This window comes from Alicyclobacillus fructus, from assembly GCF_017329605.1.
Lineage (GTDB): Bacteria > Bacillota > Bacilli > Alicyclobacillales > Alicyclobacillaceae > Alicyclobacillus > Alicyclobacillus fructus.
In genome coordinates, this window is record NZ_JAFMTY010000013.1 from 1 (window position 1) to 56,083 (window position 56,083).

General features: G+C 63.4%; 57 protein-coding genes, 9 tRNA genes and 1 other RNA gene. 22 read left to right on the top strand and 45 right to left on the bottom strand.

The features are described 5' to 3' along the window. A partial coding sequence (locus J3481_RS08045) for a hypothetical protein (RefSeq protein WP_206831602.1) occupies window positions 1-262 on the top strand: 262 nt, incomplete at its 5' end. 369 nt (window positions 263-631) lie between these two features. On the opposite strand, the gene J3481_RS08050 is transcribed toward J3481_RS08045, so the two are convergent. Together J3481_RS08050 and adhP are read right to left on the bottom strand one after the other, a co-directional pair. Then, entirely contained in the window at window positions 632-2,128 is a 1,497-nt protein-coding gene (locus tag J3481_RS08050; RefSeq protein WP_206831601.1) for an aldehyde dehydrogenase family protein, read from the bottom strand. A gap of 184 nt (window positions 2,129-2,312) precedes the next feature. Continuing rightward, entirely contained in the window at window positions 2,313-3,323 is a 1,011-nt protein-coding gene (gene adhP, locus J3481_RS08055) for an alcohol dehydrogenase AdhP (protein ID WP_206831600.1), read from the bottom strand. A gap of 606 nt (window positions 3,324-3,929) precedes the next feature. On the opposite strand from adhP, the gene J3481_RS15065 reads away from it, so the two are divergent. Then, window positions 3,930-4,172, top strand: coding sequence for a tyrosine-type recombinase/integrase (locus tag J3481_RS15065; protein ID WP_407929326.1), 243 nt, complete (start codon window positions 3,930-3,932; stop codon window positions 4,170-4,172). Window positions 4,173-4,256: 84 nt separating this feature from the next. Here J3481_RS15065 and J3481_RS08065 read toward each other — a convergent pair. From J3481_RS08065 to J3481_RS08160, 20 genes are all read right to left on the bottom strand, one after another. Then, window positions 4,257-4,330, bottom strand: a tRNA-Ile gene (locus J3481_RS08065). 109 nt (window positions 4,331-4,439) lie between these two features. After that, a complete protein-coding gene (locus J3481_RS08070) occupies window positions 4,440-5,090 on the bottom strand; it encodes a cyclase family protein (protein WP_206831598.1) in 651 nt (216 codons plus the stop codon). Then, window positions 5,091-6,653 (bottom strand): glucose-6-phosphate dehydrogenase, encoded by a 1,563-nt coding sequence (gene zwf, locus J3481_RS08075; RefSeq protein ID WP_206831597.1) that lies wholly within the window; start codon window positions 6,651-6,653, stop codon window positions 5,091-5,093. 117 nt (window positions 6,654-6,770) lie between these two features. Beyond that, a protein-coding gene (gene prfB, locus J3481_RS08080; protein WP_206831596.1) for a peptide chain release factor 2 occupies window positions 6,771-7,923 on the bottom strand; the annotation gives its coding sequence in 2 pieces (ribosomal slippage) (window positions 6,771-7,844 and window positions 7,846-7,923; 1,152 coding nt in all). Between the two features lie 259 nt (window positions 7,924-8,182). Next, window positions 8,183-10,573 carry a preprotein translocase subunit SecA gene (gene secA / locus J3481_RS08085; protein ID WP_206831595.1) on the bottom strand — a complete coding sequence of 797 codons (2,391 nt, stop codon included), beginning with the start codon at window positions 10,571-10,573 and terminating at the stop codon, window positions 8,183-8,185. Between the two features lie 156 nt (window positions 10,574-10,729). Continuing rightward, window positions 10,730-11,269: a ribosome hibernation-promoting factor, HPF/YfiA family gene (gene hpf / locus J3481_RS08090; RefSeq protein WP_206831594.1), complete on the bottom strand. Its 540-nt coding sequence runs from the start codon at window positions 11,267-11,269 to the stop codon at window positions 10,730-10,732. Between the two features lie 83 nt (window positions 11,270-11,352). Beyond that, window positions 11,353-11,688, bottom strand: a complete 336-nt coding sequence (locus J3481_RS08095; protein ID WP_206831593.1) for a flagellar protein FlaG — start codon at window positions 11,686-11,688, stop codon at window positions 11,353-11,355. 53 nt (window positions 11,689-11,741) lie between these two features. Continuing rightward, complete coding sequence (gene fliS / locus J3481_RS08100) at window positions 11,742-12,131, bottom strand: flagellar export chaperone FliS (protein WP_206831592.1); 390 nt, start codon at window positions 12,129-12,131, stop codon at window positions 11,742-11,744. 10 nt (window positions 12,132-12,141) lie between these two features. Next, the gene (locus tag J3481_RS08105; protein ID WP_206831591.1) at window positions 12,142-12,492 is read right to left on the bottom strand and encodes a flagellar protein FliT; all 351 of its coding nucleotides are present in this window, start codon (window positions 12,490-12,492) and stop codon (window positions 12,142-12,144) included. A gap of 16 nt (window positions 12,493-12,508) precedes the next feature. Further along, window positions 12,509-15,292, bottom strand: coding sequence for a flagellar filament capping protein FliD (fliD, locus tag J3481_RS08110; protein ID WP_206831590.1), 2,784 nt, complete (start codon window positions 15,290-15,292; stop codon window positions 12,509-12,511). Window positions 15,293-15,359: 67 nt separating this feature from the next. Continuing rightward, complete coding sequence (locus J3481_RS08115) at window positions 15,360-16,874, bottom strand: flagellin N-terminal helical domain-containing protein (protein ID WP_206831589.1); 1,515 nt, start codon at window positions 16,872-16,874, stop codon at window positions 15,360-15,362. 102 nt (window positions 16,875-16,976) lie between these two features. After that, window positions 16,977-17,915 (bottom strand): flagellar hook-associated protein FlgL, encoded by a 939-nt coding sequence (gene flgL / locus J3481_RS08120; protein ID WP_206831588.1) that lies wholly within the window; start codon window positions 17,913-17,915, stop codon window positions 16,977-16,979. A 14-nt stretch (window positions 17,916-17,929) separates the two neighbouring features. Continuing rightward, entirely contained in the window at window positions 17,930-19,828 is a 1,899-nt protein-coding gene (gene flgK / locus J3481_RS08125; protein ID WP_206831587.1) for a flagellar hook-associated protein FlgK, read from the bottom strand. Window positions 19,829-19,850: 22 nt separating this feature from the next. Then, on the bottom strand, window positions 19,851-20,339 hold the full coding sequence (flgN, locus tag J3481_RS08130) for a flagellar export chaperone FlgN (RefSeq protein WP_206831586.1): 489 nt from the start codon (window positions 20,337-20,339) through the stop codon (window positions 19,851-19,853). Between the two features lie 23 nt (window positions 20,340-20,362). Next, window positions 20,363-20,599 (bottom strand): hypothetical protein, encoded by a 237-nt coding sequence (locus J3481_RS08135; RefSeq protein ID WP_206831585.1) that lies wholly within the window; start codon window positions 20,597-20,599, stop codon window positions 20,363-20,365. A gap of 97 nt (window positions 20,600-20,696) precedes the next feature. Continuing rightward, window positions 20,697-21,437, bottom strand: coding sequence for a sigma-70 family RNA polymerase sigma factor (locus J3481_RS08140; protein WP_206831584.1), 741 nt, complete (start codon window positions 21,435-21,437; stop codon window positions 20,697-20,699). Window positions 21,438-21,490: 53 nt separating this feature from the next. After that, window positions 21,491-21,901 (bottom strand): TIGR03826 family flagellar region protein, encoded by a 411-nt coding sequence (locus J3481_RS08145; RefSeq protein WP_206831583.1) that lies wholly within the window; start codon window positions 21,899-21,901, stop codon window positions 21,491-21,493. Window positions 21,902-22,094: 193 nt separating this feature from the next. Then, the gene (locus J3481_RS08150; RefSeq protein ID WP_206831582.1) at window positions 22,095-22,832 is read right to left on the bottom strand and encodes a ComF family protein; all 738 of its coding nucleotides are present in this window, start codon (window positions 22,830-22,832) and stop codon (window positions 22,095-22,097) included. 23 nt (window positions 22,833-22,855) lie between these two features. Continuing rightward, a complete protein-coding gene (pnpS, locus tag J3481_RS08155) occupies window positions 22,856-24,145 on the bottom strand; it encodes a two-component system histidine kinase PnpS (RefSeq protein WP_206831581.1) in 1,290 nt (429 codons plus the stop codon). Then, window positions 24,142-24,861: a response regulator transcription factor gene (locus J3481_RS08160; protein WP_206831580.1), complete on the bottom strand. Its 720-nt coding sequence runs from the start codon at window positions 24,859-24,861 to the stop codon at window positions 24,142-24,144. Before J3481_RS08160 ends, pnpS begins: the two co-directional genes overlap by 4 nt. A gap of 145 nt (window positions 24,862-25,006) precedes the next feature. Between J3481_RS08160 and J3481_RS08165 the strand changes: the two genes are divergently transcribed. Next, entirely contained in the window at window positions 25,007-26,434 is a 1,428-nt protein-coding gene (locus J3481_RS08165; protein WP_328702077.1) for a helix-turn-helix transcriptional regulator, read from the top strand. A gap of 2 nt (window positions 26,435-26,436) precedes the next feature. Here the strand turns inward: J3481_RS08165 and J3481_RS08170 are convergent, their stop codons facing one another. The 7 genes from J3481_RS08170 to J3481_RS08200 all read right to left on the bottom strand — a co-directional run bounded on the left by J3481_RS08170 (window position 26,437) and on the right by J3481_RS08200 (window position 33,932). After that, window positions 26,437-26,847, bottom strand: a complete 411-nt coding sequence (locus J3481_RS08170; protein ID WP_206831578.1) for a hypothetical protein — start codon at window positions 26,845-26,847, stop codon at window positions 26,437-26,439. Between the two features lie 66 nt (window positions 26,848-26,913). After that, window positions 26,914-27,579, bottom strand: coding sequence for a response regulator (locus J3481_RS08175; protein ID WP_206831577.1), 666 nt, complete (start codon window positions 27,577-27,579; stop codon window positions 26,914-26,916). Between the two features lie 242 nt (window positions 27,580-27,821). After that, the gene (metK, locus tag J3481_RS08180) at window positions 27,822-29,009 is read right to left on the bottom strand and encodes a methionine adenosyltransferase (RefSeq protein ID WP_206831576.1); all 1,188 of its coding nucleotides are present in this window, start codon (window positions 29,007-29,009) and stop codon (window positions 27,822-27,824) included. Between the two features lie 138 nt (window positions 29,010-29,147). After that, entirely contained in the window at window positions 29,148-29,909 is a 762-nt protein-coding gene (locus J3481_RS08185; RefSeq protein ID WP_012811817.1) for a WecB/TagA/CpsF family glycosyltransferase, read from the bottom strand. A gap of 241 nt (window positions 29,910-30,150) precedes the next feature. After that, window positions 30,151-31,338, bottom strand: coding sequence for an MFS transporter (locus J3481_RS08190; RefSeq protein WP_206831575.1), 1,188 nt, complete (start codon window positions 31,336-31,338; stop codon window positions 30,151-30,153). After that, entirely contained in the window at window positions 31,335-33,077 is a 1,743-nt protein-coding gene (locus J3481_RS08195) for a phospho-sugar mutase (RefSeq protein WP_236011415.1), read from the bottom strand. The genes J3481_RS08190 and J3481_RS08195 overlap by 4 nt, the downstream gene beginning before the upstream one ends. A gap of 33 nt (window positions 33,078-33,110) precedes the next feature. Continuing rightward, complete coding sequence (locus tag J3481_RS08200; protein ID WP_206831573.1) at window positions 33,111-33,932, bottom strand: dienelactone hydrolase family protein; 822 nt, start codon at window positions 33,930-33,932, stop codon at window positions 33,111-33,113. Between the two features lie 89 nt (window positions 33,933-34,021). Here J3481_RS08200 and J3481_RS08205 point away from each other — a divergent pair, with 89 nt between their 5' ends. Further along, window positions 34,022-34,519 carry a MogA/MoaB family molybdenum cofactor biosynthesis protein gene (locus J3481_RS08205; RefSeq protein WP_206831572.1) on the top strand — a complete coding sequence of 166 codons (498 nt, stop codon included), beginning with the start codon at window positions 34,022-34,024 and terminating at the stop codon, window positions 34,517-34,519. Window positions 34,520-34,540: 21 nt separating this feature from the next. On the opposite strand, the gene proC is transcribed toward J3481_RS08205, so the two are convergent. Both proC and J3481_RS08215 read right to left on the bottom strand, forming a co-directional pair. Beyond that, entirely contained in the window at window positions 34,541-35,359 is an 819-nt protein-coding gene (proC, locus tag J3481_RS08210) for a pyrroline-5-carboxylate reductase (RefSeq protein WP_206831571.1), read from the bottom strand. Window positions 35,360-35,387: 28 nt separating this feature from the next. Beyond that, window positions 35,388-36,161 (bottom strand): alpha/beta hydrolase family protein, encoded by a 774-nt coding sequence (locus J3481_RS08215; protein WP_206831570.1) that lies wholly within the window; start codon window positions 36,159-36,161, stop codon window positions 35,388-35,390. Window positions 36,162-36,370: 209 nt separating this feature from the next. Between J3481_RS08215 and J3481_RS08220 the strand changes: the two genes are divergently transcribed. From J3481_RS08220 to J3481_RS08255, 8 genes are all read left to right on the top strand, one after another. Next, window positions 36,371-36,455 (top strand) — tRNA-Tyr (locus J3481_RS08220). A gap of 47 nt (window positions 36,456-36,502) precedes the next feature. Beyond that, window positions 36,503-36,578, top strand: a tRNA-His gene (locus tag J3481_RS08225). A 5-nt stretch (window positions 36,579-36,583) separates the two neighbouring features. Continuing rightward, window positions 36,584-36,657 (top strand) — tRNA-Gln (locus J3481_RS08230). A gap of 54 nt (window positions 36,658-36,711) precedes the next feature. Then, window positions 36,712-36,787 (top strand) — tRNA-Ala (locus tag J3481_RS08235). 8 nt (window positions 36,788-36,795) lie between these two features. Beyond that, window positions 36,796-36,870 (top strand) — tRNA-Asn (locus J3481_RS08240). A gap of 4 nt (window positions 36,871-36,874) precedes the next feature. Beyond that, window positions 36,875-36,949 (top strand) — tRNA-Glu (locus tag J3481_RS08245). A gap of 62 nt (window positions 36,950-37,011) precedes the next feature. Beyond that, window positions 37,012-37,087: transfer RNA gene (locus J3481_RS08250), tRNA-Met, on the top strand. Window positions 37,088-37,090: 3 nt separating this feature from the next. Continuing rightward, window positions 37,091-37,166, top strand: a tRNA-Phe gene (locus J3481_RS08255). A gap of 22 nt (window positions 37,167-37,188) precedes the next feature. Here the strand turns inward: J3481_RS08255 and J3481_RS08260 are convergent. Next, on the bottom strand, window positions 37,189-37,386 hold the full coding sequence (locus J3481_RS08260; protein ID WP_206831569.1) for a hypothetical protein: 198 nt from the start codon (window positions 37,384-37,386) through the stop codon (window positions 37,189-37,191). Window positions 37,387-37,462: 76 nt separating this feature from the next. Here J3481_RS08260 and J3481_RS08265 point away from each other — a divergent pair, with 76 nt between their 5' ends. Continuing rightward, window positions 37,463-37,810 carry a hypothetical protein gene (locus tag J3481_RS08265; RefSeq protein WP_206831568.1) on the top strand — a complete coding sequence of 116 codons (348 nt, stop codon included), beginning with the start codon at window positions 37,463-37,465 and terminating at the stop codon, window positions 37,808-37,810. A 34-nt stretch (window positions 37,811-37,844) separates the two neighbouring features. On the opposite strand, the gene J3481_RS08270 is transcribed toward J3481_RS08265, so the two are convergent. The 4 genes from J3481_RS08270 to J3481_RS08285 all read right to left on the bottom strand — a co-directional run bounded on the left by J3481_RS08270 (window position 37,845) and on the right by J3481_RS08285 (window position 41,639). Further along, entirely contained in the window at window positions 37,845-38,720 is an 876-nt protein-coding gene (locus J3481_RS08270) for a PhzF family phenazine biosynthesis protein (RefSeq protein WP_236011417.1), read from the bottom strand. Window positions 38,721-38,730: 10 nt separating this feature from the next. Beyond that, window positions 38,731-40,419, bottom strand: coding sequence for an ABC1 kinase family protein (locus J3481_RS08275; RefSeq protein ID WP_206831566.1), 1,689 nt, complete (start codon window positions 40,417-40,419; stop codon window positions 38,731-38,733). 47 nt (window positions 40,420-40,466) lie between these two features. Continuing rightward, entirely contained in the window at window positions 40,467-40,823 is a 357-nt protein-coding gene (locus tag J3481_RS08280) for a phasin family protein (protein ID WP_236011418.1), read from the bottom strand. An 87-nt stretch (window positions 40,824-40,910) separates the two neighbouring features. Next, window positions 40,911-41,639 carry a pseudouridine synthase gene (locus J3481_RS08285; protein ID WP_206831564.1) on the bottom strand — a complete coding sequence of 243 codons (729 nt, stop codon included), beginning with the start codon at window positions 41,637-41,639 and terminating at the stop codon, window positions 40,911-40,913. 109 nt (window positions 41,640-41,748) lie between these two features. Between J3481_RS08285 and J3481_RS08290 the strand changes: the two genes are divergently transcribed. After that, complete coding sequence (locus J3481_RS08290) at window positions 41,749-41,958, top strand: hypothetical protein (protein WP_206831563.1); 210 nt, start codon at window positions 41,749-41,751, stop codon at window positions 41,956-41,958. A gap of 21 nt (window positions 41,959-41,979) precedes the next feature. Here J3481_RS08290 and J3481_RS08295 read toward each other — a convergent pair whose 3' ends face one another. Further along, a complete protein-coding gene (locus J3481_RS08295) occupies window positions 41,980-42,252 on the bottom strand; it encodes a DUF1450 domain-containing protein (protein WP_206831562.1) in 273 nt (90 codons plus the stop codon). Window positions 42,253-42,418: 166 nt separating this feature from the next. Between J3481_RS08295 and J3481_RS08300 the strand changes: the two genes are divergently transcribed. The 3 genes from J3481_RS08300 to J3481_RS08310 are packed head-to-tail and all read left to right on the top strand — an operon-like array spanning window position 42,419 to window position 44,671. After that, a complete protein-coding gene (locus J3481_RS08300; RefSeq protein ID WP_206831561.1) occupies window positions 42,419-43,093 on the top strand; it encodes a peptidoglycan-binding domain-containing protein in 675 nt (224 codons plus the stop codon). Between the two features lie 10 nt (window positions 43,094-43,103). After that, the gene (locus J3481_RS08305) at window positions 43,104-44,012 is read left to right on the top strand and encodes an FAD:protein FMN transferase (RefSeq protein ID WP_206831560.1); all 909 of its coding nucleotides are present in this window, start codon (window positions 43,104-43,106) and stop codon (window positions 44,010-44,012) included. Continuing rightward, entirely contained in the window at window positions 44,003-44,671 is a 669-nt protein-coding gene (locus J3481_RS08310) for a ferric reductase-like transmembrane domain-containing protein (protein ID WP_206831559.1), read from the top strand. The genes J3481_RS08305 and J3481_RS08310 overlap by 10 nt, the downstream gene beginning before the upstream one ends. A 3-nt stretch (window positions 44,672-44,674) precedes the next feature. On the opposite strand, the gene J3481_RS08315 is transcribed toward J3481_RS08310, so the two are convergent. Beyond that, window positions 44,675-45,694 (bottom strand): LacI family DNA-binding transcriptional regulator, encoded by a 1,020-nt coding sequence (locus J3481_RS08315; protein ID WP_206831558.1) that lies wholly within the window; start codon window positions 45,692-45,694, stop codon window positions 44,675-44,677. Between the two features lie 287 nt (window positions 45,695-45,981). Here J3481_RS08315 and J3481_RS08320 point away from each other — a divergent pair, with 287 nt between their 5' ends. Further along, complete coding sequence (locus tag J3481_RS08320) at window positions 45,982-46,959, top strand: aldo/keto reductase (protein ID WP_206831557.1); 978 nt, start codon at window positions 45,982-45,984, stop codon at window positions 46,957-46,959. A gap of 71 nt (window positions 46,960-47,030) precedes the next feature. Here J3481_RS08320 and J3481_RS08325 read toward each other — a convergent pair whose 3' ends face one another. The 7 genes from J3481_RS08325 to J3481_RS08355 all read right to left on the bottom strand — a co-directional run bounded on the left by J3481_RS08325 (window position 47,031) and on the right by J3481_RS08355 (window position 52,713). Next, the gene (locus tag J3481_RS08325; protein WP_328702076.1) at window positions 47,031-47,672 is read right to left on the bottom strand and encodes an SGNH/GDSL hydrolase family protein; all 642 of its coding nucleotides are present in this window, start codon (window positions 47,670-47,672) and stop codon (window positions 47,031-47,033) included. Between the two features lie 137 nt (window positions 47,673-47,809). Next, a complete protein-coding gene (locus J3481_RS08330) occupies window positions 47,810-48,022 on the bottom strand; it encodes a hypothetical protein (RefSeq protein WP_206831556.1) in 213 nt (70 codons plus the stop codon). Window positions 48,023-48,221: 199 nt separating this feature from the next. Next, entirely contained in the window at window positions 48,222-48,416 is a 195-nt protein-coding gene (locus tag J3481_RS08335; RefSeq protein ID WP_206831555.1) for a hypothetical protein, read from the bottom strand. Between the two features lie 57 nt (window positions 48,417-48,473). Further along, window positions 48,474-49,994 carry an MDR family MFS transporter gene (locus J3481_RS08340; RefSeq protein WP_206831554.1) on the bottom strand — a complete coding sequence of 507 codons (1,521 nt, stop codon included), beginning with the start codon at window positions 49,992-49,994 and terminating at the stop codon, window positions 48,474-48,476. 90 nt (window positions 49,995-50,084) lie between these two features. Then, window positions 50,085-50,936 (bottom strand): pantoate--beta-alanine ligase, encoded by an 852-nt coding sequence (gene panC / locus J3481_RS08345; protein WP_206831609.1) that lies wholly within the window; start codon window positions 50,934-50,936, stop codon window positions 50,085-50,087. A 7-nt stretch (window positions 50,937-50,943) separates the two neighbouring features. Further along, window positions 50,944-51,813, bottom strand: coding sequence for a 3-methyl-2-oxobutanoate hydroxymethyltransferase (panB, locus tag J3481_RS08350; RefSeq protein ID WP_206831553.1), 870 nt, complete (start codon window positions 51,811-51,813; stop codon window positions 50,944-50,946). Next, complete coding sequence (locus J3481_RS08355; protein ID WP_206831552.1) at window positions 51,814-52,713, bottom strand: Rossmann-like and DUF2520 domain-containing protein; 900 nt, start codon at window positions 52,711-52,713, stop codon at window positions 51,814-51,816. It abuts the gene before it with no gap. A gap of 130 nt (window positions 52,714-52,843) precedes the next feature. Here J3481_RS08355 and J3481_RS08360 point away from each other — a divergent pair, with 130 nt between their 5' ends. From J3481_RS08360 to ssrS, 4 genes are all read left to right on the top strand, one after another. Beyond that, window positions 52,844-53,257 (top strand): hypothetical protein, encoded by a 414-nt coding sequence (locus J3481_RS08360; protein ID WP_206831551.1) that lies wholly within the window; start codon window positions 52,844-52,846, stop codon window positions 53,255-53,257. A gap of 14 nt (window positions 53,258-53,271) precedes the next feature. Continuing rightward, complete coding sequence (locus J3481_RS08365) at window positions 53,272-54,495, top strand: MFS transporter (RefSeq protein ID WP_206831550.1); 1,224 nt, start codon at window positions 53,272-53,274, stop codon at window positions 54,493-54,495. A gap of 13 nt (window positions 54,496-54,508) precedes the next feature. Further along, window positions 54,509-55,834, top strand: a complete 1,326-nt coding sequence (locus J3481_RS08370; protein ID WP_206831549.1) for a glycosyltransferase family 39 protein — start codon at window positions 54,509-54,511, stop codon at window positions 55,832-55,834. Between the two features lie 57 nt (window positions 55,835-55,891). Further along, a non-coding RNA gene (ssrS, locus tag J3481_RS08375) (6S RNA) lies at window positions 55,892-56,069 on the top strand. Window positions 56,070-56,083 lie beyond the last annotated feature (14 nt).

A 56,083-nucleotide genomic window follows, 5' to 3' on the forward strand; every position in this document is an offset into this window, starting at 1 on the left:
ATTGCCGAACTCTAGGGTACAGGAAAGCGGTGCCGGGGTGGTCAACTTTTCGGTTGTCAATGTACGCCCACGTGGTCAACTTTTACGTTATCAAACACACCTCCTTGAGATGTGTGATTTTTGTCCAACTCACATTCTACCAAAGAGGGCCCGGATGGCTCTTTATGTTTTCGGTTGGCAGCCCCTTTTTGATGAGAAAATAGAGGCTCTCCAATTTTCATCCGCCTCTTGTGCCCAACCGGGCATGGAGATTTACACATGATATCGGACACAACTGTATTCGTCGCGGGCGAATCTCCTGTGTAGACCTCCATGTCAATTTTGACACCACGGGATCGAGGGTTTTGCAGAATTCAATTTCTAACGTTTAACTGACTATATGTAGCGGGCTCCATGATAATTAGACGCTATATATGGTGCGCAGGCCGCGCGCAGGAGTCATTCTGCAAAACCCTCGCGTAATAAGCACAGACGAAATGCCAGCCTTCTACGTGAACAAAAGAAGATTAAGGTTGCCAGAAGGGGCACTAGTTACTGCCCATGCCGGGCGCACCACAAAAACAGGCATGCGCCTCTCGATGGGGAAGCGCATGCCTGAACGGCATTCGGGTGTGAGGCGATTGGCGTCTTATTACTTGAGGTTGATCCACACGCTCTTGACTTCCGTGTAGTTGTTGAGCGCATACGAGCCCATCTCGCGCCCGATACCCGACTGCTTGTAACCGCCAAACGGCGACGCCGCATCGAACACGTTGTAGCAGTTGACCCAAACCGTCCCCGCTTTGAGCTTGCTCGCGATGTAGTGCGCTGCGCGGACGTTCTCCGTCCACACGCCTGCCGCAAGCCCGTAGTGGGTGTTGTTGGCGCGGGCGACAACTTCGTCGAGATCCTCAAACGGCATGGCTGCGACGACCGGGCCGAAGATCTCCTCTTTTGCGATGGTCATGTCGTCGCGGACGTTGGCAAAGATCGTCGGCTGAACGAAATAGCCGCGCTCCGTCGCTTTGCCGCCGCCGGTGAGGACCTCAGCTCCCTCTTCAATGCCGCTCTCGATGTAGCCCAATACGCGGCGCTCCTGCTCGTCGCTCACGAGCGGGCCCATCTGCGTCTCTTGATCGAGCCCCGGGCCTTGTTTGATGTTTTTCGCGAGGTTGACGAGCTCGGAGACGACGTTGTCGTACGCCTTCTTTTGAATGAAAAGCCGCGAACCCGCGCAGCAGACTTGCCCTTGGTTGAACATGATGCCCATGAGCGCCCCTGGGACGGCCCGGGACAGGTCGGCATCGGGGAGGATGATGTTCGGCGACTTTCCGCCAAGCTCAAGCGTCACGCGCTTCAGCGTCTTCGAGGCGCGCTCCATGATGAGCTTGCCGACTTCCGTCGAGCCCGTGAACGCGATCTTGTCGACGCCGGGGTGATCGACGATCGCCTGTCCAGCCGTCTCGCCAAACCCTGGCACGATGTTCACGACGCCTGGCGGGAACCCAGCCTCTTGGATGAGCTTCGCGAGGTAGAGCGCCGAGAGCGGCGTCTGCTCCGCCGGCTTGAGGACGATCGTGCACCCCATGGCGAGGGCCGCGCCGATCTTCCAGCACGCCATGAGAAGCGGGAAGTTCCACGGAATGATCTGCCCGACGACGCCCACGGGCTCGTGACGCGTGTAGTTGAAATACGGGCCAGCGACCGGGATCGTCTGCCCGACAACTTTGGTCGGCCAACCTGCGTAATAGCGGATGTGCTCGATCGAGAGGGGAAGGTCAGCATAAAGCGACTCGCGAATGGGCTTGCCGTTGTCGAGCGTCTCGAGCTGGGCGAGCTGGAGTTTGTGTTCTTCCATTAGATCAGCCAATTTATAAAGCAGGCGGCTCCGATCCGCGGCGCTCATGCGGGACCAAGGGCCCTCCTCAAACGCGCGCCGCGCCGCTTTGACGGCGAGATCGATGTCGGGGGCGTCTGCTTCGTAGACGGAGACCAGCACTTCTTCGGTCGCGGGGTTGACGGCGTCAAACGTCTTCCCGGATTGGGAGGGGACAAATTCGCCGTTGATAAAGAGCCCTTTGGGGCCACTCTTAAGAAATTCGACGACGTCCGGGTGAAGTGCGCTCGCGTGGACTTCTTGGACCGACACAATCGTCCCTCCTTTTCATTCCGAAAACGACGCATGAATTCGCTTTCACTCTCATCATATACCCGATATCGTACCCCGCTCAAGTCCGAGATCGTGTGTAAAACTCCCCAAGGATTACAGATGGATTCACTTCTAAGGCGGTAGACTCCAAAAACGTGAATTACTTTGGCCAAAGGGGCACTGGTTACACTTCAAACACGATTCGCGCCTTAGCTGCACCAGATTCTACCTCATGGAAGCACTCGTTCACTTCGTCTAAACGACGTCGTTCATAAATAACTTTGGTCAGCCCTGATGCATGGATGTCAAATACCTCTGCAAGATCTAAACGCGTACCTACGATCGAACCCTGAATATGAATAGCGTTAAGAACAGTTTCAAAAATGGGAATCTTGACATAATTGTCCGCCGGAAGAGCGACAAACACGACAGTACCACCAGGACGTAAACAACGGTATGCTTGTTCAAAAGCTTTTGGCGAAACTGCTACACAGATCGCTGCGTCAGCGCCTCCGAGTTTTTTAATTTCCTCCACAGGATCCTGTTTTTTTGCATTGATCGCTATATCAGCCCCGAGTTCTTTTGCTAGATCGAGCTTTTCATCAAGCAAATCAACCGCAATCACAGTTGCCCCGGCGACCTTTGCATACTGTAAGGCCAGGTGCCCCAAGCCTCCGATACCGAATACAACTATTAGAGATGACGGTCTCGCGCCAGACATTTTCACTGCCTTGTACGTGGTTACTCCAGCGCAAGTCAGGGGTGCCGCATCAAAAGGATCCACACCCTTGGGAACGATACCCACATAATCCGCATAAGCTTTAGCATATTCCGCATAAGCTCCGTCGAGAACATATCCAGTTTGTTTCTGGCTTTGACACAATGTTTCCCATCCACTTACACAATAACGACAATGCCCACAGGCATACCCAAGCCATGGAATCGCAACTCGATCACCTTCTTTAACTCGAGTGACCCCCCTTCCAACACTTTCAACAATACCCACACCTTCATGCCCAGGTATAAAAGGAAGTTTTGGCTTTATCGGCCAATCTCCATGAGCAGCGTGGATATCAGTGTGACAAAGGCCAGAAGCTTCAATCTTAACGACGATTTCGCCTTCACCGGGTACAGGCTTAGGAACATCTTCGATTCGCAGGGGTTCTCGAAAACCGTGAACAACAGCAGCTTTCATTCTATCTCATCCTCCTCAAACAACGTCCACAAACCGACCACCAAGCCGTAAGAGGTTGAAAAATTCCATTCATCCTCACCATGGGAGAGATTGTTTTGTCTTCACCAGGGCCTACATCGTCCTTTTCGACACCCCCCTTGACATTTCTCATAGTTCAATAGTAGCGTTGCTACAAGCGCTTTCAATTGTTATTATTTATTTTTCCTTGACACTATATGTCCTTTTTCCTTGACACTATATGTCCTGAGCCTTTTGCAGAATCACAAGTCCTTGTGCGACAAGGGCTTTTTGAACATAGAGGAAGGAGGACTTCACGGCTGCAATGGAGAGACATCGATTTAGACACGGGCCTAATACAACTAGAACGAACTCGCTACAGACCAAAAGGAGGTCAAGATTTTTTGGGTCCGCCAAAGACATTTGGAAGTCGTCGCCGCATTGTTGTCACGCGAGAAGTGGTTGATGAACTCCGGAGATGGAAACAATCGCAGCAAGAAATTGAGCGCGAATCGTGGACTCCTGAATCGTTTGTAGTTCGCCTCCCGAACTCCGCGCCACCGTCACCTGCCTCCTTTAACAACGCGATTCAAATTGCAAGAAAAGAGCTTGGGTTACCACCCGTTTCTTTTTCATGGATTGCGACATACTCATGCGACATGGTTGCTAGAAAGCGGGGTCGATCTCAAGGTTGTGAGCGAACGTTTAGGGCACAGTTCGATTACGGTTACGGCAGACATTTACGCCCATGTGACGGATGCACTACAACGCGAGGCGATTGAAAAACTGCAGCGAATGATGCGTTCGAGACGCGCAAACAACGCTGACTCTGATGATGACGAAGACTTGTAACTTTCTTGTTACCGCCTGTGATCAGGAACCGCCGAAATCCCCCTTCTTGCAAGGGATCTCGGCGGTTCGCAATCACACCATTAATGGGCCCACCAGGGCTCGAACCTGGGACCAACCGGTTATGAGCCGGCCGCTCTGACCGACTGAGCTATGGGCCCTTGCGCGTCTCCTCACAGTATATCACACAGCGACCATGTTGTCACTGCTCGGAGGAGCGCGCCGCAGGCGCCCAAAGCTGCCGCGTCGGTTTCACAGGCCGTCCGCGGATCAGGCGAACGTGAGGGGCCCAGGCTCAAGCCCCTCGAAGAGAATGACCCGCGCGGGCGCGGCGTCAATGCCGGTAAGTTTGAGCGGCAGCGCAATCATGAAATACGCGCCCGGTGGCACATCCTTCAGCCGCAACCCCTCGAGCACCACGATGTCCTTCGACAGAAGGGCCACGTGCGTCGCGTGGTCCGGTTGGGATCGCTCGACGCCAAGGCCGTCCGTTCCCACGCCGCGCACGCCGATCTCGGCGAGGTAGCGGGCGCCGTCTTCCTTCAGGTAAATGAACTCGAAGTTGAACGTCTCCTCGAACGAATTGCGCGTCTTGAAGAGGAGAAACTCGCCCCCCTTCGGCGCGTGCGGCTCGAGGTCGGCCCGCGTAATCCCGTCCTGGACGCCGGTCAGGTCGATCACGCGGCACGGGCCGATGAGCTTGTCCAGTCCGACGGCCTCGATGGTCTTGCCGCCGGGCACCATGTGCAGCTCGGCGTCGATGTGCGTGCCGGTGTGCGCGTCCAAGTGCAACCGGGTCTCGTGCGCAGACCCGGTTTGGAAGTCGGACGTGGTTTCGAAGCTCGGCCGCTTGTCGTCCTTGTTCTTGTACACCTGCATGCCCTCGTGGATCAGCATGCTCACGTCGTACACCTTTGGCATTTACCGCTTCACCTCCACGAGGTGGCCGACGGCCCGCTCCAGATCCTGCATCGGCGACTCGTTCCCGTAGAGCGGCCACCACAGGCCCGGGTTCGGCTGGACGAGATCGTCCGAAGCCTTCGGGCCCCACGTGCCGGCCTTGTACGTGTCAAGTGGCACGCGATCTTCGGCGAACGCGTTGGCAATGGGGTCGACGAACTTCCACGCGAGCGCCACCTCGTCCCAGCGCGTGAAGAAGGTCGAGTCCCCGTGCATCGCGTCGTGCAACAGGCGCTCGTACGCCTCGGGCGACTTGTCGGCCGGCTGGCTGAACTCGAGTGCAACCGGCACCACGACGTTGTCCGTCCCCGGGCGCTTGACGTTGAGCTGCAGGTACATGCCCTCCACGGGGTTGATGCGGATGACGAGCAGGTTTGGGCCCAGCTTCCCGTCCTGGTTGAAGTACAGGTGCTCCGGCATGTTGCGGAACTGGATGACAATCTCGGTCGACTTCTTCGGCATCCGCTTGCCGGTGCGGATGTAGAACGGCACGCCCGCCCAGCGGAAGTTGTCAATAAAGAGCTTCGCCGCGACGAAGGTCTCCGTCTTCGAGTCCGGCGCGACACCCGGCTCCTCGCGATAGCCCGGCACGGGCTTGCCGTCGATCTCGCCCGCCGCGTATTGGCCGCGCACGACGTACTGCCCGACCTCGTCCTCGCGATACGCGCGAAGCGATCGGAGTACCTTCACCTTCTCGTCGCGGATGGCCTCCGTGTGCAGGCGGCTCGGCGGCTCCATGGCGACCATCATGACCATCTGCAGCATGTGGTTCTGCACCATGTCGCGCAGCGCGCCGGCTGTCTCGTAGTACGACGCCCGGTCCTCGACGCCCACCGTCTCGCTCGACGTGATCTGGACGCAGGCGATGGAACGGTTGTCCCAAAGCGGGCCGAACATCGAGTTGGCGAAGCGGATCACCTCGATGTTCTGCACCATCTCCTTGCCGAGGTAGTGATCGATGCGGAAGATCTCGTCTTCCGAAAACGCGGTCGACAGCTCCTGGTTGAGCTCCGCCGCGGACTGGTAGTCGTGGCCAAATGGCTTCTCGATGATGAGCCGACGCCAGCCCTTCGTGTCGGCGAGCCCCGCCTTCTTCAGGTTGAGCGCCGTCTCGCCGAAGAAGCGCGGCGCCATCGAGAGATAGAACAGCCGATTCCCGCCGTGGTCTTTCTCTTTCTCGATCTCGGCCACGAAATCGGCGAGCTTCTTGAAATCGCCCTCGTTGTCGACGTTGCCCGCGATGTAGTGAATGCGCGGCGCGAGGCGCGCCCAGACCTCCTCCTCGACGCCCTCCTTCACGAACGAATCAAGCGCCTTGCGCACCTCGTCGCGGAACGAGTCGTCCGTGTAACTGCGGCGCGCGGTGCCGACGATGCTCATCCCGTCCGGCAACAGCCCCTTCTTCTCGAGCTGATACAGGGCGGGGAACAACTTGCGGTGGGCGAGATCGCCCGTTGCGCCGAACAGCACGAAGACGTGCGGCGGCACCTGCCTGCGGGTGTTGACCTGGCTCTCCACTCCCATAGCACTCCATCTCCTCTTTGTATATCAGTCCGCTTCCATTCTACACAAAGTCGTCACAGACATACAGAGGCCGAGCGGATGCCCACTCGGCCGTAGTCTTCGATCTTTTGTCCGATGTTATGTCGCGTCCCGCACGGCCTCGTTCTCGCGCTGCTGCTCGCGCGCGAGCTGCCAGCGCAGGTACGCGTGAATGAACGGATCGATCTCGCCGTCCATGACCGCCTGCGTGTTCGACGTCTCGTAATTCGTCCGGTGATCCTTCACGAGCGAGTACGGGTGGAACACGTACGAGCGGATCTGGCTGCCCCAGGCGATTTCCTTTTGCTCGCCGCGCAGCTGCGCGAGCTCCTGCTCCCGCTCCTCACGACGCTTGGCCGCGAGGCGCGATTTCAGGATCTCCATCGCGCGGGCGCGGTTCTGGATCTGGGACCGCTCGCTCTGACACGTGACGACAATCCCGGTAGGAATGTGCGTGATTCGCACCGCGGAGTCGGTGGTGTTCACGTGCTGGCCGCCCGCTCCAGTGGACCGGTACGTGTCGATGCGCAACTCCTCCGGCCGGATCTCGATGGAGTCGTCGTCCTCGGCGATCTCGGGGATCACGTCCACCGACGCGAACGACGTGTGCCGCCGCCCCGACGCGTCAAATGGGGAGATGCGGACCAAGCGGTGCACGCCCTTCTCCGCCTTCAAATAGCCGTAGGCGTTGTGACCCTTGACGAGGAGCGTGACGCTCTTGATGCCCGCCTCTTCGCCGGGCAGGTAGTCGAGCACCTCGACCTTGTAGCCGTGATCCTCTGCCCAGCGCGTGTACATGCGAAGGAGCATCGAGGCCCAGTCCTGCGACTCGGTGCCGCCCGCGCCGGGGTGCAGCTCCAGAATGGCGTTGTTCTTGTCGTACTCGCCCGACAGCATGAGCTGCAGCTCGAACTCGTCCATCTCGGACTTCAACTGTTCTGCCAGCCGGTTGGCCTCGGCGAACAGGTCGTGATCGTCCTCCTCCTGCGCGAGCTGCAGCGCCACCTCGGCGTCCTGATGGAGCGACTCGAGCCGCTTCATCGTGTCGACGACCGACTTCACGCCGTTCATCTCCGCGATGATCTTCTGGGCGCGGTCGGGATCGTCCCAGAAGTCGGGCGCGGCCATCAGCGCCTCGAGCGTCGCGATGCGGTGTTCTTTGCCCGCGACGTCAAAGAGACCTCCCGAAGTCCGCCAACCTGGTGGCCATGCTCTTCAATTCCTGGCGAAGCTCGCCGTACGTCTCTGCCATGTGGCTCATCACTCCCTGCGATGTTTCGGTCGTTATTGTATCAAACGGATGGCCGCCGCGTGCGCGATCCGGACGATAGTCACACGGCCTCTGGCCTGCCCCGGCAATGACGCGAAAGGCGAAACGCACGGCTGCACCCTGTTCTGCGCAGGCGCCGCGGATCGCCTCGGACCAGCTGGCCCGCCGGCACCCTCGCGTCAAAGGCGCAGCCGCCGCTTGGCCCTCGCCCGCGGGATGACGCCGTTGGATGGCGCCGCCATCAGCCGCCCTGCACCGGCACGGCGCCGTGCGCCACCGGCTGCTGCGGGACGGCCTGGACGTTCGCCTTGAACACGTACAGGATGACCTCTTCCTCGATGGAATGGATCATCGCTTCGAACATCTCGAAGCCCTCTTTTTGGTAGATGACGAGCGGATCGGCCTGCCCGTACGAGCGCAGGTGCACGCTCTGGCGGAACTGATCCATCGCGTCGATGTGATCCATCCACTTGGAGTCGACCGCGCGCAGCAGCACGAGCCGCTCGAGCTGGTGCATGATCTCGCCGAGCTCCTCGCGGCGCTTATCGTAATTCTGTTTCCCGAGCTCGAGGAGCCGCGCCTTGATCTCGTCCCGATCCAACTTGCGCAGCTCTTCCACCGTCACCTGGCCCGGGTGCAGGAAGTGGTGCTCCGCGTACTGGATGAGCGCCTGCAGGTCCCAGTCCTCCGGCACCTGTTCCTCGGAGCAGTACACCTCGAGCATGTGATCGATCAGATCCTCGAGCATGCCCTCCATGATGCTGCGCAGATCCTCGCGCTCGAGGATCTGGCGGCGCTGGCGGTAGATGACCTCGCGCTGCTTGTTCAGCACGTCGTCGTAGCGGAGCACGTGCTTCCGGAGATCGTAGTTGTTGCCCTCGACCTTCTTCTGCGCCCGCTCGATGGCGTTGGTCAGCATCTTCTGCTCGATGGGCTGATCCTCGTCGAGGCCCAGCCGATCCATGAGCCGCTTGATGTTGTCTGATCCGAACAGACGCAGCAGATCGTCCTCGAGCGAGAGGAAGAACTGGGACGATCCCGGATCCCCTTGGCGCCCCGCGCGACCGCGCAGCTGGTTGTCGATCCGCCGGCTCTCGTGCCGCTCGGTGCCGATGATGTGCAGGCCGCCGAGTTCCGCCACGCCCTCGCCGAGGATGATGTCCGTGCCGCGGCCCGCCATGTTCGTGGCGATGGTCACCATGCCGCGCTGACCGGCGAGCGCCACGATCTCGGCCTCGCGCTCGTGGTGCTTCGCGTTCAACACTTGGTGCGGGATGCCGCGCTCGTGGAGCATGCGCGAGAGAAGCTCCGACTTCTCGATGGACGTGGTGCCGACGAGCACCGGCTGCCCCTTGGCGTGCCGACGCGCCACCTCTTCGACCACCGCGCGGAACTTGGCCCGCTCCGTCTTGTACACGACGTCGTCGAGATCGACGCGGATCATCGGGCGGTTGGTCGGGATGACCACCACGTCCATGCCGTAGATCTCGATGAACTCCTTCTCCTCCGTCTTCGCGGTGCCCGTCATGCCGGCCAGCTTCTCGTACATGCGGAAGTAGTTCTGGAGGGTGATGGTCGCGAGCGTCTTCGACTCGTTCTGGACCTTGACGCCCTCCTTCGCCTCGATGGCTTGATGCAGGCCCTCGCTGTACCGGCGCCCGTGCAGGATGCGGCCCGTGAATTCGTCGACGATGTGCACCTCGTCGCCGATCACGACGTAATCCTTGTCGCGCTTCATGAGGCCGTGCGCCTTCAGCGCCTGCGTGATGTGGTGCATCAAGGTGACGTTTTCGGGATCAAACAAATTGTTCACGCGGAAGAACTGCTCCGCCTTCTTCACGCCCGACTCGGTCAGGTTGGCGGTGCGCATCTTCTCGTCGACCTCGTAGTCTTCGCCCAGCTTCAGGCGGCGCACCAGCATATCCGCGCGAAAATACAAATCGGCCGACTTTTCAGCCGGTCCCGAGATGATGAGCGGCGTCCTCGCCTCGTCGATAAGGATGGAGTCCACCTCGTCCACGATGGCGTAGTGCAGCTTGCGCTGGACCATGTCCTCGAGCGACATCACCATGTTGTCGCGCAGGTAGTCGAAGCCGAACTCGTTGTTGGTTCCATACGTGATGTCCGCGCGGTACGCCTCGCGCTTCTGCGCAGGCGTCATGTCGGGACCGTTGTAGCCGACCGTGAGGCCCAGGAACCGATGCACCTTGCCCGTGTAATCGGCGTCGCGCTTCGCCAGGTAGTCGTTCACCGTGACGACGTGCACGCCTTCGCCCGTGAGCGCGTTCAGATACGCGGGCAGCGTCGCGACGAGCGTCTTGCCTTCGCCCGTCTTCATCTCGGCCACGCGGCCCTCGTGCAGAACAATGCCGCCCATGAGCTGCACGTCGAAGTGGCGCTGGCCGAGCACGCGCTTCGCGGCCTCGCGCACGACGGCAAACGCTTCAAACAGCAGATTGTCCAACTTTTCGCCGTTCGCGAGCCGCTCGCGGAACTTCGCCGTCATCGAGCGCAGCTCGTCGTCCGACATCTTTTCAAATTCAGGCTCTAGCGCATTGATCCGATCCACCATGCGGCGCAATCGGGCAATTTCGCGTTCGTTCGAGTTAAACACTTTTGCAAGGAGTCCCACCGATCGGTTGCCCCCCTATGAGCGATGAACTTCTAAAGCATGATTGTACCTCACTGGGGAAGCCGGAACAACAGCGGATTGGAAAGTGGAGGAGGGGATTTCAGGGAGAGGGGCGCTTGTCGCAAGCGCCCCGTGGCGAATCGTTCAGCGTTGCGATCAGAGTTGCGGTTCGATCAACCCATAGTCGCCGCTCCTGCGGCGGTAGACGACATTCACCTCTTCTGTTTCCGCATTCATGAAGACAAAAAAGTCGTGCCCGAGCAGCTCCATCTGAAGGACGGCTTCTTCCACGTCCATTGGCTTGATGGGGAACCGCTTGACGCGCACGACCCTGATGTCTTCGTCCACATCCGCCGCTTCGCGTTCGGCCGCTTTCACCTGAGGCCGCATGCCGCGGGCGCGGAACCTGCGATTCAGTTTTTCTTTATACCGATGAATTTGTTCTTCCAGCTTATCTGTGGCAAGGTCGATGGATGCGTACATGTCCGGCGATTTTTCTTCCGCCCGGAAGATGACTCCGTTCACGAACACGGTCATTTCCACACGGTGGTCCAAGCCCTCGACAGCCATCGTCACGTAGATTTGCTTGTCCGCCTCGCGGTCGAAGTAGCGTGTGAGACGCGCGATCTTCTTGTCCACGTAATCCTGCAGTGCGGCTGTGACGGCGATGTTGTCGCCATGAACCTGTGCCTTCATCGACAACCCCTCCTTCGTGGGTGCATCCATTATAACGCGATCGCCACGAAAGAGAGTTGAAATTCTGTGGCATTTGTGGATGTTCAGGCGCGGAAGTTGGTGAGCCCCCCGGAGATGCGGGGCTGCATCTGCGCCTCACGCAACGCCTCGGGCGGGATCTTCATGATGACCTGCCCGGTCGCCTGATCCACGATATTGATCCAGATTTGGTTGGCCGGTTCGTCATGCGCAATCTGCACGTTCCAGTTGTCGTGAAACGTCGTTGAATAGGAGCCTGCACCTTCATGGTCTGAACGGAGCCAAGCGGCAGAAGCCTGTTCCGACCCTGCGGCAGCACGCGTGCTTGCGTCTACACTCACGGACAACTCCGCGGATGTCCGCGACGTCGCCTGAACCCCTGCGATCCCGACAACCTCCAACCTCGTCCCCTCCCGCATCTGTGTCGAACACGCCCGCGAAGCGGAGCTCGGGTTCATGAAGTGGGGGATGTCGACTCAAGCTGCTGTAATGCCTGTTCCCAAGCGTCCCGCAGGCCCTTGACCATGGGATACTGAGCGTCAATGGGTTCGACCGATTTGTTGACGTTGGCCTCAATCAACTGGCGCAAGAAGTATTGGTAGAGGCTCCTTAAATTATGCGAGATTTCGTACTGCATGTCCAGGGTGTCGTGTAACACCTGAACGATGTTCTGGGCCTTCATCAACTGGCGGTGAGCCAACTCGTGATGGCCCTCCTCGATGGCCTTGCGGGCAATTTGCAGCGCAGAAAGCCATCCGTCGTACAACAGCACGACCAGTTTCTCACGCCTGGTTTGAACGGCTGTCTCTTTGTACATGGAGGCCGCTCGCTGATACGATTGCATGAAAATCCCCCTACCCCTGTAGATCGATGTGCCTCGACACGCCCCGAAGCACGCGGGCCGATCGAAGCAGAGACCGGGTCGCCCGGATCCGCTCGACGCGGTGCCGGACCTGCTCACGCCGGCGAGACAACAGTTGCGCGATCTCGTCATTTTGCCGGAGGATGTCGCGCAACAGAGGTTGAATCGTTTCGCCGTCCGTCGCATCGCCCTCCATGGACGTCCACGCGGCGAACAGCGCGTGGCGCTCAGCCAAGAGCGCGCGCACCCGTTCAGACGCCCACGCGTCGTCAGCGACTCGTGCCGCTTCAATCACTTGTGCACCGACTTCGTACATGCGCGTCAAGCACCGGTTCGCGTCCATACGCTACATCTTCCCATCATCCGCTGGAACTCGAGCTGCCAAGCATCGAGCTGATGTACGCCGATTGCGTGTTGATAGCGGCGATCTGCGATTCCATGCTCGCAAACTCCTGCTCATACCGCTGCTGAAGTTGCTGGAGCTGCTGATCCATCGCGAGCGCCTGGCGATCCATCGTCACGACCTGTTGTGCCAAGAAGCCCGTGTTGTATGCATCTTGACTGAACAGGGTCAACAGATCCGCGGTCGGATCGATCAGCGTGTAGGCCAACAGGTTCGACGTGTTGGAAGTCGACGAACCGCTCGAGTTGGTGCTGGTCGTGGCCGATGTCGGATCGTACGTATCTCCGGTTCCAGCCTGCTGCCGAATCATCAACACGGCGTTCGTCACAACCGTGTAAAGTTGTTTCGCGATCCCTTGCGTGGAATTGACGGCGGACGAACTCGATGAACTCCCTGTGGTTGACCCGCTTCCCGTGAACAGATTCATCACGGCCTGCGGATTCGCCTCGACCGCTGCCTCGAGTTGAGCCGTATTGATTTGCAAGAGCCCGTAGGTGTTCCAGCCCGTCGTGGTCACGCCCGGCGCGGTCGCACCACTACTGACGCCGGTCAGCGGATCGATGGGCGTGATACCGATGGAGGCAAGCGAATTGATGTCCGTCTGCACGCCGTTGATACTGGCCGTACCCTGCGACGGCAGGACTGTCGAGATGACGTTCTTCAGATTGTTCATCACCGATCCGAGCAGCGGATCGTTCTCAAGCATGCCGGCCTGGGCCTTCTGCATCCACTCCGTGACCTGATCCGACGTCATCTGCTGCGCCTGGGCCGCGGTCAGGGGAAGATAGTCATAGTTCCGAACGGTGTTGTACTGGATCTGCATGTATTGCAGCGTCTCATTGTACTGCTGCACAAAATTCGTGATGGCCTGCACAATCGCGTTGACGTTGGTCGATACCGTCACGTTGACGGGGGTCGACGTCACACCGTTCAGCGAAAAGGTGGTGTTGTTGAACGTCACCTGGTTCGACTGACTCGACGACGCATACCCATTGATGGTGTAGTACGCATTCTGGGCGAGCTGGAGGCCTGCGGCTTGTGCACTGCTCGCGTATGAGCTCGGCACACCCAGCACCGTCGCTTGGTCCTGATAGTTGGTTGGATCCGTGACGCTGATCCCAGAGTAGAGCGTGATGTCGCTGGCATTCGTCACACCCGTGCCCGTGATGGGCGCACTGGCGTATACGTAATCGACGTTGAGCGACGTGGCGCCGTTCGACTTGGCGGTGACGGTGAGCTGATTGCCACTCGCGGTGCCCGTCGCCCCCTTTAAGGCGCTCGCCACCGCAGAGGCGATGCTTGACGTCGTCTTTCCGTGAACATCAATGGCGGTGATGTTGGAACCCGTTGGCGCCTGGCCTTTCGAGCTGTCGTAGAACTCGATCTCCTGACCCGCGACGTAGAGTATATCGCCCGCACTCGGCACGCTGTTAAAGGTCATGGTATCTGTGGTGGGCGTCGATGCGGTGCCGAGCGTTTCTTGGCCGACCACAACGCCACCGTTTGCAGGTTGGTACGAGGTCGTGAAATTCCCTGCGCTTCCGGTCGTATTGGCATTGAGGATGACCTGCGTGCCGTTCGGAGCCACGGTGGCCGTCAGGATAGACGACAACGACGAATTGCTGTTCACGGCGTTTGCGATAGCCGACGCGATCGCGGCCGGCGTATTCGCCGTACTCAGATCGATCCCGAGGCCGCTCGCAGGGGCGCTTTGTCCCTGCGCACTGTTATAAAACGTGATGGGCGTCCCCGCGATGGTGAGCACGTCGCCGGCACTCGGCATCTGGGACACGTTGAGCGTCTGGCTTGCCGTCTGCGCGCCGGACAGCGTCAGCGTGGAACCGTTGTACGTCGCCGTCACGCCCGTCTTCGCCGATTGCGCCGTGATCTGCGCGGCGACGGTCTGCAGCGATTCACCGGATGCAAACGAGAACGTCACGCCATTGATGTTGACGATGCCACCCGCGATCCCGCCCGCCGGAGACAGGGTGGGATTCAGCGTCATGGGCCCGACGGCCTGCAGACCGAACAGTTTCGAGAAGATCCCGTTTGCGTCGTTCGAAACCTCGATCAGCGCGCCGCTCCCTGTGGACGTGGTCTGCAGCACGACGCGGCCCGTGTTTGAATCGTAGAATCCCGATACGCCCGCCGCTATGTTGGCGGAGATTTTTTGAAGGATTGAGTTGATGGTGTCCGTCGCCGGGTTGACCGTGAAGGTCTGGCCGTTCAGTGTGAAGGTCAGCGGCGCGGTGCTCGACGATGAAAGCCCCAGCGGGTTCGGCGAAAGCTGATTGATGGGCGTGTTCGCGTAGTTCGGATCCGTGGACAGCGTCGACGCCGAGGCCAGCGTGGCACCCGACGCAAGCTGTTGCACCGTGACGCTGTACGAACCGTTGGGCGACAGCGTGTTGGACGATGCCGAAACGAGTGAGCTGTTGGACGAGTTCGTCGTGTTTTGGAGAAAGGTGGATTGCAGTTGTAACGACGACAAATTGCTCTGCAAGTCCGCCAGCGTGTTGTTCACGCGCTGATAACTCTCTTGCTTCCACAGAGTAATTTGCCGTTGTTGCAAAAGCTGAATGAGCGGTTCATACGCCATCTGCATGTAGCCTTGGACAATGGCGTCCGTGTTGATGCCCGATGCCAAGCCCGAGATCCCCGTTCCCGGCGTGAAGCTGATGGAATTGCTCGAGCTGGACGAGCCGGATGAACCGCCCATCAACGAACCGACGTATGTCATCTCATCGCCACCTTTCTCCTTGACGGGCGGGGATGAAGTGCCGCTTCACCCCCGCCAAGACATTGAATCAGCCCAGGAGTTTGAGCACAAGCTGCGGCTGCTGGTTGGCCTGCGCCAGCATGGCCACCGCCGCCTGCTGCAACACGCTGTTCTGCGTGAACTGCGCCATTTCCGAAGCCATGTCGGCATCGGTAATGCCGGACTCGGCTGAGGTGAGGTTTTGGGCAGACGTGTCGAGGTTGCTAATGGTCGACTGTAGGCGATTCTGGACAGCGCCGAGGTTGGCCTGCCAGGTCGTCACCGTCTGGATGGCATTATCGATGGTCTGAATCGCCTTGTCTGCATTGGAAACCGAGGTAATATCGAGAGCTGCCTCATCTGGATTTCCAGATGTCCCGTTATTGACATCGTTCGTCCCACCATACGCAGCGCCGGTGGCAGCATCTTTAGAATTGGCAACTCCCGTAATCCCAAGCGCGGCAGCGCTCATGTTGGCAATCGTAACATCAATAACCTGCCCTGTATTGGGACCAATTTGAAGCGAAATCGACGGAGCCGGGCTTACCGCGAATGTAATGGTGTCACTCGAAGAGGTTCCCCAACTGTAGGAGCCTGGGTTGAACAGAACGCCATTCCCACTTCCATCCTCGAGCACGACAGCTCCACCATTCGAGCTAATCGCTACGGCCGTTCCCGGGTTAGAGGTTGTTGCTCCGCTGCCGTCCGATAGGGTGGCAAAGTCACCCTGAGCATTTATGGCTGAATTATAGGTGAAGGTGTCGCCCTTCTGCGGTGGGTTTGAGCTTGACCAACTAACGCTAAACGTAAGACCGTCGAACGTCGCTGTGTACGTGTTGCCGCTCGGGGTGCCGCTCAAGGCACTCCAGTTGTTACCCCCGTCTGTACTAACGTTCCAGTTTGTTCCGTCGTAGTAGAACTGCAAGTCTCCAGCTGCGATATTCGAAGTCCCTGAGTACGTCCCGCTCAATGTGACAGTCTCTGATCCGTTACCATTCAATGGCGTTGAGCTTATGGATGTAGCCGTTTGGTGATTCACAGTGACTGTATAAGTGCCAGCCGCCAATCCAAACACACCTGACACCGAGGCATTCTGCAACACCTTGCCTTGGGAAGTGACACTCGCCGTCAGGCTTGAGCTCCCATCCAGCAGATTCTGGGTGTTGTACTGCGTGGTCGCCGCAATATTGTTGATCTGATCCGCCAACTGATTGAACTCAGCCTGCAGATCCTGGCGATCCGACTGCGTGGTCGTGCTGTTGGACGCCTCGACGGCCAGCTGGCGCATCGTCTGAAGAATGCTCAGCGTCTGGTTCAGAGCACCCGAAGCGGTTTGAATCATCGAGATGCCGTCCTGCGCGTTCTGGGACGCCTGATTCAGGCCCTTGATCTGCGCCTCCATCTTTTGCGAGATGGCATAGCCGGAGGCGTCATCGGCCGCGCTGTTGATCCGCTTGCCCGTCGACAACTGTTGCAGCGCATTGTTCAGGGCGTTGGAGTTGGAATTGAGAGCCGACAAGGCGCTCATGGCACCGAGGTTGTGCCCAATGATGAGTCCCGACATGGATCCCTCACCCTTCAAGTTTGGATTCGCCCGTGCCCCTGCACGGCGCGTTCACCTTTTACATCGGAAGGTTCGAGAAAATCTTGCATGCGCGCGGCGTTATCATGTGCCTGGCCTCAAAAAGTTGACCAGCGACATGGGCAGCGCCTGAGCGCCCACTTCCAAACTCGCCTGCTCCACGGCCGAGATGGAGTTGAGGTTCGTCAACACCTGCGCCATGTCGGCGTCGTCCACGTTGGACAGCTGTTGTGTTACGCTGCTCGAGAGGTCCGTCATGCGCGTCTGCATCATCTCGGCGCGGTTGATGAGCGCCCCCACATTCGCTTGCACCGTGTTCATGTTGTCGATCACGCTGTCCAGGTTATTCAGAAGGTTGTCCACCTGTGCATGATCCCCGCTGTTCAAAGCATTGTACAGTTGGGACAGAACGGAGAACGCGTTATTCGCCGCTCCCTGGCTGCCGAAAAACTGGTTTCCACTCACAGTGATAGGGAGGGTCACGCCGTTCCCCAGATCCATGTACACCTGGCCGGCGTTCGTCACACTCTGCGCCGGATCGAGGCTCCCGCTGACCTTGTCGGGCGTCAGGTTGGCTGCCTGTGCAGGGTACGGTGCCGACGCCGTGTTCGCGCCGTTGAAGATATACTGGCCGTTGTACTGCGAGTTCCCGATGGTCACCAACTGGTCGTACAGTTGCCCCACTTCGGAAGCCAGCGCCTGCATATCGCTCGCGGTCTCCGTCGAGTTGGCGCCTTCCACGGCGAGATCGCGCGCACGGCTCATCACATTTTGGGCCTCGTTCATGACGCTGCTTACGAAATTGAGCTGGGACTGGGCCGTCGTCGCGTTTTGTTGATACTCCTGATCGAACGCAAGCTCGAGATTGTCCGTCATGACGTTCTGAACGCCAATCGGATCGTCCGCAGGCTGGTTGATTCGTTTGCCCGTGGAGGCCTCGGTCTCGAGCCGGCTCAACTGCTGAAGATTATTCTCAATGTCGTAGAGAACCTGATTGCTAAGCATGCCCTGCGTGATACGCATGACGTCACCTTCCGTCAGACGTTCTGCATCAGTTGCGTCAGCATGGCGTTGATGGCCGAGATGATCTCCGCCGACGCGTTGTATGCCTGCTGATAGCTGATGAGATTGGTCATTTCCTCGTCCATCGAGACCCCGGACACGCTCTGCTGCTGATTCGAAATTTGCTGCAACAAGCTGGTCTGGACATTGACGGTGTTGCTCGCCTGCTGGCTCTGTAATCCCAACTGACCAACGACAGCCGTCAAGTAGCTGCTGAGCGATCCCGTCAGGGTCTCTGACCCCGTTGCGCTCGACCCCGAGGACGGATTCGGAAACTGCATCTGCTGATTGGCCATATTACCAATCAGCGTCGCGAGCGTGCCATCACCCGAAACGGCCACGGTATTGCCCGAACTGTCGGTCTGGGAGGTCGTTCCCGCCGCGAGATCGGACGGCTGGATGGCGACCGTTATGTTGGCGGCCGTGATGGGCTGCCCGCCGGCGGTTGCGGAGGACGTGAACAGAGGTTTTCCTTGGCCGTTCTCCGAATAACCCAGCGTCAGCAATTGATTGAGCCCGACGTTCTGCAGAACGGTTCCCGCGGGGAGCGAAACGGGCGAATTCACGTAATCCGAGAAAGTCGTCGGCTCTCCGCCCGGGACCTGAATTGTCATATTGCCGAAATTGGAAAGCGTAGCGCTCGACACAGTCAATGGACCAAGCAACGTCACCGTCATGCCGCCGAGGGACGTCGCAATTTTGGTTCCTGCCGGAATGGTGTAGGATCCGTTTGTCTCAACCAATCCTTCATTTGTGATGAAGTCCTGAAGCGATAACGGCTTCGTTCCGCCGCTTGGCGTGAACTCCATCTTGTTGTATGGCGGGCTGTTGACCAGCGAGGCCGGGATGGTCCAGCCGGACGTGAGCACCGTGGTGCCTGGCCCCGCGAGGCTCTGCGCGAACACGTCGAGATCGCTCTGATACGTCTGGACGTCCGCGATGGAATCCTGATAACCCTGGATCTGCCCGCCCTGTCCCGCCAGCACGGAGTCCGAACTTGAGGCGGAATCTGACGTGATGGGTACGATGCTCACGTCACCGGTGTCGCTCGCGATCACGAGATGATGCACGAGGTTCGCGGGCGGATCGCCGTTGGAGAAGTCGGTTTTCATGCCGTCGATCATCGTGACCGGCCCTGCGGAACCGGTCAGCGTGAGCGAGAATTGATCGTACGAGACACCACCTTGGGTGACGGTCTGGATCTGCGTCTGAAAGCTTGTGTACTGCGACAGCTGATTCAACAACGCGTCACGCTGGTCCAGAAGGCTGTTTGGCTGTTCGCCCAGTTGCTGCATCTTCGCGATTTCATTGCTCACCGACGCGATTTGGTCTAAAAGACTGTTGACCTGATTCACAGCGGAAGCCAGGGAGGATTGCAGATTCGACCGAAGCTGGTTCAACTGATTCGCCGTCTGGTTCATCACCTGCGTGAGGGTCTGCGCGGCGTCAATGACCGACGTGCGGGCGCTGAGATCGGACGGATTGCTTCCGAGCGTGTCCCACGCCTGATAAAACTGCGTCAACGCGTTTGAAATCCCGGTGGAGGAGGGTTCGTCCAGGATACCCGACACCTCGTTCAACGTGCTCTGCACCACATTCGCTTGATTGAGCACCGCATTTTGCACGCGGTACTGATTGCTCAAGAAATCGCTCTGAATCCGCTGGATCTGCGTCACCTGCGCGCCCTGTCCCAGCGCTGAAAGGTTGCCCCCCAAGTATTGCGGGATGGAGGGCATCTCCGAGATATCCACCACCTCGCGGGCATATCCGGGTGTGTCGGCGTTGTCGACATTGTGCGAGACGGTCGCCACGCCGGCCTGGGACACCTCAAGTCCGCGAAGCGCTGTCTGCAGGCCCAAAAACGTGCTCGGCACAAAGTGTCACCCCAATCCCAGTTCAACTTCTCACATCGATGAACCGTCCGCCGGACATGGCCGCCAAAGTGTACGGCCCAGTTCGAACGGTGCCCACGAGGGCCCGGAGGACGCAATCGGAGTACGCCTTGGCTTGCGCGGCAAGCGTCCCGATTTCATCTCGGAGACGCGCGACCTCGCGCAAGGTATTCATCAAGTCTTCGCCGACCTGGGCCAATGCATCTCGATCTCGGCCAAACCTCCGATCCGCGACGAGATCGCCCAAACGGACCTCCCCCGCCTCGATCCCCCGTTCAGCACAAAAGCGCGCCGCCCAATCCTGACGCCGCGCTTCGGCCTGAAGAATGGCATGGCACAATTGCCGGATGTGTTCCACACGCTGACTTGCAGAAGGAGCCCGCCCTTCGATGAGCGCTTTGCGCTGCTCCTGCAACTCTGCCACGAGCTGGCGCTCGAGTTGCAGCAACTCCTGCAAAAGGCCGAGCAACTCCTCCGATGTCTGCGCAGGCATCTCGCTCACCCTCGCACCGCCCTTCAAGCCTGAACGTCGATCACGCGCCCCTTGCGCAGCATCGCGTCCGCGAGCTGGTTCAGGTTCACCGGCGCCCCCGACTGCATCTGTGCCTTCAGCTCGTCGAGCCGCGAGCGTCCGGCGCCAGAGACCTCGCTCCCTTCCTGTGTCTGCGACTTCTCATGCGGCCCGTTCGCCGCGCGCGTGTAGGATGCGTATGCCGAAGGCCCGAGGCCAGAAATTCGATCCGGTCCCCCCATGGGCTTCACCGCCTCATTTCACCGCGTTTCACATAACCTCGTTATATACATCGGAAATCGGCGCCCGCTTCTTGCACGCCGCACACGATTTCTTTCCTCAGCCTGAGCGCTCGCCGTCCTCCAGAATGGCGCGCAGCCTCGCGAGCGCCTGTTTATGAATGCGGGACGCCTGCGACTCGCTGATATCCAGCACGTAGCCGATCTCCTTAAACGTCAACTCTTCCTGATAATACAGATAGAGCAACTGTTGCTCTCGCTGCGACAACTGGCTCAGCGCCTCGACCAAGCGGCTCTTTTCTTCTTGCGCGAGGAAGTGGAGTTCAGGTTGTCCCAGGCCCTCATCCGCCGGTTCCGGCCATTCACCTCGTTCCGCGAGCTCGTCCAGCGACGCCGGTTCCCGGATGCCTGTCTCCACGTACCATTCCGAAAGTTTGGACACGTCCACATTCATCTCCTGCGCCAATTCCGCCAGGGTCGGCTCGCGCATCAGACGCTGGGCCAGGCGCTCTTCGGCCCGCCTGATTTCCCGGTACTTATCGCGCACAGCGCGCGATTCATTGCGACACTTGGCGATCTCGTCGAGCATCGCGCCGCGCACGAACCACTTGGCATACGAGCCAAAAGTCGAACTCCGCGTCTCATCGAACGAAGCGGCTGCGCGATACAGCGCCAAGACGCCTGTTTGCGTCAGATCCGCCAGTTCCAAACCGACCGCCCGCGCCTGTTGGACCAACTGTTGTGCACAGCGATAGACGAGCGGCAAATGCTGCTCCACGCGTTCCTGCTCCCGTTGGCGACTCCACGCCTCATACGCTTCATAGGTCCGATTCAATGCCATCCACCCTCGCCCACAGGAACCAGGTGTTCATCGATGTCCACGGTGAAGCACCGCTATGACGGACGAAAGCCATCCGACCGACTGTAAAACCCGCCCTGTCGCTCCGCAGATGTCTTGCGATGCCCTTCCCGCGCGCGCTCCAACTCCTCCGCCATCTCCTTCGCGCAGTTCGTGCAAAGCCTGCCCGCCTGCGTCGGCGTGCCGCAGCGCTCGCAGGGGTACACCATGTTCGGGTTGTTCCGCAACACAAGCCGCCCGTCCCGAATGAACTCGACAATTTCCTCGTAGGTCACGTCGGTTCCGTTGGCAACCTCGTAGATGTTCGCCAGCGGATGCTGGCGCAGGTAGGCGCGAATCGTCGCGAGTTTGTCGTCCTCATCCTTGACACAGTCGGGGCAGATGTCGCGCCCGACGCGGTTGAACAATCGACCGCAGCGGCGGCAGTTGGCGATGGCCACGCTCATCCCTCCACCGACATGATTCGCGCTCCGCCGACAAATTCCTGCCACGCGCCTGCCGAAACGACGGCCGGTGCGCCATCGCCGCGCCATGGTCGGGATTCCCGGTCGCCCCGCAGCCGCCGCCCACGCCATCCCCGCTCCCGGTCCGCACCTCTGCCTTGCCACGCACAGAGCCCCTGCCGCCTGCCCCCGCCCGTCACTCCACCCGCGCGATCACGGCCGCATCCACCGCGCCCGCACCGGCCTCGTACAGCGCGGCCGCGCATGTCGCGAGGGTGGCTCCCGTCGTCATCACGTCGTCCACGAGCAGCACGCGGCGGCCGCGCACCGCGTCGGGGCGGATGGAGACAAATTGCCCCGCAAGCTCGCTCAGCCGGCGATCCCGGTCCTTCGCCGTCTGCGACCGGGTGTGGCCGGACGTGCCGAGGCGGGCAAGCCCGAGCGCACAGGGCAGCCCCTCCGCCGTTGCAAAGGCGCGGGCGACGAGCAGGACGTGATCGTACCCGCGCATGCGGAGCCTGTCCGGGGCCGTGGGCACCGGCACCACGATATCGGCCTGCAAGCGCGCCGGACGAGTGGCACAAAGGGCGGACACGAAAAACGGGGCGATCTCGACGACGCCGTCGTATTTGAACGCGCGGATGAGGGTGCGCACGAAGTGGTCGTAGACGAGGGCGCTCGCGACCCGGATTCGCCGCTTTCCGGCGCGAAGCGTCGTCAGCTGCGCCCGCACGGGCACGAGCGCGAGATTCTGCTGGCAGAAAGCGCATAGCCGCTGCATCGCGCCCCGCTCGCCGGCCCGCTTTTGCGCCATGTGCGGCGGGATGGGCCGGCTGCAGACGGCACAGGGCTCGTCGTTCGAGGGGAAGATCCAGTTGAGGGCCTGCTGCCACAGGCGATGAGCGAGAAAGGACGTGGTATACGCGCGCGCCATAGCTCCCAACCCTTCCCGGGCGATCACGGCCGGGCGTCGAGCCTGGAGAGCGTGAACCAGAAGTCGCTGCCCTTGCCCTCCTCGCTCTCGACGCCGACCTCGCCGCCAAGCGACGTGACGATGTGCTTCACGATGGCGAGCCCAAGGCCCGTGCCGCCCGAGGCGCGGCTGCGGTCCTTGTGCACGCGGTAGAACCGCTCAAACACGCGCGGCAGCGACTCCTTGGGAATGCCGATGCCGTTGTCCTTCACGTGCACCTTGACGCGATCGACCAACACGTCCCACGAGACGGAGATGCGGCTCTTCGGCGGCGAGTAGTGGATGGCGTTGGTCAGGAGGTTCAGAAACACCTGCAGCAGGAGATCCGGCTCGGCCCAGACGTGCAGGCGCTGCGGGCGCGGCAATTCGATGGCAATTTCCTTTTCGTCCGCGACTGGGCGGACGCGATCGACGGCGCGGACGAGGACCTCGTACAGATCCACGGCGACCGGATCCACGTGGCTGTCGCTCGCCTCGAGCTTCGAGAGCTCGAGCAAATCGGACACCAGATTGCCCATGCGAAGCGACTCCTCGTAGATGGTGCGCAAGAACTTCTGGCGCGCCTCCTCGTCCACATCGCCGTCGAGCAGCGTCTCAGCGAAGCCGCGAATCGCGGCGATGGGCGTCTTTAGCTCGTGCGAGACGTTGGCGACGAAGTCGCTGCGCATGCGCTCGAGGCGGCGCCACTCGGACACGTCGTTCACCAGCATGAGCACGTCGTGCCGGCCGTCGGCCTTGTTGCGCATGCGCGGCGCGGCGGAGATGGGCACGAGGCGCACGGCGACGGTGACCCCCTCGCGGATCTGGAACTCGCCGGACCAGGGGGTGCCGAAGAGCAGGGCGTGATCAATGGCCGAGCCGAGCTGGTAGTTGCGAAAGACGGTCCAGTGATCTCGGTCCTTCCACTGCTCCACCGGCCGGCGGAACAGCCGCTCGGCGGCGTGGTTGACCATCTGCACCTGGCCGTCGCTCCTGAGGTAGATGACGCCGGTGGTCATGTTCTGCAGGATGTGCCGGAGAATGTCTCGCTCCTGCGACAGATCCGCCAGCGTCTCCTGGATGCGCTCGGCCATGCGGTTGAAGTGGCGAAAGATGGCGATCTCGGCGGGGCGGCTCCGGTACTCGTACATGCGCACGTCGTAGCGGCCCTGGACGATGGCGTCCATGGCGTCGAGCAGGTATCGCCTGAGGCTGCGAAACCAGCTCATCTGCCACACCGCGAACAGCGCGCCGATGGCGAGCCCGACGCCGAGCCCGATGGCAAACGGGATCATGACCCGGACGTGCCTTCCGTGAACTTGTATCCGATGCCCCGCACCGTGCGAATGTACTTGGGATTCTTGGAATCATCCTCGATCTTTTCGCGAAGATGCGAGACATGGACGTCGACGATGCGCGTGTCCGTGGCGGCGCTGTATCCCCAGACGCGGTCCAGAAGCTGATCTCTCGACAGCACGTGCTCGGGATTCTCCATGAAGTATTGCAGGAGTTCGAATTCCTTGGGCGTGAACTCCACGAGTTGGCCGCGCACGCGGACCTCGTGGCGCGCCACGTCCATCACGATGTTGCCCGCGCGCAGCACCTTCCCGCTCGATGTGGGCTGGGCATCCTCCTCGCGGCTCTCGGTGCGGCGCAGCACCGCCCTGGCGCGCGCGACGAGCTCCCGCGGGCTGAACGGCTTGGTGACGTAGTCGTCCGCGCCAAGCTCGAGGCCAAGCACGAGATCTACCTCCTCATCCCGCGCCGTCAGGAGGATGATGGGGATCTTGACGCCCTCCTGGCGGAGGCGCCGGCACACCTCGAGCCCGTCCATCCCGGGAAGCATCAGGTCGAGCACGACGAGATCATACTTCGACGCGCTCTGCTTCAGCTTCTCGTACGCGACGCGGCCGTCGTCTACCGTCTCCACGTCGAATCCCGAACGACTGAAGTTGTATTCCACCAACGTGCGAATGGACGCCTCGTCGTCCACCACCAACACGGTAGGCACACGTTTTCCCTCCGCTCACTGGTACTGGCCTTATTGTAGCAAGAAGCGACAGACCTCGGCCACGATCAGGATGGAGAATTCCTTTGAATCTTGTCAAATCCATGCCAATATGTGAAACTTAATTCGGAAGCTAGAGGAAGTGGGTGTGGACGTGTCGATAGGAGAAACCATCCGAACCCTCCGCACAGCGCGCGGACTGAGCCAGGCCGAACTGGCGGATGATCTCGCCAGCCCGGACCTGTTGGACGAAATTGAATCGGGCAGGGCCCTTGCGCCGTACCCGCTCCTCATCCGAGTGGCGGATCGCCTCGGCGAACCCATCGACCGATTGCTGGCCGACGTCGATCCGCACGCCCTGCTCCAGGCGGCCATCCGCGTCGCCCAGTACGACGTGGCCGCCGGACACCCTCATCGCGCACGCGACATCCTCACGCACCTGCCGGAGGCGTCGTTTCACACGCGCAGCCTGAGCGAGTACCGGCTCACGCTCGCGCGCGCCCTGCGAGGCCTCGGCGAAGAGGAAGAGGCGGTGGCGCTGCTCATCCCGCTCGCGGAGGCGGCGCAAAGCGCGGACGACGCCCGCCTCGCGTTCTACGCATTGCGGGAGCTCGGCTTTGCGGAGTGCGATCGCGGCAACGTCCCCGGCGCCGTGCGCCTGTGGAAGGACGCCCTCGCGCGCGTCGACGCCCTCGCGGCCACGCACGCCATTCCGTCGCACGAGCTCCACGCGCTCGCCCTGGAGCTGTACCTCCACCTCGACGATCTCGACCCGCACGCCGAGGGTTTCGACGTCCCGTGGCGGCGCACGAGCTTCGATCCGCAGCCGCGCCTGCGGGCCGAATTCGCACCGGCGGACGCCGCTCTGCCGGTGTCCAAGCCCCCCGCGGCGCCTAAGGATCGGCCGTACCTCGCCGCGGCCGAGCGGATGGCCGCCTCCGCGCCGGCGCTTTTCGTCGTGGCCGAGGAACTCATCGCGGACGCGCTTCGCCACCTCGCCGTCGATCCGGCGCAGGCGAAGGCGCTCGCGGAGCAGGCGTCGACTCTGCTGTTTGTGGGGCGGCTCGCCGAGATCGAAGCGTCGCTCCGCGTGCGCCTGCTCGGGGCGGCCCCCGGCGCGGCCAGCTTGTCCACCCGGCTAGAGCGCGCGTACCTCATGACCGCCGTCTCGCCCGGGCGCGATCTCGCCGCGTTCGCCGACGAGATCGCGCGGCAGTTGGACGAGGGCGAGATCGACCGCGCGGCGACGTTGCTCGAGAGCGCGCAAGCCATCGCGGCGGAACTGCCGGACCTCGAGGATCTCACCGCGAAGCGGGCGCGGCTCAAGCTCAAACTCCTCGACATGGAGGCCGCCTACGCCAAGCGGCCGCGCGAGCGCGCGGCGCTGCGCAAGCGGCTCATCGCCTACGAGCAGTCGTTCCCCGAGTGGGCCGATGCAACCCTCCACCGCCGAGCCTGCCAGCTCCTCATTCGCTGGCTCGCGGAGGCGCGCGACTTCGAAAACGCGCTCCGGTACGTGCAGAAGCTCGACGCGTTGAACCGCGAGCCTCGCCCGCCGGTGCCATTCGTGTTCTGACCTCAAAGCGCGGCGCTGGCGCGGACGACGCCGCCGACCACGTGGATCACGCGGACGCGCACGTCCGGCGCGGAACCCAGGCGGATGGCGGCCACCTCTCGATCCGCCTCCGCCCGGTTCGCCACCGGGATATACGCCACCTCACAGGCCATCTTCGGCGCCAAGCGCTCGACGATGGCCCGCGCCTCGTCCGCAGGCGCCACGTCGATCACGACCACGCGCGCGACGGGCGACCTCCACCGCCCGCACGCCTTCCGCAACACGCCCTCCACGGCGCCGCCGCAGCCCTCGGCCACCAGGACGAGCCACTCGCCCCCCTGCGACCGAGTCGTCGCCCCGCCCGCAAATCGACCCGCCACGGCGCACGCCAGATACACGGCCACCGCCACGGCAAACGCCGTCGCCATCCACATGCGGGCTCACCCCCTTGCCCCAGCGTATGCGCCGGAGCGAGAAGGGACCCTTGCGGCCGTCAGCTTTCAGAGGCGATCCGGCAAAATCCACCGCTCCCTGTACGCGTGCAGCACCGCCTGGCTCCTGTCGGACACGTTCAGCTTCGCCAGAATGTGCGACACGTGGTTTTTCGCCGTCTTCAGCGTGATGTGGAGCGACTCGGCGATTTGCTCGTTCGACTTGCCGGCGGCCATCTGGCACAGCACGTCGAACTCGCGCGCAGTCAAAAGATCCTTCCAGCCGTCGCTCGGCTTCGCGTACCGCTCGATCTCGCCGAGCACCGCGCGCATCACCTGTGGGTGCACCATGGCGCGGCCCTCGTGCGCCTCGCGGATGGCCCGCAGCAGGTCCTCCATCGGCGCGTCCTTGACGATGTAGCCGCTCACGCCCGCCCGAACCGCCTCGAGCACCACCGGCGACTGCTCGTGCATGGTCAACACCACGATTTTCGGCCGCCACGAGAGGAGCGGCGCGGCCTTCAGTACGCAGAGGCCATCGACCTCGGGCATCGTGATGTCAAGCAGCAGCACATCCGGGCGCACTTGCTCGACGTCGCGCAACACCTCGTGGCCGTTCGCCCACACGGCCACGACCTCGATATCCGGCTCATACGCCAACAGGTCCGCCAAGGTCAGGCGGTATTCCGCATTGTCGTCCGCAATCGCGACGCGAATGGGCAGCTCGTTGGTCATTCCATCCCCCTTGTTCAAAGCAACCCCGAATGTCCAATCTCTTCTTGCACTTGATGATACCAGATTCACGCCCATGCGCGCGCGACGGCAAAAAAATGCCCTCCGGCAGGGCGCCGGAAGGCACACATCATGGGGTGTAAGGGTGATGTCACATACATTCGATGCCAAAAGCGGTGTTTGTGAGGGTCCGCTGGCGCCGCGACAAACTTTTGTCAGCGCCGGCGACGCGCTCGGCTCGCCGCTCAGCTCAGCGCGAGGCGGCGGATGTCATCGACCTTGTCCGTCCGTTCCCACGGGAGATCGATGTCCGTGCGGCCGAAGTGGCCGTACGCCGCCGTCTGGCGGTAGATGGGGCGGCGCAGGTCGAGATCGCGAATAATGGCCGCCGGGCGAAGGTCGAACACCTCGCGGACGATCTCGACGATCTTCTCGTCGCTGACCTGCCCTGTTCCGTACGTGTCCACCGAGATGGACACCGGCCGCGCCACGCCGATGGCGTACGCGAGCTGGATCTCGCACTTCCTGGCGAGCCCGGCCGCGACGATGTTCTTGGCGACGTAACGAGCCGCATATGCGGCGCTCCGGTCAACCTTCGTCGGATCCTTGCCCGAGAAGGCGCCGCCGCCGTGGCGCGCGTACCCGCCGTACGTGTCGACGATGATCTTCCGGCCCGTGAGCCCGGCGTCCCCCTGCGGCCCGCCAATCACAAACCGGCCCGTCGGGTTGATGAGGTACTTCGTGTTCTCATCCAGCCACTCCGGCGGGACAATCGGGCGGATGACGCGCTCGATCATGTCGCGCTCCACGGTCTGAAGCGTCGTCTGCTCGTCGTGCTGCGTGGAGATGACAATCGTGTCCACCCGCACAGGCCGGTCGCCCTCGTACTCGATGGTCACCTGCGTCTTGCCGTCAGGACGCAGGTAGGTGAGCTCGCCGCTCTTGCGCACTTCCGCGAGGCGGCGCGCCAGCCGATGCGCGAGCGAGATGGGCAGCGGCATGAGCTCGGGCGTCTCATCGCACGCGAAGCCGAACATGAGCCCCTGATCCCCCGCGCCGATCTCGTCGATCTGCGCGTCCGTCATGTGCCGAACCTCGAGGGCGCGATCCACGCCTTGGGCGATGTCGGGCGACTGCTCGTCGATGGACGTGATGACGGCGCACGTCTCGGCGTCGAACCCGAACTTCGCGCGGGTGTAGCCAATCTCCGAGATGGTCCGGCGCACCACCTTTGGGATGTCCACGTAGCAGTTCGTCGTGATCTCGCCGATGACGAGCACGAGTCCCGTCGTCACCGACGTCTCGCACGCGACGCGCGCGAGCGGATCATATGTCAAAATCTCGTCCAACACTGCGTCGGAGATCTGATCGCAAATCTTGTCCGGGTGGCCTTCCGTCACGGATTCCGAGGTAAACAGGCGTCGCTGTGCCAATCTGGAGCCTCCTTTGGCGCGCAGAGGATTTGGCAAGCCAGGGGATCCCGCTTGTCCATCGCAAAACAAACCTTATCGTAGTCGATGGCCTCTGGGCAGTCAAGGATTTTTCCTTGACAATGTTGAGGAAGGCTGCGATCACGGCGCCTCGCGCTTGGCGGGCGATGAGATGACCTTCAAGGCGAACCTCGGCAGCGCGAGCTGCCGGCGAAACCGCTTGGGCTCCGTGATGAGCCTATACAGCCACTCCAGATTCATGCGCCGAAACGCCTCCGGGGCCCGGCGCACGGTGCCGCCCCACACGTCGATGGAGCCGCCCACGCCCATCCCCACGAGCGGCGGCAGCTTGCCCATCACGTCTCGCAGGAACAGTTCCTGGCGCGGTTGCCCCATGCCCACGAGCAAAAGGTGCGGGCGAAACGCTCGGATCTCTTCGAGAATCCGCCCGAGATCCGGATGCTGAAAATACCCGTGATGCCCTGCAAACGCGTGCGCGGGGTACTGGGCCCGGAGTTGCTCAAGGCACGCGGCGAGCGACGCCTCGGTGGCCCCGAGCAGGTAAACCCTGAGCGGCTGATTGCGCCGCATGGCCTCCGACAACACCTGAGGCACGAGTTCCACGCCCGTCACGCGCTCGGGCACGGGGCGCCCCTGCCTGCGAGCCGCCCAGACGACGCCGATGCCGTCGGCGGTGACGAGATCGGCCGAATTGACGAGGCGAAGAAGCGCCTCCTGGCGCTGGCATTGCATGACAAATTCCGGCCCCGCCGTCACCACCAGGTGATGGCCGCCGTCCGCCGTCCAGAAGAGGATCTTCTCCACCGCTTCCGCCATCGTCACGCGGTGGAATCTGACGCCGAGCACGTCCACGACGTCCTTGGCAAATCCCTGCACAGCCACTGGCCTATGCCCCCATCGTTCGTTGAGGTGTTCCGCACCTGTCGTGCCTCGCCCTCGCCCCGCTCACGACGCGAGGCGGCGGACCGCCAACTCGAGCGCGATGGCCGCCAGACTGATGACGGTGCACGCCAACATGACGCTCGCGACGACGAGGTGAATCACGCGCACAAACCGCGGTTTCAACGTCCCGCCCCCCTGACCGGATCCAGATGGCCACCATCATGGCCACATTCGGGCGAGCCTAAACCTCCTCGGCGTCGTGGCGCACGAGCCGACGCTGATTGATCCTGATGACGGCCGCGTTCAGCAACAGAAGCGCCATCGTCACGTAAAACACGGAGCGGATGCCGTACATCGCGGCGACCTGCCCGCCGATAAGCGGCCCGACCAAGTTGCCGAAAAAGGTCGCGCTCGAATTCAGGCCGTACGCCGTCGCCTGCTTGTCTTCGGGGGCCAGTTTGCGCACGAGCGCTTGCAGCGACGGCAGCATGCCGCCCACGAACAGCCCCAGAAGGAACCGGCCGAGGAGAAGCAGCCACAAGGCGTGCGCAAGCGCCTGTGGCACAAACGCGCAGGCGGCGCCGAGGAGCGCGAGCAGGAGCACCCGCTGCTGTCCGACGCGATCGCCCACCCGGCCCAAGGTCGGCGTGCCGATGAGGTTGGCGATCCCGCTCGTGGCCACCACAAGCCCCGCGGCAAGGGTGAGGTGCGCGCCCTGATAGATGCTGCGGGTGAAGATGGTCACGATGGGCTCGATGCTCATCATGGCGAGCTGCGTCATGAAGGAGCCCAGAAACACGGGCCAAAGGCCCGCAAGGCTGCGCCAGGATCCGCGCGACTTCGCCCGCGCGCGCCGTGCTCCCTTGGGCTCGTGCACGAACAGGAGTACGATGACGCTCGCCAGAACGAGCATCGCGCCCGTGAAGAAGAAGCAGCCGCGAAAGCCCAGCCACTCGGCCAACAGTCCCCCGACGAGCGGACCGATGAGCGATCCGGCGATGTTTCCGGTCTGGAGGGTGCCGAGCGCCCGGCCCGCGTTCTCCGCGGGCGTCACCGAGGCTTGAAGCGAGATGGCCATCGCGATGAACCCGGAAAACACGCCGTTGATGAGCCGGAGGACCAGGAGTTGCCACGGGGCTCCGACGAGCCCCATGAGCGCCGTCATCACGCCCATGCCGAAGCCCGCGCGCAACAGCATGGGCTTGCGCCCATATCTGTCCGCGAGCGAGCCCCAAATGGGCTGAAACATGAACGAAGTCACGAACTGCGCGGAAAACACCCAGCTCGCCCAGTGATCGATGCTCCGCTCCGTGTGCAGCCCGAGTTCAGCCAGGTAGAGCGGAATGAACGGGATGATCTGGCTCATGCCCATGGCGGCGCAGAAGTTCGCACACCACAGGATGACGAGCGTCCTCCGCCACGCCGTCATTCCATGCGCGCCCTCGCCGTGAGCGCCTCGGCCAGCTTGTCCAGGAGCTCGTCCCGCTCCGCTTCGCTCTTCCCCCGCACGCCGAAGTACATCTTCATCTTCGGCTCCGTGCCGGATGGGCGAATGGCCGCCCAATGGCCGCCCTCAAAGATAAATTTCTGCACGTCGGAGACCGGCAGCGTCAAGGATTCCACCCGATCCGTCCCCGGGAATCGGCGCTCGCGCGCCAGATAATCCTCCACAGCCACGAGCTTGAGCCCCGGCACCTCGAGCGGGCGATGCCGCAGATCCTGAAGCGCCCGCTTCATGCGATCCACGCCGTCGTGGCCCTCGAGTTCGACGTTGACGAGTTTGTCTCCATACCAGCCGTACTGCTCGTACAGGGAGCGAAGTACATCCGTGAGCGTCCGGCCGTGCGCCAGGTGCCACGCCGCCATCTCGGCGATGACGAGCGCCCCCTGGACGCCGTCCTTGTCGCGAACGATGGGCGACACCAGATAGCCATAGCTCTCCTCGTAGCCAGCGAGCAGGCGGTAGGTCCCGTCCGCCTCATGGCGCGTGACGCGATCCCCGATGTACTTGAAGCCCGTCAAGGTCTCCTCGACGTGCACGCCGTAGGACTCGGCGATGTGCTTCCCCATGTCAGACGTGACGATGGTCTTGAACACGATGGGCGGCAGGTCGAATCCGCCCGTCTCGCGGTGCCGCTCGCAGAGGTAGTGGACGATGAGCGCCCCGACCTGATTCCCCGACAGAAGCTGCATGCGCCCGGATGCGTCGCGGACGGCGATCCCGACGCGATCGCAATCGGGGTCGTTGCCCATGACGAGGTGCGCCCCGACCTCCTCCGCGAGCTTCACGCCGAGCGACAGCGCCTCCTGCTCCTCGGGGTTCGGACTCTTCACGGTCGAGAAGTCGCCGTCCGGCTCGACCTGCTCCGCCACGAGATGGACGCGGGTGTAACCGGCCGCGCGGAGCGCCTCGCGCACGGGAATGTTCCCGGTGCCATGAAGCGGCGTGTACACGATGGAGAGGCGGGATCGCTCCTCGCCGAGGCGCGGATCCCGGACCTCGCGCACGACCGTCTCCACGTACTTGGCGCGAAGCGACGCCGGAATGGAGACCAATAGCCCCCTCGACTCCGCCTCTTCGCGCGTGAGGTGCGGAATGGCGAACACGTCCTGGAACGTCTCCATGCGCGCTTTGATGTCGCGAGCGTCGTCCTCCAGGATCTGGCCGCCGTGCTCGTTATACACCTTGTAGCCGTTGTACTTGGGCGGGTTGTGGCTCGCGGTGATCATGACGCCGGCCGCGCACCCGAGATCCCGCACCGCGAACGACAGCTCGGGCGTCGGGCAGACCACTGGGGACAGATACGCCTTGATGCCAAACGCCGCGAGCGTCAGCGCAACGGTCTCCGCGAACACCGGCGAGTTGTGCCGCACGTCGTAGCCGATGGCCACGCCACGCCTTCCCGCTTCCTCGCCAAAGCGCTCCTTCAGGTGAAGCGCCAGACCCGCGGTGGCGCGCCGCACCGTATAAACGTTCATCCGATTCAGCCCCGCGCCCATGATGCCGCGCAGACCGCCGGTGCCAAAGTCGAGATCCGCCCCGAAGCGATCCTCGATTTCCGCGTCGTTTCCGCGAATGCGCTCGAGTTCCGCGCGCAGATGTTCAGGCAGATGAGGTTGTTGCAACCACGTTTCGTACGCCTGCAGCGCCTTGCTCACCGTTTGCATCCCTCCCAAAAGCCGCGCCTGTGCGCGGCGAATTCATACGCCTCCCGTCACCTGGTTGAAGAACGTCAGAACTTCCGCGAAGGCCGATCGCGCCGCCCGGGGATGATACGACGCGCGCGTGTCGTTGAAGAACGCGTGGTGCGCGCCCTCGTACACGCGGTACTGGAAGTCCTTCCCGGCCTTCTTCATTTCTTCGGCAAACGCCGGAACCGCGTCCGTGATGCGCGGATCGAGCGACGCGTAGAAACCGCGCACCGGGCACTGAATGGCCGGAATGCAGTCTGCGCTCGGCGCCTGGCCGTAAAAAATGACCGCCCCCGCGAGCTTGGGATCAAGCGTCGCCAGCCGAGCGGACAAGCCGCCGCCCATGCAGAACCCCACGGAGACGACCGGCTGGCCCTTCGTCATGGGATACGTGTCCCGCAAAAAGCTCGCCGCGGCCAGCAGGTGCTGGTTGTACGCGTCGAGGTTCAGGCCGCCGAACAACTGCCCAAAGGTGTGGCGCACCGTCGTCCGCTCCGGCTCGGGCAGCGTCTCCAGGGCGCGATCGCGCTCCGCCGCGTCGTGCCACGCCTGAGGCGGCACCGAGTCGAGAAACCGCTTCACCGCCTCGATGGCTTCCGGTTCGAGCCCGGGCCTGCGATTCCCGCCCTCCGCGTACAGGTCCGGCGCGAGCGCCACGTAGCCGGCGCGAGCGAACCGCTCCGCGACGTCCTGGATGTGATCGTCGACGCCCCAGATCTCCTGCAGCACGATGACCGCCGGTTGCCCGTCCGACAGCCGGTCGTGGTGGGCCAAGTAACCCAAGTACTCGCCGTTTTCGCCATATCGAACCCATTCCGTATGCAGCGCCACGTTTGCCACCTCCACGGTTATTGTGTCACAGTGAGAAGAGAGGCTCAACATGGAAGCAAATGGATAACCCCACCCAGAGGAGGTACAACATGGATTCGACCGTGCGCACAGCCGCCGTGGTCACCGTCAGCGACTCGGCCAGCCGAGGAGAACGCGTGGACGAAAGCGGGCCCCTGCTCGCGGCGCTTCTGCGCGACGCCGGCTTTGAGGTGCGACATGCCATCGTCGTTCCGGACGATCGCGCCCGCATCGCGACGCGCCTCCGCGCGCTGGCGCTGGAGGGCCTGCACCTCGTCGCCACCACCGGCGGGACGGGGCTCGGCCCGCGCGACGTCACGCCGGAGGCCACGCGGGACGTCATTGAGCGGGAAATCCCGGGCATCGGCGAGGCGATGCGCGCCTCGGCGTGGCCCGCGAAGCCGCAGGCGATGCTTTCGCGCCAGACGGCTGGCATCCGCGGGCAGACGCTGATCGTGAACTTCCCGGGCAGCCCGCGGGCCGTCGAGGAAGGCTTCCGGGTCATCGCCCCCATCCTTCCCCACGCGCTCGATCTCGTCGCCGGGCGGACAGAGCATCGGCCCGGGTGACGGCGCCGGATGGAGGGCGCCTCACGCCTCGCGCGTGTACTCGCGCCCCATTTCCTCCGCCCTGACGGCCGCCCGCTGCACCGCCTCGATGATGGCGTCGTACACGCCGCGGGATTTCATCACCTCGACGCCCGCGTGCGTGGTGCCGTTGGGCGAGGTGACGCGGCGGCGCAGCTCGCTCGGGCTCAGGTTCCACTCGCGCAGGACGTGCGCCGTACCAATCACGGTCTGGACCAGGAGCTTGCGCGCCAACTCCGGCTCGAAGCCGAGATCGACGGCGGCCTGCTCCATGGCCTCGAGGAGGTAACTGATGAACCCCGGCCCGCTGCCCGAAAACGCGGTGGCCGCGTCCATGAGCCCCTCCTCGATTTCGACCACCTGCCCGAGGCCCGCAAGCATCTCAATGACGCGGTCCAGCTTGTCCCTTGGCACGGTCGGCGGCGCCGACAGCGCGATGGCGCCCTGCATCACCGCCACAGGGACGTTCGGCATGGTGCGGATGATGTACGGATGCCCGCCCGTGGCGCGGCGAATGGCGTCGATGGGAATCCCCGCGGCGAACGACAGGATCACCTGGTTCGACAGATGAGGCCGCAGTTGCCTCAGCGCCTCCATCATGTCGTACGGCTTCACCGCGAGAATCACAAGATCGCTGTCCGCCGCGCGCGCCACCGACTCGGCGGGCGTGATGCCATACCATTCACGCAATTCCATCAATCGCTCGTGGCGCGATCGATTGCATACGAAGATGTCCCGCGGGTCGATCACGCCCTCTTCCACGATACCTTTGATAAACGACTCGGCCATCGATCCGGCGCCGAGGATGAACAGCCGCTTCACCCCTCCACCTCCTGTGAACGCATCGCGATCACGCCCGATCCACGTCGGTCAGGAACCGCACGGTCTCCCGAATGACCTCCGCCTCCCAGTGGCGGTTGTTGAACGTGTGATCCGCTTCTTCGATGAGATGCAGCCGCGCGCGCTCGCCGTACACCTCGTTCTGATACTTCAGAGAAACCTCGTACGGAACCGCCTCGTCCTCCATACCGTGAATGATGAGCACCTTGCCGCGGAATGGCTTCGCCCGTTCAAACGCGTCGATCTGCTTCAGATCTTCGTACAGCTTGCGGCCGACAAGGTTCCCGCCGAGATCGACGACATCGGCGTCAGCCGCCGCCCCGAGCGCTTCGGCCTGCTTCTCGGCGATCTCGGCCATATTGCCGGCAGGCGCGAGCAGCACCAGGCGGTCCACCTTCTCCGGCTCGTCGCCCGCCACAATCGACGCGACGTAGCCGCCCATGCTCAGGCCGACGAGGCTCACGCGCGAGGAGTCGATGCGCGGATCTCGCCTGACCCAATCGAGAATCGCCTTGGCGTCCCGGATCTCGGACGAGGCGGTCATCTCATGGAACTCGCCGTCCGAGTCGCCGCTTCCGGCGAAGTCGAATCGAAACGCCGCCACCCCCTCGGCCTCGAGGGCCCGGCTCAACTTCACAAACAGCTGATGCGGCTCGATGTGGGTTCCGGTGAACCCGTGAAACAGGATGGCGGCAGGCACCGGATCTTTCGCCGCCTCGTCCGGCACGTGTTCCATGCCGCGCAGGATGAGACCCTCCACCTCGAGCTCGACGGCCTTCTGCATCCCAACACGCTCCCTTTGATGAATCGCCATCGATTTCCCCGAATGGGATCGTTTCCACTCCCCCATGTTACCACGAAAGCGCGCCTCGGCGCTGGCGGCGAAGGGGACAAAAAATGTCGCGATAAGACTTGACTTCCCTCGCGGGACCATGGTAATGTACTCAGTGCGCGCGGCGCGATCGAGTTCCGATTCGCGGCGGCGCAGGTCGCGGAGGGGTACCAAAGTGGCCAAATGGGGCGGACTGTAAATCCGTTGCGTAATGCTTCGCAGGTTCGAATCCTGCCCCCTCCACCAGCCCAACGCTTTCGCGTTGGGGTTTGCTTTACGTACGTTTGCGTGTGGTGAGTGTGGCGAAGGGGTTAACGCACCGGATTGTGGTTCCGGCATGCATGGGTTCGAATCCCATCACTCACCCCAAATGCTGGGGAATAGCCAAGTGGTAAGGCAGCGGTTTTTGGTACCGCGATCGAAGGTTCGAATCCTTCTTCCCCAGCCAAGCACGGCGCAACGAGGACGCGCCCTTCGGCGCAGCCGGGGGCGCGTCCTTTGTGGGGGTATAGCTCAGTTGGGAGAGCACCTGCCTTGCAAGCAGGGGGGCGTCGGTTCGAATCCGGCTACCTCCACCACCCACCGTTCCTCGATAGCTCAGCGGTAGAGCATCCGGCTGTTAACCGGAGGGTCGCAGGTTCGAATCCTGCTCGGGGAGCCAACCTGGCCCCATGGTCAAGTGGTTAAGACACCACCCTTTCACGGTGGTAACGGGGGTTCGAATCCCCCTGGGGTCACCAGAGAGCGCCCAGGCGAAAGCGAAGCCTGGGCGTCCGTTTCTGAAACGCGCAATGCGCTTCGGCGCGGGGTGGAGCAGTTGGCAGCTCGTCGGGCTCATAACCCGAAGGTCGCAGGTTCGAGTCCTGCCCCCGCAACCACGTGGCTCGGTAGCTCAGTCGGTAGAGCAGAGGACTGAAAATCCTCGTGTCGGCGGTTCGATTCCGTCCCGAGCCACCAACCTTCTTGACAGTCCTCACCTTCACCTTCGCCTCACGAGGTTGTACGCCACCGGCCCTGCAGGCGTCTGCACCACGTCGAAAGCGACGTGATCGCCCGGGCGGACGGCGCCCGCCCCTGGACCGTCGGAAAGGTCGAACGGCAGGTCGAATCCGCCTCGCACGCGCAGGATCCCGCTCTTCCCACTCGGATGAACCCAGCGAATGACGCCCTTCTGCACGATGTCACCACCTCTTTGCGCGACTCGGATACAATATTCCCGTTCCATCACGCCTCATGTGGAAGGAGGCGAAGCGATGAGCGAAACGAAGGAACCCGCGAACGGCTTCGAGCGTTGTCTCGCCGCGGTGCGCGAAGCGGCCGACATCGCGTCGACGTTCGACGGGCGCATGACCTACGAGCCCGTGACAGGCGGAGTCAAGCTCACCTTCTCCCACCCTGGACGGCCCAGCCGAACGGCTTCCGTCGCCGTGGACGGGAGCGAAGCGCACGTCCGCATCACCCTGCGGCACATGGACGCAGGCGAACCCGATGAGGCGCTCGTCTACGAGGGCCCGGCAAAGCCTGCGCCCGCGATGAACGCGGCGATGCAGGCCATCGCGCGCTGGTACCGCGACGAGATCAACCGCCTCGCCTCGCGCTGATCGCGACTGAAAGAAGATGGCGTCTGCGGGGGCCTCATTTCGCGATGCGCATCTCTCCGCGCAGCATGGTCACCGCATGGCCGCCGACCCAGGCGCGCATCGGAGGACCGGCTTCGACGCGCGCCAGGATCCGCCCGGGCCGCCCCAGGTTGGCGCCTTGCTCAAACGCCATCTCGCCCGCCGGGGCGACGGCGCGATCGACCAGGAGGCACGCCAACGCGCCCGCAGCCGTGCCGGTGTGCGGATCTTCCGCGACGCCGACCGCGGGCGCGAAGTCGCGCGCCACGGCGAGCGCCGTTCGATCCTCCGGATCAAGCGCATACACGTGCACGCAGATGGCGCCAAGCCGCCGCGACACGTCCCGCAGGCGCGGCAGATCCGGCACCAACTCGAACAGGCGAGTGCGGGAGACCACCGGAAGCATCACCTGCCATATGCCGGTGGACGCCAGCGCGAACGGCAGTTCACCGGGGATGTCGTCCTCGCGAAGCCCGAGCGCCTCGCGCAAGGCCGCGCGGGCATCATCGGGGACCTCGCGGAACTTCGGCTCCGCCTGGCGCATCCAAACGGGCCCCTCCTCCTCGATGCGCATGGGCAAAAGCCCAGCCCGCGTCTCCGCCACGATGTCGCCGACAATGTCCTGCCGCTCGCGCAAAAGATGCAGCGCGGCGATGGTCGCGTGCCCGCAGAGGTCCACCTCCGCCTCCGGCGTGTGGTACTGGAACCGGAACCGATCCCGCTCGTACTGCACCACAAACGCCGTCTCCGAGCAGTTCATCTCGCGCGCGACGCGCTGCCGCAGATCGCGCGGCAAGTCTCCCCCGTCGATCACGACACCCGCCGGATTGCCCGAAAATGGCTCTTCGGTGAACGCATCCACCTGAAACACTTCGATCTCTCGCACGACCATCGCCCCTCGGTCACTTGTTTGAACGCCAGATCGAAAGGATCAGCAGAAAGAGCAGAAACAAGCCGACCGCCACGCCGACCTCGGTGGTGGGAAACGACCAAAGGCCCGCCGGGGATTTCTTCAGCACCGTGGCGATGAGCAGGCCCGTCATGAAGATGCTGAAGGCGAGCAGCGTGATGCTGAACGAAAGCCGATTCCCAATCCGAACCAACTGCCGGGTGAGCGCGTCCAATTCAGCCATTTCGAGCTCGATGCGAATTTTCCCTTGTCGCCAGTGGCGAAGAATGTCGATCACGTGGCGCGGCACGTCGCTCAGGAACTCCAGCCCTTCGACGGCGCCGCGGGCGAGGTACGAGGCGAACTGACGAGGTCGCGCCCGCTCCTTGAGCAGGGCCCGTCCGAACGGCTCGGCGATGTGAAGGATGCGAAACGACGGATCCAGCCCCTCCACGACGCCCTCGACCGTCACCAGGGTTTTGCCCACCAGGGCGAGATCGGACGGAATGCGAACGCGATGGCGATAGGCGACGGCAAACAGTTCGCTCACCGCCTCGCCGAGGCTGATCTGCGTCAGCGGAAGCTCGTAATACTTTTCGCGCAGGTGATCCACGTCGCGGTACAGCCGATGTTCGTCGATGTCGGGCGGAACGACGCCCATGCGGTTCAGGACGCGGAGGATGGCCCGCGTGTCCCGGCGCATCAGCGCGATGACGAGCGCGGCCAGGTGTTGCTTCATGTCGGCCGACAGCCTGCCCACCATGCCGAAATCCATGAACAGGATGCTGTGATCCGGCAGGACCGCGAGGTTGCCCGGGTGGGGATCTGCGTGGAACACCCCGTGCACGAGCATCTGGGTGAGCACGGCGTGCGTCACGCGGCGGGCGATCTCGTCCGTGCGGTATCCTTCGGCGAGGAGCTCGTCCCGGTTCTGCAACTTGATGCCCCGCACGTACTCCATCGTGAGCACGCGCGGGGTCGTGTACTCCCAGTAAATCTCCGGGATGCGGACGCCGGGATCGCCTTCGTGGACGCGCCGCAGCCGATCCGCGTTGTGCGCCTCCACGGTGTAGTTCAGCTCGTTCAAGAGCGTGTGGCGAAATTCCTCCACCACGCCCGTCAGCTCGTAGTACGCCGCCCATTCGAAGTGGCGCTCGGCCAGCCGGGCGAGGTCCATCAGAATGTCGAGATCGACCTCGATCTTCCGCCGGATGTCCGGGCGCTGGACCTTGACGGCCACCTCGTCTCCATTCTGGAGTTCCGCGCGATGCACCTGGCCGATGGACGCCGAGCCGACGGGCTCCTCGTCGAACGCCCTGAAAATCTCGTAAAGCGGCTGGCCAAGCTCATCTTCGACGATCTTCTTCACTTCAGAAAACGCCACGGGAGGCACGTCGTCCTGGAGCTTGGCGAGTTGCTCGATGAGCTCGGGCGGAAACACGTCCGCCCGCAGGCTCGCGATTTGACCGAGCTTGACAAAGGTGGGGCCCAGTTTTTCGAGCACCACCCGAACCCGCTCGTACGTCGACATCGACTCGCGATCTTCGCGTCCCGACAACAGCCTGCGAGGAAGCGAGAGCAAATCCAGGAGCCCTATTTCATCGATGAACCAGCCGAAGCCGTTCGCGACCAGGATTTGCGCGATGTCCTTGTACCGGGACAGATGGCGCACCCGTCTGCCGAGCATGTGTCCTCCGACCATGGTTTACTCCTTTGCGGCAAAAAGCGACGTTGCGCCGACCCTCGCGTTCACGCCTGGGCTTCGCCGGAGCCGCCGAGCTTGGACTCGAGTTCCGCCACGCGAGCATCCAGGCGCTCGATCATCGCGCGAAGCTGGCGGATTTCCGCGCGCAACGTCTCCTGATCCTCCCGAATGCCGAGCCGCGTCAGCGCGCGCTGAACATTCTCCTGGATGGAGCTCTGGAACTCCGCGCGCTCCTTCTCCCCGCGCTCGACCAACTCTTGAACGAATTCCTTCGTCTGCTGAGGCGTCATGCGCTTCTCCTCGGCCCACTGCCTGGCGGCCTCGGCGAGCTTCTCACTGCTGTAGGTGATGAGTCCAATCCCCAAGTCCACCATTCTGCGCAACTGATCTTCCATGTCCATCTTCTGCACCTCCACAGACATGCTTTTCCTCACCAGGGTTTCTCTTAAGTGTACCACGCGCGCCTGACGTTCGCTTCGAAAATCTGCCTATCTTCCGTCATACGTCCGCAGCGCCTCGATCTCGCCTTCGGTCAGCCGCCTGTATTCACCGGGCTTCAAGGACGGATCGAGCGAAAGCGGCCCCATGCTGATGCGCTTCAGGAACGTCACCCGCTTGCCGAGCGCGGCGAACATGCGCTTCACCTGGTGATACTTGCCTTCGTACACCTGGATGATGGCCTCCGACTCGGCGCCGGATCGCAACACCTCGAGTTCCGCGGGCATCGCCTTGTAGCCGTCGTCCAGCACCACGCCTGCGGCCAGGGCGCGCACATCGTCCTCTCCCAGCGCGCCGCGCACGCGGACGAGATACCGCTTCGGCACGTGCCGCCGCGGCGCGAGGAGGCGATGGGCCAACGGGCCGTCGTTGGTGAGGAGCAACAGACCCTCGGCGTCCTTGTCGAGGCGCCCCACGGGAAACACGTCGCGCCAGATGTCGTCGGGGTCCAACAGCTCGATCACGACCGGATCGCGCGGGTCGTCCGTGCTGGACACGTAGCCGGGCGGCTTGTACATCATGAAATAGACGAGCGGCTCGTACGGCACCGGCTCACCGTCCACCTCGAGCACGTCCGCGGCCGGATCGGCGTGTTTCGCGGCGTCTTTCACGGTTTCGCCGTTCAAGCGCACGCGGCCCGCGCGGCACAGCTTCTTCGCTTCGCTGCGCGTACCGTACCCCGCGGTGGTCAGCCATTTGTCCACTCGAATCGTTGCCACAGGTCTGCCTCCATCTCTCGCGCCTGCGTGTGGGTTGAGTCCTGCGCCCGGCGCGGTACAATAGGGATAGCTCGTTCGCTTTGCGCGAACGGAAAGCGAGGTGTTGGCCATGCACGTGGCGACCATCCTTCTCATCGTGCTGTTGGCCGTCGTGGCTGTGCTGCTCGGCGTGATCGCGTTTGTCGCGCTCACGATTTGGTGGACGTTCAAGCCCATCCTCGACGCGCTCGGCAAAATTGCACTCGCGCTCGATCTCGGCCGTTTCCTGTACCGCCGCAAGCGCAGGCAGGTCTACCGCGGTTCTTGGCATCACGAATAACCGATGAACGCCCGGCGCGCCTCACGGCGCGCTTTTTTCATCCTCGCCCGAGGTCAGCCACCTGAGAACAGCCCGCGCCTCCTCCTCCACTTTTTGCACGCACCGCGCCGGATCCGAATCGTGCACGAGCTTGCCGTTCACATACGCGAAGGCGCGCACCTGGCAGAGGCCGCAGGTGTTCGTGCAGTCCGTCTCCAACACCGTGGTCCCCGGAACGCGCCGCTCAATCTCGTCAAGCCGCGCTCCCGCAATTCGGTTATTCGCGCACACCTCAATGACCACGAGCCCCTCCACGGCGGTCCCTCCCGAAATCAGCAACCCTCAATCATTGTACAACCTCGCCGCCCGCCGCGCGCACGCCACGCGCCTCCCGCATCGCCCCGCGCACGCCACTCCAATGAAAATTCAAGGTCGCCATGGAATACTGCGGAGCAAGATGAGATTCGCAGGAGGAGAGATCATGTCGCCAGACGACAAGAAGCTTGCCAGGCTCGCGCGAGAGCGAAAGATGAGCCGATGGCTCACGACGTTGTCCTGGTCCGTGCCCGCGCTCTCGTTCGGAGGCATGTTCACCATATGGCACGCCGTCGCGAAGAGTCCCTCGTACTCCACGGCCACCAGCCAGCCGAGCCATGCGGTGACCCATACCAGTGCGACCCACTCGTCGTCCGCCACCGGCCATACGACTGTCCGGACGACGGCGGTCACGGATCCCGTTGTGCTCCAACAGGGCGATCAGGGCAACAAGGTGGTAGCTCTCCAACAGGCGCTCTCAGCCCTTGGCTTTTTCAACGACGCCGTCACAGGCACCTACGGCCCGATCACGGCCGCGGCGGTTGAGGCTTTTCAGGACGCGGAAGGACTCACGCCCACAGGCATCGTGGACGAGCGCACCCTCGAGGCCCTGCAACACGCCGTGAAGGCGCACGCGACGACCGCGCTCACCAGCGGCGGTTCGTCATCCGGCGGTTCGTCATCCGGCGGTTCGTCATCCGGCGGTTCGTCATCCGGCGGTTCGTCATCCGGCGGTTCGTCATCCGGCGGTTCGTCATCCAGCGGTTCGTCATCCAGCGGTTCGTCATCCGGGGGCAGCGCCATGCCGAGCTTTCCGGGGCCCGTGACCTCCGCATCTTGAGGTGAATGCCATGCAATCCACCGCGTTTCACGCCATGGGCACCGACGTCGAGCTGTTCGTCAGACACTGGCTCACGGCCCCCGAGCTGTCGAACCTCGCGTGCCGGCTGGAGGCCGCAATCCGCCGCTACGAGCGCATCTTTTCCCGATTTGATCCGGAAAGCGAGCTGTCTCGCCTGAATCAGCAGGCGGGATCGTGGTTCATGGTCTGTCCCGAGCTCGACGAGGTGCTGAAACTCGCGGCGCATTGGTTCGAACAGACACGGGGCTATTTTGACCCGTTCGTCGGCGAGGACATGCGCCGGATCGGCTACGGCCTAAGCTTTGAGCGGCTCAGCGTCACCGTCGAGCCCATCCTCGCGTCCACGCGCGTCCCGCCCGTGGCGCCGCCCATCGAGTTTCGCGCCGGTCCGGCCGTCCGGCTTCTCCCTGGCTACGAGGTCGATCTCGGCGGGATCGCAAAGGGGTGGATTGTGGCGCGGTGCGCAGAGCAGCTTTGCGCCGACGGACTTCGGGGTTTCGCCGTCTCGGCGGGCGGAGACGTCCAGGTCGTGAGCGAGGGCGAACCGTGGCCCGTCCGGGTGGCGAATCCGTTCGGCGAAGCGGAACCCATTGGCACCTTCATGGTCCAACGCGGCGGCGTCGCAACGAGCGGAACGTACAAGCGCCGTTGGCGACTGCCGTCCGGGCGCGTGATGCACCACCTGATCGACCCGTTCACCGGGTTGCCCGCCGAAACCGACGCGGTCTCCGTGTCCGTCGCGGCGGACGATCTCGCCACGGCCGAAGTCCTGGCCAAGGTGGCCCTGTTGCTCGGAGCGCACCAGGGCATGCGCTATCTCGCCTCCGCGCGGGATGAAGGCCTTTGCCATTCGTTTCTCATCGCGACCACGAAAGGAGACGTGATCTCATGCAGCTGATGGCCCGGCCGCAGCGTTGGCCGTTCTTGTACACGTGGATCGTGATCCTCGGGATTGTCTTCGCGTCCTATGCGCTCACGGCCCTGACGAATCCGGCGCCCGCGAGCGCCAATCGGGTTCACTGGTACATGGCGCGATCGGCCGGGATGACGGCGTACCTTCTGCTCGCGCTCACGGCATTCCTCGGGGTGACCACGGCGAGCGGCGCGTGGGACAAGCTGAAGCTGAGAAAGCTGGTCACGCAACTGCACCAGTTTTCCGCCCTGCTCGTGCTGCCGTTTGTGTTCTTTCACCTGTGGGGCCTGTATGAAGACAGGACCGTTCCCTTTTCGATCCCGGCGCTTCTGATTCCGTTTGCGGACAGGTACCGGCCGGCCGCCGTCGCGCTCGGCATCCTCAGCCTGTACACGTGGGTGTTGCTCGTCGTCACGTCCTACTTCCGCGAGCGCTTCAACGCGACGGCGTGGCGCCGGATCCACATGCTCGCGTTCCCGATGTTCGCCGCGGTGACCCTGCACGGCCTGCTCGCAGGCACCGACAGCCACACCGCCTGGGCGAAGCTCGTCTACGCCGTCCCGAGCGCCGTGATTTTCGCTGCATCCGTCACGCGCTGGAGAAAGGCGCGATCGAAAACGGCGCGGCGGCCGTCGGCGGCATGAACTTCATCCGCCGATGCGGGCCACGCTGTCCCGGCTGACCAGTTCGACCGGAATGGTGATGACGCGAGGAGGCCGGTTGGGGTTGTGCATGAGGTCGAGCAGTTCGCGCGCCGCCTCCTCGCCCATGGCGCGCGTGTTCTGCCGGATGGTCGTCAATGCGGGCGTCACCAGCCGGGCGATGGCGATATCGTCGAAACCGACGAGCGAGATGTCACGCCCCGGCTCCAGGCCCCGTTGGCGCAGCGCCTTCATGGCGCCGATGGCCATCATGTCCGATGCGAAAAACACCGCGGTCGGCCACTCGCTCGCCTCGAGAATCCGGTGCATCGCCTCCTCGCCCGACTCCTCCAGGAAGTCTCCTTCCGCGACCCATTCGCTGCGGAACGTGAGCCCAAGCTCCTGCATCGCCATGTGATAGCCGAGCGCGCGGTCCTGGCCAGGCTTGGTTCCGAACCGATCGCCGACAAACCCGATCTTCGTGTGCCCCATCGCGGCGAGGTGCTGAACCGCCAGTTTGGCCCCGCCGACGTTGTCGGACGCCAGCCAGCTCGCGCGCGGACCGAACAGGTCGAGATCGACCGACACGATGGGAATGCGGCTGCGGACGAGCGATGGAAGGCCAGGCGACGTGCGCGGAATCCCCAGCAGAAACAGTCCGTCCACGCCGCGGTGGCGGGCCCGAGCCTCGAAGCCCTGCGGCGCGTTGGGAGGCGTGGTGCGCGAAAAGAAGAGCAGATCGTAGCCGCTTTCGCCGACGACGTCCTGAAAACCGGCGACGACGTCGTGCAGGAATGGGTGACGGAATCCCATGCGGGCATCGTCCTGAAAAAACACCCCGATGGACATCGAGCGGCGCGTGACGAGCCCGCGGGCCGCCGCATTCGGCTGGTATCCCAGCTCGCGCGTGATGCGCTGCACCTTCTCGCGCGTCTTCTGACTCACGTCGGGATAGCCGTTCAACACCTTGGACACCGTCGTGGCCGATACGCCCGCTCGGCGCGCAATATCGTAGATGGTGGTCATGGCCAACACCTGAATTCCGCGGCCATGGGCCGCAAAGATAGTCAGATTTCGCAGGACGAAAACGCTTTCGAGGCAAGGCCTGAGAGGCTTGGCCTGCGCAATCCTTCGTTCTACTGGCCTCATTGTAAGCGGAACGCCGGTTCGGCCGCAAGGTGGAGGAGTCCGCTCGAACGTCAGGAAGGCCGCGTTTCGGCGCGAAAGCGCAAATGTCGAAACGATTTGAAAGCGATACCGCAAAGTGATATGAATCATAGCGTGAGGACATCCGCAAAGGAGTGTGGTCTCAAGTGCAGTACACGACGCTCGGCCGATCCGGCCTCAAGGTCAGCAGGCTCTGTCTGGGAACCATGAACTTCGGCCCTGAGACGGAGGAAAAGGAAGCCTTCCGGATCATGGACGCCGCGCTCGACGCCGGCATCAATTTCTTTGACACGGCCAACGTGTACGGTGGACCTGGTCACCGGGGCTGGACCGAGGAGATCATCGGCCGCTGGTTCGCGCAGGGCGGCGGGCGCCGTGAGCGCGTGGTGCTGGCGACCAAGGTGTACAATCCGATGGAAGACCCGCTCGACGGCCCCAACGACGGCCGCGGCCTGTCCGCGTACAAGATCCGCCGCCACCTCGAGGGATCGCTCAGGCGCCTCCAGACGGACCACATCGAGCTGTACCAGATGCACCACGTGGATCTCTCGGTGTCTTGGGACGAGCTCTGGGAGGCCTTTGAAGTCGCTCGCTACCAGGGGAAAATCGACTACGTGGGGGCATCCAACTTCGCGGGATGGCATCTCGCGGTGGCGCAGGCGGCGGCCAAGGCGCGCAACTTCTTTGGCCTTGTTTCCGAGCAGCACAAGTACCACCTGCTCTGCCGCGAACCGGAGCTCGAGGTGTTGCCCTGCGCACAGGCCCACGGCATCGGTGTCATTCCGTGGAGCCCGCTCGCCGGCGGCCTTCTCGGGCGGAACGCGCTCACGGGATCTGGACAGCGCACGGCGCGCGCCAAGGAAGAGATCGAGCGGCTTCGGCCGAAGCTCGAAGCGTTCAAGAAGCTGTGCGACGAGATCGGCGAGCCCCAGGACGTGGTGGCGCTCGCATGGCTCTTGCACAATCCGGCCGTCACGGCGCCCATCATCGGCCCGCGCACGCTCGATCAGCTTGAGGCCAACCTGCGCGCGCTCGAAGTGAAGCTCGACGACGAAGCGCTGAAGCGCCTGGACGAGATCTTCCCGGGCCCCGGAGGTCCGGCGCCAGAGGCGTATGCGTGGTGAGATGCCGGGGCAAGGGCGGCACAGGTCGCCCTTGCCTCTTCTGTTCGCGCCCAGGCGCGATGGACGCCCCGCTACAGCGCGCCGACGGCGGCGAGAAACGCTCGCGCGATGACGAGATGGCCGTTCAAATAGGGATGGACGCGATCGGGCGCCAAAACCCACGTGTTGACGTGCGCGAGCAACCGGTCGAACTCCGCCTGAACGTCCACAAACGGCACCTGCTCGCTCGCCGCCACGCCGCGCATGACCTCGATGTACGCGTCCACCATCCTGCGCATTGGGTCATCGCGATTCGGCTCGAGGTAAAACGGGCTCAGCAGAAACATGCCTCGCACGCGTGGTTTGGTCGTCGTGACGAGATGGCGCAACGTATCCCGATATCGGTCGATCCCGACATGGCGCTCAGGGACGAGCGGCATGTCAAACTGCCGCCAGACGTCGTTGACGCCGATCATGAGGCTCACGTAGTCCGGCTGAAGGCCCATCACCTCGTCCTCCCAGCGCCGAGCCACGTCGACCACGGTGTTCCCGCTCGTTCCCACGTTGACCACGCGGATGCGCCACTCCGGGTGAAGCGCTTGCAAATGCGCGTCCACGAGGGCGACGTAGCCGTTGCCAAGTCCCCCTCTCGGCGCCTCTCCCACCGGCTGCGCCCTGCCGCAGTCGGTGATGGAATCTCCCACCATCACAAGCTTGGCTCCTGGTTCGATCACGGCGGCCTCTCCTCCCTCCGCGCCGATTGTAACACAGCCCGGCGCAAGCGATCGGCCGCCACGATACGCGAGTCGCCACCTCCACGGCTCATGCAGAACGGAGCCAGCCCGGGCTGGCTCCAACGTTCATCCTCTGTTCACTCGTCGGCGCCTGCGCTCAGCGCGTAGCCCAGCACCAGGTACGTTCGCCCATCCACCGCGGACACCTCCTGATACCCGTGCGTCAGGAGCGTGTACACGGCGTTGCGGGCGAGATCGCCCCGATGGACATCCGGCGCACCCGCGCTCTTCACCACATGCACCACGCGGTTGGTGCGCTTGTCGATGGTGAGAACCACGACGTTCTCCATGCCTCTCACCTCGCTTTCCGAGAGCGGTGTGTCCGCGCGGACATCGTATCGTGTGCAATTTGTCGCTCGCGCGCCATGGACAAAGGTCGCGCAGGCACAAAAAAGGGCCCCGGCCGCGAAAACTGATTCGCGCCGGAGCCCTCGAAGGCTCACGAAGAAGGGCCGATGCGCGTGGTCGCGATCGGCCCTCTTCAGCGATTCACTCGATCTCATCCGGGACGATGGTCGCTCGCAAATCCCGCAGGTGGCCATCCGGCGTGTACAGGATGGCATCGGCCGTTCCGGCCTGGTATGCGTCCCGCACCTGCGCTTTCGTGAGGCTGAGTCCGTCGCTCGCTTCCTCGAGCCACGGGGCCTCGCTTTCTAGCGCGCGTCGTTCATGGCGCTCTGCCATCCGCCATCCCCCCGTCCATCGAACGTGATCGCCACGTGTAGTGTGCCTCGATTGGCATCAGGCATGCGCGCGATTCGCCTGAACCTTCGCCTGCTGCTCCATGAGCTTGGCGTGCGGAGGCAAGAACCAGGCGATCACGACGATGGCAAGGCTCACGCAGAACATGGCGAGGAAGATCTCGTGCAGCGTGTGCGCGAGCATGCCGTCCACGAATCGCTTCACCGCGGCCGGGATGCCGGCCGCCTGTCCTCCGCCGGACAGGTTGTTGAGGATCTGCGTGAGATCGCCGCGATTCACGCCCGCCGGCGCGTTCGTGCGCACGTAGCTCGCCGTGATGCTGTTGAACAGGCTGCCGAACACTGTCACGCCAATGGTCTGCCCGAGCGCTCGCGCGAACTGGTTCGATCCCGTCGCGGCGCCGCGCATCTGCCAGCTCACCACGGACTGAATCATGACCGTGGTGGGCGTGTTCAGGTATCCCATGCCGAGTCCCATGACGATCATGACGCCGACAAAGAACCAGTACGGCGTGCCGAGCTTGATGGCAAGGAGCCACGCGGCAGCCACAGCCACAAGCAGGGTCCCGATGACCGTGGTCCGCTTGGCGCCGATGCGGTACATGTATCGCCCGGACAGGGTGGACGCGAGCGGCCACGCGAGCGACATGGGCATGAGCGTGAGGCCCGAGTTCGTCGCGCTGTGGCCGAGGATGGTCTGGATCCACATGGGCAGGTACACGTTACCGCCGATGAGCACGAACGCGGCCAAAAACGCGAGCACGTCCGAGACGGCGATCACGGGATTTGACAGCAACTTGAGCGGCAGCATGGGCTCGGCGACCTTGGCCTCGATCCACACGAACGCTGCGAGGAAGACGGCGCTCGCGGCAAACAGCCCGAGGATGACCGCGCTCGTCCACGCGTACTTGCTGCCGCCGTTCAGGAGCGCGTAGAGCAGCGAGGACACGCCGACGGTGAAGACCAAAGCGCCCCACACGTCCACGCGGTGCTGGCGGCGCTCAAACCGCTCGTGCAGGAAGAGAAGCACGAGGACGAGCGAGAGGGCGCCGACGGGCACGTTGATGTAGAAGATCCAGCGCCAGCTGACGTGATCGACGAAAAGGCCACCCACCAAGGGGCCGAGAAGTCCCGCGACGCCCCAGACGGAGCTGAACAAGCCCTGCATGCGGGCGCGCTCCTCGCCCTGAAAGATGTCGCCGATGATGGTGAACGTCACGGGCATGACCGCGCCGGCCCCGAGCCCCTGAAAGGCCCGGAACCAGACGAGCTCCGCCATGTTCTGCGACAGGCCGGACAGCGCGGATCCGACGACGAACAGCACGACGCCGATGCAGAAGATGGTCTTGCGGCCGAAGAGATCGGCCAGTTTGCCGTAGATGGGCGTCGTCACGCACGTGGTCAGCGTGTAGATGGCGAAGACCCAACTGTATAAGTTCAAACCGTGCAACTGGCGGACGATGTGCGGCATCGCCGTGCTCACGACGGTGACGTCGATGGCGACCAAAAACACCGCGAGCATCATCGCCAGAGAAACCATGCGCCTGTTGGTATGATGCATCTCACGCCCTCCCCCAAATCGATCAAAGACGCCGCCCATTGTAGTCGAAGAGGATCCGCCGGACAAGGGAGGACAAGGCGCGCGGAAGAACTACGGATCCACGCGAAACTGGAAGTTGTCGATGAGCCGCGCCTTGCCGAAGTACGCGGCGACGGCGAGCATGATGTCGCCCTCGATGCGCTCGATGGGCTCGAGATCCGGCATAGAGACGAGATCGGCGTAGTCGAGCCGGGCGACGGGATCCGCCTCAATCCGCTCGCGCATGCCCTGGCGAATGATGTCCGCGCGCCGCTCGCCAGCGAGAATGGCGTCCTTCGCCCAGCTCAACGTGCGGTAGAGCACGACGGCGTGTTCTCGCTCCTCGGGCGTCAGGTACACGTTTCGAGAGCTCTTGGCGAGGCCGTCCGGCTCGCGCACCGTCGGCACGCCGACGATGCGGACGGGGAAGTTGAGATCTGCGACCATGCGCTGAATGATGGCGAGTTGCTGCCCATCCTTCTGTCCGAAGCAGGCGACGTCGGGCTGCACGATGTGAAACAGCTTCGAGACGACCGTGGCCACGCCCGTGAAATGGCCCGGGCGAGATCGACCGCACAGGCGATCCGACAGCGCGGGGAGGGAAACCTCGGTGCGAATGGGCTGCGGATACATCTCCTCCACGCTCGGCGCAAAGACCGCGTCCGCCAAGCCCTGTCGCCGGAGCAGGCCGAGATCGCGGTCGAGATCGCGCGGATAACTGGAAAAGTCTTCGCGAGGACCAAACTGGAGCGGGTTCACGAAGATGCTGACGACGACGAAGTCCGCTTCCTGTTTGGCACGCTCCACGAGCGCGAGATGGCCCTCGTGCAGATAACCCATGGTGGGGACGAGCGCCACCGCCTGACCCTCCCGGCGCGCCTCTCGGACCAACTGACGCACCTCGGCGATGGTGCGCACGAGCATGGGACGCTCAGTCACGCGCGCCACCTCCGTGCCGCGCGATCATGGACTGAAACAGGCGCAACTCGGCGTCCTGGAGATGAACGGTCTGCTCCTCGCCGGGGAAACGGCCCTGCGCGACCTCTTCCATGTACTGACGCGCGGCCTCGCGGATGACGGACGCGAGATCCGCGTAGCGCTTGTTGTGTTTCGGGATGTAGCCCGACGTGTAGCCGATGAAATCGTGAAAGACGAGGACCTGGCCATCGCAGTGCGGGCCAGCGCCGATGCCGATGGTGGGAACGGAGAGCCGGCGCGTGATCTCGGCCGCCACCTCGGCGGGCACCGCCTCGAGCACGATGCTGAAGGCGCCGGCTTCCTCGAGCGCCAGGGCGTCTTCCATCATCTCGAGGGCGCGATCGGCCGTCTTGCCCTGGACCGTGAAACCGCCGAACGCGTGCACGGACTGGGGCGTCAGGCCGATGTGGCCCATGACGGGGATGCCAGCGTCGACGAGGCGGCGGACCGTCTTGGCCACCTCGCGTCCGCCTTCGAGCTTCACGCCGTGGACGCCGCCTTCCTGCATCAGGCGGCCGGCGGATCGCAAGGCCTCCTCGGGAGACACCTGGTACGTGAGGAACGGCAGATCGGCGACGACCATGGCGCCGTCCGCGCCGCGGGAGACCAGGCTCGCGTGATAGACCATGTGATCGAGCGTCACGGGCACCGTGGTCGGCTGGCCCTGAACCACCATGCCCAGCGAATCGCCCACCAAGAGCACGTGAACCCCCGCCTCGGACAACAGTTTCGCCGTCGGATAGTCGTACGCCGTCAGCATGGCGATTTTCTCGCCCGCCCGCTTCATGTTGGCGAGCGTGCGCACGGTCACTGTGCGTGGCATCTACATTCCCCCTGTATCCGCAAACCATTGTGACAAGCGGTTCAACGCCTCGGGCTCGAGCGTCCCCTTGGCCACCGCGATGGGTACCGTGGCCGCCGCGAGGGCCAGATACACGCGGCGCGCGGCCGGATCGCGCTCGAGGGCGTTGAGATGGCGAGCCACGGTCTCCACGTCGCCGCGCTCGATCGGTCCCGTGAGCGCGGCCGGAATTCCGAGAGCCTCGAGATTTTCCAGCGTCCGGCGCGCCAAAGGCAGGAGGCTCTTGGCACCGTCCGGCAGCGGCGCGAGCCGGGCGGCGGTGGCGATGAGCGCAACGAGCGCGTTCGACGCCAGCACGGCCGCGGCGTGATAGGCCGGCTTGTCCGCCGCCGCAATGGCGAAGGGGCGGGCGCCCCATGCCTCCGCGAGCGAAAAGGCGAGGCGCACGGCCTCGGGATGCCCCTCCACGGCCACCGCCACACCTTTCAACCGATCGGCGTCGTTTTCATCTCCGGCAAACGTCTGCAGCGGATGGACGCTCGCCGTTCGGGCGCCGCGGAGGGCGGCCGGTTCGAGGGCGTCGCTCGCGAGCGCGCCGGAGGTGTGAAACACCACCTGCCCGCGCCGCCACGCCCCCGCGTCCGCGAGCGCGCGGCACACGTGCGAAATGGCACCGTCCGGCACCGTGATCCACACGACCTCCGCCTGCGCCACGACCTCGCGCGCTCGCTCCATCCCGTACAGCGGAGCTCGCGTCGCGCGCGCAAAGGTGCGCGCCCGATCGCTGTCCGGGCGACGCGCCACGGCCCCCGCGACAAGAAAGCCCGCGCGCATCGAGCCGAGGGCAAGCGCGACCGCCGTCCGGCCAGGCCCGACAAACGCCATTCGAACCGAACGAGCCTCGTGTTCGGCGCTGGACATCGCACCGCCTTCCCTTCGTGCCTCAACATGCGTGTTTCGAAGTGATTGTACCAGTCCGGCATGAAAATGTGGAATTGAGCCAACCTTGTGGAGAGAGACTCCTGCATCTGGAGCAGGGAGGTGCATATCTGTGCAGGCGTTCTGGCAGTGGATACAGCGCGAAGGCGACCTTCCGCGGCACGCCAAGTGGCTCGGTGTCGCGGCCTTCGCGCTCGGCCTGGCGTGCGCCGTCATGCCGAAAACCGGCGTGTTGCGACTGGAGCCCATCGCGGTCATCTGCGGCACCCTCTGCCTGTGGGCCGGATGGTCCGCGCTCGGCTACGGGGTGTTTGTGCTCCTCGCCATGGACCTCATCCTAAGCCCCGCGTTCTGGAGCGGCCTCACCCACTTGGCCAAGCCGGGCTCGCTCGCCGACAGCGCGGGCGCCTATTTCGATCTCGTCGGCGTGATCGCGATGTCGGTGGCGCTCGTGCGGCAGGCTCTGGTGCGCCGGGCCATGGAGCGGGCGGAGCCGGAGACACCTTCGGACGCCGACCCCACCTGAAGGGAGGCGGGCGGATGAGGCGCCCCGCGTGGCTCGGAATTCTGGCGGCCAGTTTGATCCCGTTTGTGCTGACCCTCGGCAACTCGATGATGGTGCCTGTGGTGCCCGTGATGCAAGCGGCCTTTGGCGTCTCGCCGACCCAAGCCAGCCTGCTCATCACCGCGTACTCCGTGATTGCCGCCGCCCTGATGCCGGTGGCGGGGTTCCTGTCGGATCGCGTGAGCCGCAAGCGCCTCGCCATGGGCGCGCTGGCCATGGCGGCCCTGGGAGGAGCCGTCTCAGCCCTCGGCGCCGCAGCGGCCCACAGCTACGCGTGCGTCCTCGCCGGACGCGTCGTGCAGGGCGTCGGGGCCGCCTTCGCCATGCCCCTTGCCCTTCCGCTCGCTGGCGATCTCGCCGATGACCAAGGCAGGGGCCGCGCGGCGGGATTCACGGAGGTCGGCAACACCGCGGGCAAACTCCTGAGCCCATTGCTCGGCGCGCTGCTCGCCACCTGGGCGTTTTTCGCGCCCTTTTGGGCCGTGTTCGCGCTCTGCGCGGCGCTCTGTGCGGCCATCGCGTGGATGATCCCGCGCTCGCACGCGCCAGACGCCAAAGCTTCCCACAAGCACGCCCTGCGCCGAGCGTTTCTCGCGCACGCGCACCTGCTCGGCGCGGCCTACCTCAGCGGCGCCGTCAGCATGCTCTGCCTGTTCGGCGGCCTCGTCAGCCTGTCCGAGGCGCTCGCGGACGAAGCCCACGTGCCCGAGTGGCAAAACGGCCTTCTTCTTTCCATCCCGCAAGCCATGCTCTGTTTGGCGAGCCTCGTCATGGGCCTTTGGGCGGACCGGTGGAGGGCGAGATCGCCCGCTGCCATCGCGCTCGGCCTCGCCTGGACCGCCGCCTTCTTCGGAGCCGCGGGTGCCGGCGGGAACATGGCGTGGCGCATTGCGGCCGTCAGCCTCGGCGCGTACGGCATCGGCACGGCGATCACGGCCATCGACGCGTGCCTCGCCACCCGATTCTCTCACGAAGTGCGCGGGAGCCTGTCGTCCCTGTACACCAGCGCCCGCTTCCTTGGGCCCACGCTCGGGCCGCCGCTGGCCTCTTGGCTCCTCGGATTCGGGCCGCGGGCGCCCTATGTGGCCCTGGCGGCCTTCGCCCTCGCCGCGTCCGCGTGCTCCGCGGCGCTCCTCAGGAGAAGCGCGCGGGTGTACAATCGGGAAGGATGGACAAGGCCCCAAGAGCGGCCTTCGTGAAAGGAGCCGGCTGATGACGTTGGAACATTCCCATGCGCGCGCCGCGGCCGTAAGCTCGCCCTCGGCCATCCTGATGGCCCTGGACGCCGCCTCGGTCTCGGCCGTCGCGTTTTTGCTTCGCCTCCTGTGGCTCACCGTGGTGCACCCCATGCCGTCGTCCGACTTCTCCTGGTATCGCGATCACGCTCTCGCCCTCGCCGCCGGACAGGGCTACACCTACGACGGCAAGCCGACGGCCTATTTCCCCATCGGCTATCCGCTCTTTCTCGCAGGCATCTACCACCTCTTCGGCAGCGGTTTCTGGAGCGGCACCATCGCCAACGCCGTGCTGAACAGCCTGACAGCGGGACTCGTGACCAGCCTGGGCGCGTCGCTCTGGGGCAGAATGTCGGGCCTCGTCGCAGGACTGCTGTTCGCGGGCTATCTGTCGCAGATCGCCTGGTCCAGCGTGCTCTGCAGCGAAATGCTGTTCACGTTTCTGCTCACGCTCGCGGTGATGATGGGCGCTGCGCGGCCAGGTCGTGAGATCCGGCCAGGACGCGCCTTCGCGCTCGGATGCGTCATGGGGCTCGCGTGCACCGTGCGTCCTGTCCTCTTGCTCGCGCCGGCCCCGTGGCTTTTATACTTGGTGGTGGCGCGCGTCGGCTGGCGCCGCGCGATGGCGCTAGCGGCGGCGGCGCTGTCGGGCATCGCGCTCGCCGTCGCCCCCGTCACGGTCCGCAACGCCATCGATCTGCACGCGTTCGTGCTCGTCTCAACCAACGGCGGGGTCAATCTGTGGCAGGGCAACAATCCGCACGCGAACGGCGCCTACTTCTGGCCGCTCAATCCTCGCGAAAACCCGTTTTTATCGTACATTTCCCATGAGGTGACAGAGGATCGCGCGGCCGCGCAGGCGGCGCGAGCGTACATCGTCACACACCCTTTGCGCACCTTCGAGATGGGCTTTGTCAAGTGGTGGAACCTGTTTGATGGGGTGTCGAACGCCCTGCATTGGTCCATCGGCCAGAGTTCCCCGCCCGTTCCCGCCTGGTTCGCTCGCGCCGCGCGCGCTGTCGATCTCGGCACGTATACGGGCATGCTCGCCTGCGCCGCGGGCGGGATCGCCAGCGCGGTGCGGACCCTTCGGCGGACGCGCGACGCGCGACCCCTGTGGCCGCTCTTCATGCTGGCTTACTATGTGGCGCTCTTTTTCATCTTCCCGGCATGGGACCGCATGCGCGCGCCCATCGAGCCGGTGTTGGCGCTCTTCGCGGGCTATGGGGCCGTTCGGATGGTCGAAGCGTTGCGCGGCAAAGGGAAAACGGCGCGTTTGGCGAGGAACACGTGGACAGGGTGAACTTGGTTGCACCAAACCGCTTGGCATTCGTCGCAGAGCGTGCTATACTACAGCAACAAGCTCCTGTGATGTTCGTGGGGCAGTTTTGGTTTTCATCCACGCAGTACCTACGGGAATCCGTGTCCGTCTGCGGATGCCATGCCTCGGCGTTGTGGACGGTTGAAACCGGCGGTAGGATACCCACCTTGGAGATGGGGATGCAAAACCGATTGTCCCACGGCAGAACGGGGTTACATACCAAGCCGCTTG

Excerpts from the sequence above, each read along its gene's own strand:
- adhP (WP_206831600.1), bottom strand. The coding sequence starts at position 3,323 with ATGAAAGCTGCTGTTGTTCACGGTTTTCGAGAACCCCTGCGAATCGAA.
- J3481_RS08070 (WP_206831598.1), bottom strand. The coding sequence starts at position 5,090 with ATGCCAAAGGTGTACGACGTGAGCATGCTGATCCACGAGGGCATGCAG.
- zwf (WP_206831597.1), bottom strand. The coding sequence starts at position 6,653 with ATGGGAGTGGAGAGCCAGGTCAACACCCGCAGGCAGGTGCCGCCGCAC.
- hpf (WP_206831594.1), bottom strand. The coding sequence starts at position 11,269 with ATGAAGGCACAGGTTCATGGCGACAACATCGCCGTCACAGCCGCACTG.
- fliS (WP_206831592.1), bottom strand. The coding sequence starts at position 12,131 with ATGCAATCGTATCAGCGAGCGGCCTCCATGTACAAAGAGACAGCCGTT.
- J3481_RS08105 (WP_206831591.1), bottom strand. The coding sequence starts at position 12,492 with ATGGACGCGAACCGGTGCTTGACGCGCATGTACGAAGTCGGTGCACAA.
- fliD (WP_206831590.1), bottom strand. The coding sequence starts at position 15,292 with ATGACATACGTCGGTTCGTTGATGGGCGGTTCATCCGGCTCGTCCAGC.
- J3481_RS08115 (WP_206831589.1), bottom strand. The coding sequence starts at position 16,874 with ATGTCGGGACTCATCATTGGGCACAACCTCGGTGCCATGAGCGCCTTG.
- flgL (WP_206831588.1), bottom strand. The coding sequence starts at position 17,915 with ATGCGTATCACGCAGGGCATGCTTAGCAATCAGGTTCTCTACGACATT.
- flgN (WP_206831586.1), bottom strand. The coding sequence starts at position 20,339 with ATGCCTGCGCAGACATCGGAGGAGTTGCTCGGCCTTTTGCAGGAGTTG.
- J3481_RS08135 (WP_206831585.1), bottom strand. The coding sequence starts at position 20,599 with ATGGGGGGACCGGATCGAATTTCTGGCCTCGGGCCTTCGGCATACGCA.
- J3481_RS08140 (WP_206831584.1), bottom strand. The coding sequence starts at position 21,437 with ATGGCATTGAATCGGACCTATGAAGCGTATGAGGCGTGGAGTCGCCAA.
- J3481_RS08145 (WP_206831583.1), bottom strand. The coding sequence starts at position 21,901 with ATGAGCGTGGCCATCGCCAACTGCCGCCGCTGCGGTCGATTGTTCAAC.
- J3481_RS08150 (WP_206831582.1), bottom strand. The coding sequence starts at position 22,832 with ATGGCGCGCGCGTATACCACGTCCTTTCTCGCTCATCGCCTGTGGCAG.
- pnpS (WP_206831581.1), bottom strand. The coding sequence starts at position 24,145 with ATGATCCCGTTTGCCATCGGGCTCGGCGTCGGGCTCGCCATCGGCGCG.
- J3481_RS08170 (WP_206831578.1), bottom strand. The coding sequence starts at position 26,847 with ATGTGGATGGCGACGGCGTTTGCCGTGGCGGTGGCCGTGTATCTGGCG.
- J3481_RS08175 (WP_206831577.1), bottom strand. The coding sequence starts at position 27,579 with ATGACCAACGAGCTGCCCATTCGCGTCGCGATTGCGGACGACAATGCG.
- J3481_RS08190 (WP_206831575.1), bottom strand. The coding sequence starts at position 31,338 with ATGACGGCGTGGCGGAGGACGCTCGTCATCCTGTGGTGTGCGAACTTC.
- J3481_RS08195 (WP_236011415.1), bottom strand. The coding sequence starts at position 33,077 with ATGCAAACGGTGAGCAAGGCGCTGCAGGCGTACGAAACGTGGTTGCAA.
- J3481_RS08205 (WP_206831572.1), top strand. The coding sequence starts at position 34,022 with ATGGATTCGACCGTGCGCACAGCCGCCGTGGTCACCGTCAGCGACTCG.
- J3481_RS08215 (WP_206831570.1), bottom strand. The coding sequence starts at position 36,161 with ATGCAGAAGGCCGTCGAGCTCGAGGTGGAGGGTCTCATCCTGCGCGGC.
- J3481_RS08265 (WP_206831568.1), top strand. The coding sequence starts at position 37,463 with ATGAGCGAAACGAAGGAACCCGCGAACGGCTTCGAGCGTTGTCTCGCC.
- J3481_RS08270 (WP_236011417.1), bottom strand. The coding sequence starts at position 38,720 with ATGGTCGTGCGAGAGATCGAAGTGTTTCAGGTGGATGCGTTCACCGAA.
- J3481_RS08275 (WP_206831566.1), bottom strand. The coding sequence starts at position 40,419 with ATGGTCGGAGGACACATGCTCGGCAGACGGGTGCGCCATCTGTCCCGG.
- J3481_RS08280 (WP_236011418.1), bottom strand. The coding sequence starts at position 40,823 with ATGGACATGGAAGATCAGTTGCGCAGAATGGTGGACTTGGGGATTGGA.
- J3481_RS08290 (WP_206831563.1), top strand. The coding sequence starts at position 41,749 with ATGCACGTGGCGACCATCCTTCTCATCGTGCTGTTGGCCGTCGTGGCT.
- J3481_RS08300 (WP_206831561.1), top strand. The coding sequence starts at position 42,419 with ATGTCGCCAGACGACAAGAAGCTTGCCAGGCTCGCGCGAGAGCGAAAG.
- J3481_RS08305 (WP_206831560.1), top strand. The coding sequence starts at position 43,104 with ATGCAATCCACCGCGTTTCACGCCATGGGCACCGACGTCGAGCTGTTC.
- J3481_RS08310 (WP_206831559.1), top strand. The coding sequence starts at position 44,003 with ATGCAGCTGATGGCCCGGCCGCAGCGTTGGCCGTTCTTGTACACGTGG.
- J3481_RS08315 (WP_206831558.1), bottom strand. The coding sequence starts at position 45,694 with ATGACCACCATCTACGATATTGCGCGCCGAGCGGGCGTATCGGCCACG.
- J3481_RS08330 (WP_206831556.1), bottom strand. The coding sequence starts at position 48,022 with ATGGAGAACGTCGTGGTTCTCACCATCGACAAGCGCACCAACCGCGTG.
- J3481_RS08335 (WP_206831555.1), bottom strand. The coding sequence starts at position 48,416 with ATGGCAGAGCGCCATGAACGACGCGCGCTAGAAAGCGAGGCCCCGTGG.
- J3481_RS08340 (WP_206831554.1), bottom strand. The coding sequence starts at position 49,994 with ATGCATCATACCAACAGGCGCATGGTTTCTCTGGCGATGATGCTCGCG.
- panC (WP_206831609.1), bottom strand. The coding sequence starts at position 50,936 with ATGCTCGTGCGCACCATCGCCGAGGTGCGTCAGTTGGTCCGAGAGGCG.
- panB (WP_206831553.1), bottom strand. The coding sequence starts at position 51,813 with ATGCCACGCACAGTGACCGTGCGCACGCTCGCCAACATGAAGCGGGCG.
- J3481_RS08355 (WP_206831552.1), bottom strand. The coding sequence starts at position 52,713 with ATGTCCAGCGCCGAACACGAGGCTCGTTCGGTTCGAATGGCGTTTGTC.
- J3481_RS08365 (WP_206831550.1), top strand. The coding sequence starts at position 53,272 with ATGAGGCGCCCCGCGTGGCTCGGAATTCTGGCGGCCAGTTTGATCCCG.
- J3481_RS08370 (WP_206831549.1), top strand. The coding sequence starts at position 54,509 with ATGACGTTGGAACATTCCCATGCGCGCGCCGCGGCCGTAAGCTCGCCC.